50 protein-coding genes and 2 tRNA genes (1 of these 52 running past the window's edge) are annotated in these 57671 nt (G+C 43.7%); 18 read left to right on the forward strand and 34 right to left on the reverse strand.

Going from position 1 to position 57671, the window contains the following annotated elements; genetic code table 11:
* The 3 genes from E5672_RS07660 to E5672_RS07670 all read right to left on the reverse strand — a co-directional run bounded on the left by E5672_RS07660 (position 1) and on the right by E5672_RS07670 (position 1697).
* Positions 1–88 (reverse strand) — tRNA-Ser (locus tag E5672_RS07660).
* Between the two features lie 169 nt (positions 89–257).
* Positions 258–1154: a DODA-type extradiol aromatic ring-opening family dioxygenase gene (locus tag E5672_RS07665; protein ID WP_136781662.1), complete on the reverse strand. Its 897-nt coding sequence runs from the start codon at positions 1152–1154 to the stop codon at positions 258–260.
* 93 nt (positions 1155–1247) lie between these two features.
* Entirely contained in the window at positions 1248–1697 is a 450-nt protein-coding gene (locus E5672_RS07670; RefSeq protein ID WP_136781663.1) for a DoxX family protein, read from the reverse strand.
* 194 nt (positions 1698–1891) lie between these two features.
* Between E5672_RS07670 and E5672_RS07675 the strand changes: the two genes are divergently transcribed.
* Positions 1892–2797 carry a LysR family transcriptional regulator gene (locus tag E5672_RS07675; RefSeq protein ID WP_136781664.1) on the forward strand — a complete coding sequence of 302 codons (906 nt, stop codon included), beginning with the start codon at positions 1892–1894 and terminating at the stop codon, positions 2795–2797.
* Between the two features lie 198 nt (positions 2798–2995).
* On the opposite strand, the gene E5672_RS07680 is transcribed toward E5672_RS07675, so the two are convergent.
* Both E5672_RS07680 and E5672_RS07685 read right to left on the reverse strand, forming a co-directional pair.
* On the reverse strand, positions 2996–4462 hold the full coding sequence (locus tag E5672_RS07680) for a DUF3360 family protein (RefSeq protein WP_136781665.1): 1467 nt from the start codon (positions 4460–4462) through the stop codon (positions 2996–2998).
* A 142-nt stretch (positions 4463–4604) separates the two neighbouring features.
* Positions 4605–4695 (reverse strand) — tRNA-Ser (locus tag E5672_RS07685).
* Positions 4696–4934: 239 nt separating this feature from the next.
* Between E5672_RS07685 and E5672_RS07690 the strand changes: the two genes are divergently transcribed.
* From E5672_RS07690 to E5672_RS07710, 5 genes are read left to right on the forward strand one after another with little or no spacing between them, the layout of a single operon-like run.
* Positions 4935–5600, forward strand: a complete 666-nt coding sequence (locus E5672_RS07690; protein ID WP_014949619.1) for a Bax inhibitor-1/YccA family protein — start codon at positions 4935–4937, stop codon at positions 5598–5600.
* Between the two features lie 56 nt (positions 5601–5656).
* Positions 5657–6046, forward strand: coding sequence for a sulfurtransferase complex subunit TusD (gene tusD / locus E5672_RS07695; protein WP_136781666.1), 390 nt, complete (start codon positions 5657–5659; stop codon positions 6044–6046).
* Entirely contained in the window at positions 6046–6414 is a 369-nt protein-coding gene (locus E5672_RS07700) for a DsrE family protein (protein WP_136781667.1), read from the forward strand. Before tusD ends, E5672_RS07700 begins: the two co-directional genes overlap by 1 nt.
* Positions 6414–6782 (forward strand): hypothetical protein, encoded by a 369-nt coding sequence (locus tag E5672_RS07705; protein WP_136781668.1) that lies wholly within the window; start codon positions 6414–6416, stop codon positions 6780–6782. The genes E5672_RS07700 and E5672_RS07705 overlap by 1 nt, the downstream gene beginning before the upstream one ends.
* Positions 6779–7126: a TusE/DsrC/DsvC family sulfur relay protein gene (locus E5672_RS07710; protein WP_136781669.1), complete on the forward strand. Its 348-nt coding sequence runs from the start codon at positions 6779–6781 to the stop codon at positions 7124–7126. The genes E5672_RS07705 and E5672_RS07710 overlap by 4 nt, the downstream gene beginning before the upstream one ends.
* Before the next feature lie 44 nt (positions 7127–7170).
* Here the strand turns inward: E5672_RS07710 and E5672_RS07715 are convergent, their stop codons facing one another.
* Positions 7171–7947, reverse strand: coding sequence for a hypothetical protein (locus E5672_RS07715; protein WP_240692183.1), 777 nt, complete (start codon positions 7945–7947; stop codon positions 7171–7173).
* A gap of 377 nt (positions 7948–8324) precedes the next feature.
* Here E5672_RS07715 and E5672_RS07725 point away from each other — a divergent pair, with 377 nt between their 5' ends.
* On the forward strand, positions 8325–8762 hold the full coding sequence (locus E5672_RS07725) for a host attachment protein (RefSeq protein WP_136781671.1): 438 nt from the start codon (positions 8325–8327) through the stop codon (positions 8760–8762).
* Between the two features lie 86 nt (positions 8763–8848).
* Here E5672_RS07725 and E5672_RS07730 read toward each other — a convergent pair whose 3' ends face one another.
* From E5672_RS07730 to lrp, 9 genes are all read right to left on the reverse strand, one after another.
* Positions 8849–9553 (reverse strand): SOS response-associated peptidase family protein, encoded by a 705-nt coding sequence (locus E5672_RS07730; RefSeq protein WP_136781672.1) that lies wholly within the window; start codon positions 9551–9553, stop codon positions 8849–8851.
* 146 nt (positions 9554–9699) lie between these two features.
* A complete protein-coding gene (locus E5672_RS07735) occupies positions 9700–11664 on the reverse strand; it encodes an alpha/beta hydrolase family protein (protein ID WP_136781673.1) in 1965 nt (654 codons plus the stop codon).
* 65 nt (positions 11665–11729) lie between these two features.
* Entirely contained in the window at positions 11730–14663 is a 2934-nt protein-coding gene (locus E5672_RS07740; RefSeq protein WP_136781674.1) for a TonB-dependent receptor domain-containing protein, read from the reverse strand.
* Between the two features lie 500 nt (positions 14664–15163).
* Positions 15164–16465 (reverse strand): serine--tRNA ligase, encoded by a 1302-nt coding sequence (gene serS / locus E5672_RS07745; protein ID WP_136781675.1) that lies wholly within the window; start codon positions 16463–16465, stop codon positions 15164–15166.
* A 10-nt stretch (positions 16466–16475) separates the two neighbouring features.
* Positions 16476–16859, reverse strand: a complete 384-nt coding sequence (gene crcB / locus E5672_RS07750) for a fluoride efflux transporter CrcB (protein ID WP_136781676.1) — start codon at positions 16857–16859, stop codon at positions 16476–16478.
* A gap of 74 nt (positions 16860–16933) precedes the next feature.
* Complete coding sequence (locus tag E5672_RS07755; RefSeq protein ID WP_136781677.1) at positions 16934–18241, reverse strand: replication-associated recombination protein A; 1308 nt, start codon at positions 18239–18241, stop codon at positions 16934–16936.
* Positions 18228–19010, reverse strand: coding sequence for an outer membrane lipoprotein periplasmic chaperone LolA (lolA, locus tag E5672_RS07760; RefSeq protein WP_136781678.1), 783 nt, complete (start codon positions 19008–19010; stop codon positions 18228–18230). Before lolA ends, E5672_RS07755 begins: the two co-directional genes overlap by 14 nt.
* A gap of 16 nt (positions 19011–19026) precedes the next feature.
* On the reverse strand, positions 19027–21816 hold the full coding sequence (locus E5672_RS07765; RefSeq protein ID WP_136781679.1) for a DNA translocase FtsK: 2790 nt from the start codon (positions 21814–21816) through the stop codon (positions 19027–19029).
* 289 nt (positions 21817–22105) lie between these two features.
* Positions 22106–22591 carry a leucine-responsive transcriptional regulator Lrp gene (gene lrp / locus E5672_RS07770; protein WP_014949635.1) on the reverse strand — a complete coding sequence of 162 codons (486 nt, stop codon included), beginning with the start codon at positions 22589–22591 and terminating at the stop codon, positions 22106–22108.
* 184 nt (positions 22592–22775) lie between these two features.
* Here lrp and ald point away from each other — a divergent pair, with 184 nt between their 5' ends.
* Positions 22776–23909, forward strand: coding sequence for an alanine dehydrogenase (gene ald / locus E5672_RS07775; protein WP_136781680.1), 1134 nt, complete (start codon positions 22776–22778; stop codon positions 23907–23909).
* A 248-nt stretch (positions 23910–24157) separates the two neighbouring features.
* Here ald and pyrF read toward each other — a convergent pair whose 3' ends face one another.
* From pyrF to gyrA, 10 genes are all read right to left on the reverse strand, one after another.
* Positions 24158–24856, reverse strand: coding sequence for an orotidine-5'-phosphate decarboxylase (gene pyrF, locus E5672_RS07780; RefSeq protein WP_136781681.1), 699 nt, complete (start codon positions 24854–24856; stop codon positions 24158–24160).
* Between the two features lie 6 nt (positions 24857–24862).
* On the reverse strand, positions 24863–26032 hold the full coding sequence (gene lapB, locus E5672_RS07785) for a lipopolysaccharide assembly protein LapB (protein WP_136781682.1): 1170 nt from the start codon (positions 26030–26032) through the stop codon (positions 24863–24865).
* Positions 26032–26289, reverse strand: coding sequence for a LapA family protein (locus E5672_RS07790; RefSeq protein ID WP_136781683.1), 258 nt, complete (start codon positions 26287–26289; stop codon positions 26032–26034). The genes lapB and E5672_RS07790 overlap by 1 nt, the downstream gene beginning before the upstream one ends.
* Before the next feature lie 129 nt (positions 26290–26418).
* On the reverse strand, positions 26419–28761 hold the full coding sequence (locus E5672_RS07795) for a PilZ domain-containing protein (protein WP_136781684.1): 2343 nt from the start codon (positions 28759–28761) through the stop codon (positions 26419–26421).
* Between the two features lie 203 nt (positions 28762–28964).
* Complete coding sequence (gene ihfB, locus E5672_RS07800; RefSeq protein ID WP_014949641.1) at positions 28965–29252, reverse strand: integration host factor subunit beta; 288 nt, start codon at positions 29250–29252, stop codon at positions 28965–28967.
* Positions 29253–29328: 76 nt separating this feature from the next.
* The gene (rpsA, locus tag E5672_RS07805; protein WP_039220847.1) at positions 29329–30999 is read right to left on the reverse strand and encodes a 30S ribosomal protein S1; all 1671 of its coding nucleotides are present in this window, start codon (positions 30997–30999) and stop codon (positions 29329–29331) included.
* 118 nt (positions 31000–31117) lie between these two features.
* Positions 31118–31789, reverse strand: a complete 672-nt coding sequence (gene cmk, locus E5672_RS07810) for a (d)CMP kinase (protein ID WP_014976668.1) — start codon at positions 31787–31789, stop codon at positions 31118–31120.
* A 180-nt stretch (positions 31790–31969) separates the two neighbouring features.
* Complete coding sequence (gene aroA / locus E5672_RS07815) at positions 31970–33253, reverse strand: 3-phosphoshikimate 1-carboxyvinyltransferase (protein ID WP_136781685.1); 1284 nt, start codon at positions 33251–33253, stop codon at positions 31970–31972.
* Position 33254: 1 nt separating this feature from the next.
* Positions 33255–34340: a 3-phosphoserine/phosphohydroxythreonine transaminase gene (gene serC, locus E5672_RS07820; RefSeq protein WP_071814891.1), complete on the reverse strand. Its 1086-nt coding sequence runs from the start codon at positions 34338–34340 to the stop codon at positions 33255–33257.
* A gap of 145 nt (positions 34341–34485) precedes the next feature.
* The gene (gene gyrA, locus E5672_RS07825; RefSeq protein ID WP_014949646.1) at positions 34486–37200 is read right to left on the reverse strand and encodes a DNA topoisomerase (ATP-hydrolyzing) subunit A; all 2715 of its coding nucleotides are present in this window, start codon (positions 37198–37200) and stop codon (positions 34486–34488) included.
* A 302-nt stretch (positions 37201–37502) separates the two neighbouring features.
* Between gyrA and ubiG the strand changes: the two genes are divergently transcribed.
* The 4 genes from ubiG to yfaE all read left to right on the forward strand — a co-directional run bounded on the left by ubiG (position 37503) and on the right by yfaE (position 42611).
* Entirely contained in the window at positions 37503–38207 is a 705-nt protein-coding gene (gene ubiG, locus E5672_RS07830) for a bifunctional 2-polyprenyl-6-hydroxyphenol methylase/3-demethylubiquinol 3-O-methyltransferase UbiG (protein ID WP_136781686.1), read from the forward strand.
* Between the two features lie 544 nt (positions 38208–38751).
* Positions 38752–41073, forward strand: a complete 2322-nt coding sequence (nrdA, locus tag E5672_RS07835; RefSeq protein ID WP_136781687.1) for a class 1a ribonucleoside-diphosphate reductase subunit alpha — start codon at positions 38752–38754, stop codon at positions 41071–41073.
* A 122-nt stretch (positions 41074–41195) separates the two neighbouring features.
* Complete coding sequence (gene nrdB, locus E5672_RS07840) at positions 41196–42326, forward strand: class Ia ribonucleoside-diphosphate reductase subunit beta (protein ID WP_136781688.1); 1131 nt, start codon at positions 41196–41198, stop codon at positions 42324–42326.
* Positions 42327–42338: 12 nt separating this feature from the next.
* Positions 42339–42611 (forward strand): class I ribonucleotide reductase maintenance protein YfaE, encoded by a 273-nt coding sequence (yfaE, locus tag E5672_RS07845; protein ID WP_136781689.1) that lies wholly within the window; start codon positions 42339–42341, stop codon positions 42609–42611.
* A 109-nt stretch (positions 42612–42720) separates the two neighbouring features.
* Here the strand turns inward: yfaE and E5672_RS07850 are convergent, their stop codons facing one another.
* Positions 42721–42963: a DUF2164 domain-containing protein gene (locus tag E5672_RS07850; RefSeq protein ID WP_136781690.1), complete on the reverse strand. Its 243-nt coding sequence runs from the start codon at positions 42961–42963 to the stop codon at positions 42721–42723.
* A 334-nt stretch (positions 42964–43297) separates the two neighbouring features.
* Here E5672_RS07850 and E5672_RS07855 point away from each other — a divergent pair, with 334 nt between their 5' ends.
* Together E5672_RS07855 and E5672_RS07860 are read left to right on the forward strand one after the other, a co-directional pair.
* Positions 43298–43612 carry a hypothetical protein gene (locus E5672_RS07855; protein WP_136781691.1) on the forward strand — a complete coding sequence of 105 codons (315 nt, stop codon included), beginning with the start codon at positions 43298–43300 and terminating at the stop codon, positions 43610–43612.
* A 297-nt stretch (positions 43613–43909) separates the two neighbouring features.
* The gene (locus tag E5672_RS07860) at positions 43910–45007 is read left to right on the forward strand and encodes an NADH:flavin oxidoreductase (RefSeq protein ID WP_136781692.1); all 1098 of its coding nucleotides are present in this window, start codon (positions 43910–43912) and stop codon (positions 45005–45007) included.
* A 48-nt stretch (positions 45008–45055) separates the two neighbouring features.
* Here the strand turns inward: E5672_RS07860 and E5672_RS07865 are convergent, their stop codons facing one another.
* The 6 genes from E5672_RS07865 to dapA all read right to left on the reverse strand — a co-directional run bounded on the left by E5672_RS07865 (position 45056) and on the right by dapA (position 52623).
* A complete protein-coding gene (locus E5672_RS07865) occupies positions 45056–47389 on the reverse strand; it encodes a bifunctional diguanylate cyclase/phosphodiesterase (RefSeq protein ID WP_240692185.1) in 2334 nt (777 codons plus the stop codon).
* Positions 47390–47455: 66 nt separating this feature from the next.
* Positions 47456–48640, reverse strand: a complete 1185-nt coding sequence (locus tag E5672_RS07870; protein ID WP_136781694.1) for a diguanylate cyclase — start codon at positions 48638–48640, stop codon at positions 47456–47458.
* A 177-nt stretch (positions 48641–48817) separates the two neighbouring features.
* Positions 48818–49693, reverse strand: coding sequence for a DMT family transporter (locus E5672_RS07875; RefSeq protein WP_136781695.1), 876 nt, complete (start codon positions 49691–49693; stop codon positions 48818–48820).
* A 203-nt stretch (positions 49694–49896) separates the two neighbouring features.
* Positions 49897–50610, reverse strand: coding sequence for a phosphoribosylaminoimidazolesuccinocarboxamide synthase (gene purC, locus E5672_RS07880; protein ID WP_136781696.1), 714 nt, complete (start codon positions 50608–50610; stop codon positions 49897–49899).
* Positions 50611–50622: 12 nt separating this feature from the next.
* Complete coding sequence (gene bamC / locus E5672_RS07885; protein ID WP_136781697.1) at positions 50623–51726, reverse strand: outer membrane protein assembly factor BamC; 1104 nt, start codon at positions 51724–51726, stop codon at positions 50623–50625.
* Positions 51727–51738: 12 nt separating this feature from the next.
* Entirely contained in the window at positions 51739–52623 is an 885-nt protein-coding gene (gene dapA / locus E5672_RS07890) for a 4-hydroxy-tetrahydrodipicolinate synthase (protein ID WP_136781698.1), read from the reverse strand.
* 178 nt (positions 52624–52801) lie between these two features.
* Here dapA and E5672_RS07895 point away from each other — a divergent pair, with 178 nt between their 5' ends.
* Together E5672_RS07895 and bcp are read left to right on the forward strand one after the other, a co-directional pair.
* Complete coding sequence (locus tag E5672_RS07895; RefSeq protein WP_136781699.1) at positions 52802–53365, forward strand: glycine cleavage system transcriptional repressor; 564 nt, start codon at positions 52802–52804, stop codon at positions 53363–53365.
* Positions 53343–53807, forward strand: a complete 465-nt coding sequence (gene bcp / locus E5672_RS07900) for a thioredoxin-dependent thiol peroxidase (RefSeq protein WP_136781700.1) — start codon at positions 53343–53345, stop codon at positions 53805–53807. The genes E5672_RS07895 and bcp overlap by 23 nt, the downstream gene beginning before the upstream one ends.
* A 69-nt stretch (positions 53808–53876) precedes the next feature.
* On the opposite strand, the gene E5672_RS07905 is transcribed toward bcp, so the two are convergent.
* Positions 53877–54950, reverse strand: coding sequence for an AI-2E family transporter (locus E5672_RS07905; protein ID WP_136781701.1), 1074 nt, complete (start codon positions 54948–54950; stop codon positions 53877–53879).
* Positions 54951–55313: 363 nt separating this feature from the next.
* Here E5672_RS07905 and bepA point away from each other — a divergent pair, with 363 nt between their 5' ends.
* Complete coding sequence (gene bepA, locus E5672_RS07910; RefSeq protein ID WP_136781702.1) at positions 55314–56777, forward strand: beta-barrel assembly-enhancing protease; 1464 nt, start codon at positions 55314–55316, stop codon at positions 56775–56777.
* Between the two features lie 56 nt (positions 56778–56833).
* Here the strand turns inward: bepA and E5672_RS07915 are convergent, their stop codons facing one another.
* Positions 56834–57343, reverse strand: a complete 510-nt coding sequence (locus tag E5672_RS07915; protein WP_136781703.1) for a TlpA family protein disulfide reductase — start codon at positions 57341–57343, stop codon at positions 56834–56836.
* 219 nt (positions 57344–57562) lie between these two features.
* On the opposite strand from E5672_RS07915, the gene arsC reads away from it, so the two are divergent.
* Positions 57563–57671: the 5' portion of an arsenate reductase (glutaredoxin) gene (gene arsC, locus E5672_RS07920; RefSeq protein WP_136781704.1), read on the forward strand. Its footprint extends 245 nt past the window's final position; 109 of the gene's 354 nt are visible here — the first part of the coding sequence; the start codon lies at positions 57563–57565; its stop codon lies off the right edge, out of view.

Raw genomic sequence — 57671 nt, forward strand, 5'->3', positions numbered from 1 at the left:
GGAGAGTGAGGGATTCGAACCCCCGGTGGGTTTGACCCCACGTCTGATTTCAAGTCAGGTGCATTAAACCGGGCTCTGCCAACTCTCCTGAAGTGCTGCGTATCTTAATGATTTATGTGGGTCTGTAAAGCACTAATTTTAACATTTTTAATCAAACGACTAATTGATAAACAAAGTGCTCAAAATTTAATTGCTCTGGTTTAAATTACACATTATTTGATCATACGTTACATTGACGCAGCACTGTTAAGCACTGGTCAATCACTCCACACAAACATGCTTGCAGGTTTGGTTAAAAGCGTTAAAGACATCGCTTTATCAGCCGCTCGGTTATTAACTCCATAGCAAACATGGAGTGGAAGAAGGTGCTCTTCTCTAGGATGTGCATATCGCGCATCCGGCGCGCTGTACCATTCAACAAGACGAGCTTTGCGTTCATTCTCGCTGTAGGCACTAGTCTGCATAGTAGTCTGAAGCCAGTTATTAAAGCGCGTTGCTTTTCGTATTGCGTCATCGGAGCTATCAAAAAAGCCCTGCATATTGTGAAAAGAAGACCCCGAGCCCAATACTAAAATATTCACTTCGTTCTTTGCATTACTATTTACAGGCTCTATCCCGCGTTCTACAGCTTTCCTAATTGCTTCTCCCAATACCACATGCTTTTCCGTATTTAAATCAGACGTAATGGATACTTGAATACAGGGTACATCAGCGTTGGGATACATGATACTTAGGGGAATGAACATTCCATGATCGAAACCACGTGCCCTATCCTCCCGCACAGCAATGCCTTGTTCGGTTAAACGCTTTAATAGCATTGTTGCGAGTGAAACTTCTCCTTTGGCCGGGTATTTAAGAGAGTACGCCTCTTGAGAAAAGCCATAATAGTCATAAACCAAGGGAGGCTCTGGGTGAGTAGTCACACTAACTTCTGTTTCTTCCCAATGAGCGCTAATTACTATGATTACATCAGGCCTGGGGAAATCTGCTGATAACGTTTTGAGCGCTTCAATCATTTCCTTGTGATACTGGGGAGAATTCGCGTCACCTTTTGTCTGCATTTCAAGCAGTGGTAGCGGACCTCCGCCATGAGATATATACGCTGTACTCATTTGTACTGGCAATGGCGTTTTAATTTCGATTGGCTGTTTCATAGCACTACTCTAAATCGTATCCGTGCGGGGCGTGGCTTACCATAGAAACCGACTGTTTAAAGCCGGCTTCAGAAAAAATGGGCGTAGCTCGCCTTACTTATAAAACTTGTCACTGATCAGAGAGTCGATAGAAAATTTACCCCCTCCCTGAATAACGAGAGCCGTTGTTGCTGCAAGCAATGCTAACGCAAACTCATAACCATTGTTGGTCATAAACAAACCGTTGGCTGCGTGCACGCTAAAAATTGCAATCACCATAGTGAATGCACTTACCAAAGCGGCCGGGCGTGTTAGAAAACCTACAATAAGTGCTATTCCACCAAAAAACTCAGCACTACCGGCCAGCAATGCCATTAAAAAGCCTGGCGCTAGTCCAATGCTTTCCATCCACTGCCCAGTGCCTTCTAATCCGTAACCACCAAACCAAGCGAAGAGTTTTTGTGCGCCGTGTGCAGTAAGAATAATGCCCACCGGCACACGTAAAACCAAACTAGAAAAACTGTTGTTAGAAGTAAAAATATTTTTCAAAAATTGCTTACTCATTTGTCGAATCCTTAAAGTCTTTGTGATTGAAAGTGTCATATCTAAAAAGTGATGAACGCAGTGCATGTCTTCATAGCGTTGGCACTGCGCTAACCTGATGCATACAGAATAGTTACCAACACCTATTGAATAAAGCACTCTAATATTGAATGATTACCAACATCATGTTGTTTATTAGAATGAAAGGCTGAACGATGGATAAATTATTGCTATTGAAAACTTTCAGCGTTGTTGCAAATGAAGGCAGCTTTACAAAAGCTGCAGAAAAGCTAGTCACGTCAAATCAGCTGGTAAGCAAATATGTCGCAGAACTAGAGAAGCAACTTGATACGCGCTTATTCAATCGCACTACAAGAAAAATCCACTTAACCGAGGCAGGACAACAATGCTTGCAGCATGCTAACCATATTCTTGAAAGCGTAACCGATATGGAAAGTCAGCTTGGATTGCTTAATACAGAAGCAAAAGGCGTTTTGCATGTTAGTGCGCCAGTTTCTTTTTCCACTCTGCATTTAGCTGGAGCGCTCAGTTCATTTCAACAAGCACACCCGAGTGTTTCGATAAACTTGCAGCTAAACGACAGAAAAATTGATGTCATAGATGAAGGGTTTGATGTAGCAATACGTGCAGGCCACCTTGCTAACTCAACGCTGGTGGCCAAAAAAATTACAACGATAAAATTAGCGCTTTGTGCCGCACCAGCCTATTTAAAAAAATATGGCACACCGAAACATCCAGCTGAATTAAAGCCTGAACACTACCTTGAGTATTCTTACGTTAACTACGATAGCGACAAGTCAGCGCTTATTGCTGCACTAAAAGCCAACGCTCAGAAAGTAACCCCAAGGCTAACAGCTAATAATGGAGAAGTGCTAACTAATGTAGCAAAGCAAGGAAAAGGATATGTGCTCCAACCTACTTTTATTGCAGGAGATGCACTCAAAAATGGTGAGCTAGTGTCCATACTTGATGACTTCGTCCCACAACCTATATCGTTGTATGCGGTGTACCCACATAGAAAACTGATTTCAAATAAGCTGCGTGTTTTTATCGACTTTTTATCTAATTATTTCACAGACACGCCCTATTGGGACAACTAAAACAGTTACGCATAACCCGTGAAAAGTGCATTCTTACGGGGCTTACCCTAAATCTGCTATAAATTGAAAGCGGCGTAAAGGTTACTCTACGCCGCCGGTGTTAACCACTTCTGAGTCTATTAGTCTTGAATTTGATTGAGCAAAACTGATGGGGTTATGTATACACCACTACCTTTACCCCTAACCAATTCAGCGCCATTAAACTCTAAACGTTTCCATAATTGCAGGTACACCAGGGAACATGCCAATTAGTGCCATAACCGTACAGAGAATTAAGAATGTAATACCTGGAATAACCCAGCGCCCCGCTTTACCTAAATCTCCTGCTCGGTCTTTACACCCTACCAGCCCTAAATTATCTAACAGCATGGTAAATGACCAGCCAAATACAGGGTTTACTAATACAGATGAGATCACAACTAAAGCAGCTGACTGAGTAGTTTTACCTTCACGCGTCATTTGCATACCCGCTTCCATCAAAGGAAGAAATACTCCCACTATAAGCGCTACGCAAAGTACAGGAGGCCAAATAGCTAAATCCATAGGATACCCCCACAGAGCTGCTACTATGCATAAAAAGCCCGTTACCAAAGCACCACCGGGAATGGGTCTACGCGCAATTGACGCAGGAATGATATACGTTCCCCACGAAGATGAAATATTACCGCCACCTAACAGACTGCCCACAGCTTGACGGCTCGACGCAGCAATCATGGTATCATCAATGTTCATGTGAGCCCGTTCGCTCTTTTTGGGATAGCTCAACTTTTGGAAGACTTGATGACCTAAGAAATCAGGAGACCACATAGACACAGCCAGCACGGCAAAAGGAAGGACAGCAATGAAATGAGACCATTCTGGAAGACCTAGTTTCCATCCTGTGTCTTCACCCCACCAATAAGCAGGATTCAAATTGGGCATACCTGGCGATGTGGTAAATTCAAATGGCGCGTCAAAAGCAAAAGCAATTGCTGCCGCCATTATTGCTCCAAGAGGAATGGCCAGCCAACGCTTTTGAATATGTTCCAGCCATGCATACATTAAAATAGTGGCAATGATCACCACAAAGGCCAAGTAAGCCATATCAAAGCTTTCTGCCCAAGCAAATAGCTTCTTGACCTGACCTGTAATGCCTATAAAGCCCAAATATAACAACAGCCCACCGCAAACACCGTTACTGGTGAGCTTAGCGAGTATGCTGCCGCCTTTTGTTATTCCTAAAATAAAACCAAATAAACCGATGAGCAGGCCAAGTGCCATGGGGTGACCACCAGATGCAACGATAAGAGGTACTAGCGGTAACAGCGGCCCGTGTGTACCCGCTAAATTGGCAGACGGATTGAAAAAGGCTGAAATTAAAACAACGAACAAGACTGCGGCAATAAGTAATTCAAAGCGCACGTTTTCGATAACAAATTCAGGAGACAGCCCTAGTGGCGCTGCAAATGCGCCAACAACGGCGGCAACCATAACAATTTTACCTATGGTTGCAGCCATACCGGGTACAAAGTCTTCCCACTCAACGCGATAATCTTTACCAGGCAGGTTTAACCGCCAACGTTTAGGAGAAAGTATTTGTAATTCGTGGTTTAAATAGTCGTCTCTTGATTTAAAACTACTGCTTGGTTTGTGAAGATTTTGATAAAAAGAACTTTCCTGTGACACATAACACCTTTAGATTGCGCGAAGAAAACGCAAGCCTAAACATGTGAATGGAATGTAACAATGCGACTGTGGTCTTATACGAAAGTTTAACGTGATAGACAGGCATAAAAAAACCCGCAACAAAGTGCGGGTTTTCATAATATGGCGGAGAGTGAGGGATTCGAACCCCGGTGGGTTTGACCCCACGTCTGATTTCAAGTCAGGTGCATTAAACCGGGCTCTGCCAACTCTCCTGAAGTGCTGCGTATCTTAATGATATTTTTATGACTGTAAAGCGAAAAATTAAAAAAGTTGTCTAAGTGCCGAGATTTCAATCAAATAAGCGGTTTAGCACGTATAAGAGACGTTTTTATATTCATCTGACACCATTTTCATCTGAAACTACTTGAAAATGGGAACTAAAACCCATACAACATACACTAAATAATTGTGTACCATTTTGGTCATATCATAAGTCCTGTTGGAGGAAACAATGGATCAACGTTCGATGTATTCAAGTGCATCTCAACCATCGGTATTGCAGACGAACAAGGTTCTACGCAACACCTATATGCTGCTTGCGATGACACTAGCGTTTAGCGCGGTTTGTGCTGGTATAGCGATGGCAGTAGGCATTTCTCCTATGATGTCTCTTGTTATGACTATCGGCGCTTTTATTACTCTTTTTGTAGTTCAGAAAAAAGCTGACTCGGCATCTGGTATCTACTGGGTGTTTGCATTCACAGGTTTAATGGGCGCATCACTTGGTTACACGCTTAATTTCTATTTAGGTGTAGCCGGTCCTGGTCTAATCATGGAAGCATTGGGTGCGACAGCACTTGTGTTCTTCGCGCTTTCTGGCTACGCACTTACCACTAAGAAAGACTTCTCGTTTATGGGCGGATTCTTGGTAGTAGGTCTAGTTGTAGTGCTTGTTGCTGCTATTGCGAACATCTTCTTCGCGGTACCTGCAGTAAGCCTAGCAATTAGTGCAGCGATTGTATTCATTATGTCAGGTTTCATCTTGTTTGATACAAGCCGTATCATCCACGGTGGTGAAACAAACTACATTCGCGCGACAGTTTCGCTATACTTGAACATATACAACTTGTTCACGTCTATCCTTCACCTTCTGGGTGCATTTGGCGGCGACGATTAATTTAGCGTTAAAGGTTAAAAAGATAAACACCCCTTAACCGGGGTGTTTTTATTTGTATGGCAGAATATTCAATACTTATCACATCGTCACCGTTTCAAGGCGATACCGCTTTACGCGCCCTCGCATTTGCGCAAGGTGTTATTGATAATGGTGATGTAATAAACAATGTTTTCTTTTATAGCGAAGGTGTACACCACACTAATAACTTAATGCTAAACACGGGTGACGAGCTGTTCATACTTGATAGCTGGAAGACTCTAGCGTCTGAACACAACGTGAAATTACTTGTATGCATTACCGCCGCCGTTAAACGAGGTATTGTGAGTGAGTTAGAGGCGAAAGAAAATGGGCTGTCTCAGGCCAATTTAACCGCGCCTTTCGAGCAAGCAGGCTTGGGCGAATTCTTCACTGCGCTCCACGAGTGCAACAGGCTGGTGCAGTTCTAATGGCAAGGTTACTTATAAGGTTTACACAAAGCCCATTTTCCAATGCTAAAAGCCAAGACGGTTTAGATTTTGCGCTTGCTGCAACAAACTATGGGCACGATGTTAAAGTGCTTTTTGAAAACCAAGGTGTGCTGCAGCTTGTTAAAGCAGCATCTACCAAAGGACTAAAAAATCACACTAAGCGTTTGGCTAGCATGCCGTTTTTCGATATCGAAGAATGTTTTGTGTGTAAAGCAAGTGCAGATACCTACGACATTGAACAGGTTCTTGCTAATAACAGTTTAGTTGATGAGTTAGACTGTGAGTGGACAACCCCAGAAGAAAAAGTCGCGCTTATCCAAAGCGTAGATCATGTGGTGACGTTCTAATGCTTATTACTATTTCAACGCCAAATTTGAGCACTGAATACAAACAGCTTATTGAAGCCACTTTTAAGCAGGCGAACTTAACATATATTGTATTTGTTGGTGATGGCGTTTATGCCCCTGTATTAAACACCGCGTTTTTTGAGCAACTGGCCAATTTCGTAGGAAATACGGAGAGAAATACGGTAAAAAGTACGGTAGAAGATAAGGTAGAAAGCGCGGCAAAAGACAAACCAACGCTTAGCCTGTCGTTCTTGAGTACAGATGCGGCTGCTAGGGGCGCAAATCTGCCCGAACATATTAATCCAATTTCCCACAAAGAACTTGCTGAAATATCAGCAAACAATCAGCACTGGATCCCCCTTTCATGACACAAGAAACCTATAGCTTCAATTATAAAGGGCATGCGATCCCTACAGACAAAGCCGGGTATTTACTCGACTATACCCTTTGGGAAGAAGGTATGGTTGAGTTGCTGGCGCAAGAAGAAAACATTGAGCTAACCGAGGCCCACTGGGAAGTAGTGCGTTTCGTGCGCGCATTTTATGAAGAGTACGAAACCAGCCCAGCGATTCGTGCTTTGGTGAAAGCTATGGCCAATAAGTTTGGCCCAGAAAAAGGTAATAGCCGCTACTTGCAGCGACTCTTTAAAAAAGGCCCGGCGAAGCAAGCCACTAAATTAGCAGGATTACCTAAACCCGCGAAATGCTTGTAAAGGCGATATTGGAAAGGCCAGGCATCGCTTAGTTCTATTTTCCGTCAATCGCACCGCTCCGGAAAAGAGTACACTGTCTCTGCACAAAAAGTCTGGCCATTACTCTCATAGCAAGTACGCATACTCACTGTTCTTTTGCATATTCCTGGAGAATGGGGCTCTAAAATATTTGAAGAATCTAGACCTGGACCAATATAAGCCCCCCAATATTGGTTTTTTGCCTGTTTTTTAGCAAGTTCTCTTCGGCACTGCTCGTCGTCAGCAATGGTATTAGTTGTTTCATCTATTTCGCCGTCTATAAATGCTAGCGCATGGGTCATCCCATCAATTTTCGACATGCCTCTCTCTAGGCTTAGTGCTGCCGAATTTAACTTATATTTATGATTTGTAGAGAGTTCCAGCAAAAGGCCAAGTCTAAAAACCAAGCGATTCTCAGCGTCACCAACAAAAGCAATGATAGACTTATCATTTAAGTCACGATAAACATTAAGGTCTACTGAATGCCCATCGATTTCAATTTCTAGACCAGTCAACTCCTCACCTTTACCTAAATCATTGAGATTTAGGTTCTTTCCCTCCACATATTTTATAATACTGCTTTCTATTTGGTTCCTGACTTCGTTTTGCCTCCTTGCTCCTTTGTAGTATTCAGAAACAACATAGCATGTGGCTGAAGTTTCAGATTGTGCCTCTGCAAGTGAAGTATTTGAGGTTTTTTTCGCGCTATTAAAGGAGTTTGGCTGCCCAGTTTCATCCATAATTGAAGCAGTCACTATTGCGGGTAAGAATAGAAACGCCGCTAATATTCCTATTTTATTCATTGAAAAGTCCTTATCTCTTTTATCTTATGTCCTATTTCTTATAATGGTTAATGTAGACTGCAACCTTCCACTAATCAATATTACTGTTCAAAAACGTACATTACGATTCAATAATTTATATTAAGCTTATAGATTAAGCATAACTTCCTTCTTCCTAGTTATTATTCCAACCAAGCTCTTTGCACGGATTGAGGCCCGATTTAAGGTAACTATCAAAAGAGCCGCCCTTTTGTAAATTGCTCTAGCCTTGGTGTTGATATTGCAACTCACCTCTAACATTAGCGTTTTATCTCGGGTTTCAGGCATATTTTTCATACTTGCCTTTTACCGAACACCATAAACGTGAATGTTTTACATAAATGGACATAGGAGGCTGTATGACAGTTCAAAAACACTACGTAATTGTGGCCAACCACGACGACGCCACAGCTTACACCTATACCAACCACGGAAGTGCACTTGTTGAGGTAAAGAAGTGGCACAATGAGTTTAGTGGCGCGAGTGACCAAGACATTTATACAGATGAACCCGGCAGACAATCGGCTCCCGCTTCGCAAGTACCGGGCGTTGATAGCATGAATCGAAAAGATGCCGCTGAACTCGAAGATGAACGATTTGCTAGTGACATTGCTGACTGGCTAGATGGTGAGCGTAAACGGGGGGCGTTGGGCTCGATAGATATTATTAGCGGACCTGGGTTTCTTGGTAAATTGCGAAACGGAATGTCATCTCAATGTTCGGACGTTGTCGATAAAGAAGTGAAAAAGAATGTTTTAGGTGTGGACGAGGAAACCTTACTTTCCTACCTTAAATAACACGTTTTCCTGTAAATCTAAGGTTAGAGGCGGCTGTGATTTGACCGCCTTCATTTTATTCGTATGCGCGGTATTATTTAAAAGTTTTAGTCAGCCTTTAACATATTAACTTCACCCACTGCCTCAGCGCTCTTAAACGTTTTTACTTGCGTGACTTCTAGGTCGGTATAGATACGAGGGTTATTCAAAATATACTCTACCTCATTATTCAATGCGCCTTTAGTGTCAGCCGTTAGCCACGCGTTAATAGCATGCTTATCATGAGGAAGAAAGCAGGGAATGGATTTTTCATGATACTGACTAAAGCCATCTATGGGCGGACGCGTCACCACTGCACAAGAATATAGACCGTTACTAAACCTCCGATATACCGCACCAATAAGCAATGCCCCACTGGTGGGTTTCATTAAGTAATGTGCTTTGCCTTTCCCAATTGGGTTAGACTCCCCTACTGCCGTTGCTACGACTATAGCCCGCCGTTCTCGAATAAACTTTCCCCAATAAGGGCTTTCTAGATTACGGGCATTGAATGTGGTTCTGTTGCCAACCTCTAACGTGTTTTCAACGGGCTTAGCATCAAACCACCATGTAGCATCTATGGTGCTATCATCAGACACAATTGCGTTGGTTATTTGCCGTTCGGCTGCTTTTCCAAATGCGGGATAAAAGTTAATGACATTGCTTGTGGAAGATTCGTTGACAAAGAGCGGTATGGTTTCTGTAAGCCCGACTTCTTCAAGTAGCGCTATAACTTCAGGTGAGTCAGTAATACGTTGTATGAATCCGCACATGTATTCTTTCTCTTTTTTACTAAGAAACCTGTCTAATAGTAACGCTTAGCGTTAGAAATCAAAGCTAAAAATAAAAAAAGGAAACGGTAGCTAACCGTTTCCTCTTGATTTTATTTGCAATTTCTAGTTTCAGTAATGCATGCCATTTACTGTGTATGCTTATCCAAAAACTTGATCATTGCATCCCAACGCTCTACGTTATTCTCAGGCTTATAGAAACCATGGCCTTCGCCTGATTTCATCATCCACTCGTAGGGCATGTTGCGCTTCTCTAACTCAGCACGCAAAGCAAATGCATGCTCTTTAGGTACACGTACGTCCTCTTCACCCTGAATAATGAAAACAGGGACTTTTATTTTGTCTACATTTTTAACTGGAGACTGTAAATCCCTTTCACCACCCGTTGGCAGCACTTGATTAAGGTAGTTTATGCCCGCTTGGTTTTCAGGGATGTCACCTTTCTCAAGCATCATGTCTAAGTCGTATACACCCACGAAACCAATTGTACATTGGTAAAGATCAGGCTCACGAATTACACTTTGTAATGCAGCATAACCACCGTATGAACCACCGTAAACGCACATGCGGTCTTTATCAACTATGCCTTGTTTAACAAGATGCATAGTACCGTCGGTCATGTCATCTATCATCGTGGTACCCCATTTACGAAATCCCGATTTTTCAAACGGAAGACCATAACCACCCGAGCCACGGAAGTTTGGCTGTAGTACTGCGTACCCATGTGATGCTAGTACTTTCGCATCGCTGTCCATTCCACTTAATGAATCATAAGGGCCGTGTGGCCCACCATGGGGAAGCAAAACAAAAGGAAGGTTTTTAGATTTTCCATCAGGAAGCGTAAGAACTGCCGAAATTTCCTGACCGTCTCTTGCTTTATAGGTGATTAGTTGCGACTTAGGGATCGTTAAATCTTTCAGCCAAGGCCTAGTTTCAGCGAGTTTGACGAGCTTACGTGCTGACTTGTCAAACAAGTAAAAGACAGTGGGGTTATTCGCGTTACCTACACGAAAGATCACTTGATTTGTATCATTAGTAGAAGACGTTGCTTCAACCACTTGACCTTTAAAGGTATTTGTTAAGCTTGCTAATATTTTTTGATCTTCGCCATATTGGACACCGTCCAAAAATACAGCATCAATACCCAGATATTCAAAAGAAGCCCCTTGAACTTCTCTAACTTGGCCATTTTGAACGTGAACAATGGGTGAAACATCAACTTTGTCATGTGCGTAAAGAACAGTGTGCTTTTTTGTATCTACATTAAATGTAGCAAGTGCTTGTGTATCTGTTTCTATGGTACTTAAACCAACAAGAGTTTTGTTATCAGCTAAAAAAACTAAAGGTTGGAAAAATGGGTCGTATGCACCGGCTTCATATGCAGTATACCAATCACTTTCGGGAGACGATCTAACAATTAACGTTTGCTTATTATCTTCGTTAGGGTCAGAGTTAAACATCGCTAATACGTTACCGTTGGTTCCAGTAATAACCTCTGCTCCACTGCCTGCATAGCGACGTAGCGGCATTCTTCCCATACCACTTTTCCGCCCATTGCTTACTTTCATCTTATAAAGATCTAGGTAAGGCTCTCTTGCGGTCAAATCAACGCTGTAAACCACAACGGCATCGGGATCTGATGGTAAATAGTCAACAATTCGAGAGAACCGCTTATCGCCGCTTTCTGAACGCCAGCCAGTTAATATCGTGCTGTCACTTCCGTCAGCGTTCATAGCTATAAGTTCGCCTGTGGGCAGCGGTTCTTCAAAGGAGCCCACTTCACGAGCCATTGTTAACAAGAGACGAGCGTCATTTAGCCAGTTAAATGTACTGACCGACTCTTTCCCGCGTCCACGCGTAATTGATACAACCTCTTGTTTTTTGATATCTAAAACTGTCAGCGAAATTAAACCTTCTTCGCTGCGGGATGTTGAGGCTAAGTAGGTACCCTCTGGGGAAATTTTAATATCCAAATATTGAGCATGCTTTGCATAACTTTCAATAATAGGTTGCTGAACGTCCGCATAAGATATGCAAGAAAAAGCTAGGCTTCCCAGCATAATCGTTTTCAATAAAGACAAACGAGCTTTCATTTATTTATCATCTCCATGTAAAAAAGCCTCCGATTATCGGAGGCTTACTACTTTAAGTCATACTTTTAGAAGTTGTATTTTACGTTAGCAAATACTCTTCGACCGATAAAGTCGTACTGAGAGAATAAAGCAGAGTTACCTAACTCGAAACCACTTCTAGATAATTGAGGTGGTTCTTTGTCAAACATGTTTGCTACACCCACAGTAAAATCGAAGTCTTCGTAAACAAATGAACCCGACAATGCGTGATATGTCGTCCATTTCGTTTCATCGATAAACGTCACTGTTTCGCCATTTAGCGTAGTGGTATTTGTTTCGCTACTGTAGTACTCGTAATCGTTAGTAGAGTCGAAGTAGCTAGCAGTCCACGTAACGCTCCAGTCGTCTTTGCCATAGGTTAGTCGAGCTACACCCACATGCTTAGGAACACCGTTTTCACCAACTTCGTTGTTATACGGAGAATCTTCAAACAATAGGCCGAACTTTTCAATCTGCATAGTGTGTTCTACGCGGAAACGAACGTTACCCCAATCGAATTCCTCATCATAAGTGAAGTTGTAGTCAACACCGCGTACACGTTGGTATGAAATGTTTACGTAACCACCGTTAACTTGGTCGATACCAAAATCGTTTGCGTCTGAACCGTCTCTACGTGTAAACAAATCACATAATGGCTCGTTAGCGAAATCGATAGAGTTATAACAACGGCTAACAATGTCTCCACCGCCCAAGTTGTCAATTTCATTTGAAATTTCAATATTGAAATAGTCAATTGAGAAAGCGTACGTATCTTCAGGGCTAGTAAGCACAAGGCCGATACCTTCTGCAACTGAAGTTTCAGCTTCAAGACGACCTACACCGCCGCTTGTAACAAGCAACGCTGAACTTCCACCTTGCTCGTAATCCGCAGGAATACCTTCAGCTTGACAGTTTGCAAATACGGTATCGGAAATTGCACCCGCGTTAAACTGATTAACGTAGTCAAGACAAGGGTCGATAGCTAGCTGACCAGCGAAGCCAGTCTGCTCTGCAAGGTATAGCTCGTATAGAGCCGGAGCACGGAAAGACGTACCACGACTCGCACGAACGCTCACACCATCGACGATAGACCAGTTCAAGCCTAATTTAAACGTTGTGTCTGAACCATAAGTATCAACATCGTTCCAACGACCAGAGGCAGTTAGATCAAGTCTTTCGAAGCCTGTCACGTCTTCTAAAAGTGGAACTTTAACTTCCGCGTAGATCGCTTTAGTCAACTGATCACCTGCAGTGATACCTGCTCCAGAAAGACCCCAAGAGTTGCCGTTAAGAGTATTTTCTCCAGGCGTATCTTCGATTTCATCTTTTTGGATTTGGAAACCAAATGCAGCACCTACTTCACCGGCTGGTAAAGTGAACAAGTCGCCAGTTACGTAACCTTCAAGGGTTTGCTGGTCGTAAGTTGTTTGCCCGTAATCACGACCAAATAAAAACGACTCTTGTGCTGGAGTTCTGTTACCGTAAAGGAATTCTGGGTCAGTCCAAGGGATGTCTACACAAGTATTGCCGCTATACTCTGTCACTTCACCAGAACAGCTACCGCCAGTAGCAGCATTGATCTGCGCCATCAACATAGCATCGTAGTAGATGATATCTTGCTCGTACTTACCATCGTTGTGGCTGTACTGATAAGATAAATCCCAAGTCCAGAAGCCGATATCGCCGGTTGCACCAACAACACCACGGGTATAGTCAACTTGAATTTCTGAGCTGAAGTGGTCTGTCAAAGCAACGGGGAATATGAAACCATCTCCATCAAACCCATCTAGTACATCGGTAGATAGCGTGCCTACATCAGCAGTCCAGAACTGACGGTAGTCATCAGTTTTTGTTGTACGGCGGCTATGAATGAACTCACCGTAAATCACTACATCGTCAGTAAGGTTATATTCACCGGTTGCATAAAGCGACGCGTTTTGTGTTTCTGGTACAACAGTTTGCGCAGCTAGGAATGGGTGGTTTAGATCCCACCAACCTTCACTGGCATAGTCGTCGTTAAACGATACTGGATACCAGCCTTCTGGCGTTGTGAAACCAACGTTTGCATCGTTAATGCTTTCATAACCGTTGTTAGCAAAAAAGTTGTCGTAGTCATACGCTGCTTGTAAGCTACCGCCGTAAGCTGAAGAAACCCCGCCATACAACCATAAGCCGTAACCTGTTTCGCTACAGTGGTAGTCACCAGTACGTGGGTCGATAGGATCGGCACGTGAACCATCCGCAGCAAACTGTAGACGTTCAGTACAGTTGAAATAGTCGCGGTCACCACGACGTAGCATAGATACCTTACGGTAGTCAGCAGTTACACGGAATGAACCTTCTGCGTACTCTTCACCAAAAGAGATATTAATACGGCGGTCTTCACCGCCCGACTCCATCGGCTGGCTGATATCAACGTTTACTGTCTTCTCGTCGCCTTTTTTGGTGATAATGTTAATTACACCGGCTACCGCGTCTGAACCATAAAGCGCAGATGCACCGTCTTTAAGTATTTCAACGCGCTCGATAGCTGAAAGTGGAAGACTGTTCAAATCGAATGAAGAAACTGCTCCACGTGTACCCGCAGGTCCAGCACGACGGCCGTTCAATAGAATAAGTGTACGGTTAGCACCTAAGCCACGTAGGCCTACAGTCTCTGCACCAGTACCACCATCAGTAACATAACCTACGGTAAGCGCCGCAGTAATCTGGCTTGAACCAGCTGCCGCAGTACTTGTACGAAGTAGTTCCCCCAAAGTCTTAAGACCCTCACCTTCAGCATCTTCAACAGAAATGATGTCGATAGGAGTATCATTAGCAAAAGAGTCTGTGCGGATACGAGAGCCTACTACTGAAATCTGTTCTACAGGTTCAGCACTATTGTCTGCTTCTTCTTGAGCAGCTACGAATGAAGCTCCCCCAAGACCAAGCGCGATGATTATCCCTTGAGATAATCGATTTAGTGTGTTTCGGTTTTCCATTTTGATTCCCTGGAATTCGGCTTTCTGAACAAACAGAATTACCTGAGAGGTAAGTCCGTTTATCCGTTAAGCTTTCTTATTTTAAGTAAATGTGAATTCGACCTTTTTTTCATTTTTGTGATAAAGGCGGACCCATATTTCATTTTTGTTACGCTGCAAGCAACGTTAGCAAAAAGTATAGGATTAAGGAGAAAGTGTCAATTATGACGTTAGTGCATGAAATATAAATAATTTAAGAGTAAAACACTTAATCCATTTACATTTAGAAACAACTTTTATTGAATTTTTTTGAATTATAAGGTGTTGTTTATATAGAGAAATTTTACATACTAAGCGCTTGGCTAAATAATATGCGAACTAACTTGAAAATAGGAGGGATATTCGGCACAAAAGGAAAGATAATAAAATCCGATACCTACTTACGATACCGGATTTTATTAGTATCAAGTAACAACAAAGTGGCGTCTGATTGCCTTGGGTTGTCTACTGATCGTTTTTATTTACGCACTCGTTGCTTTAATCACTTCTTGCCCTGCCATGTAAGGCACTAGCGCTTTCGGAATGGTTACGCTTCCGTCTGCTTGCTGGTTATTTTCCAGAATTGCCACAAGTGTACGCCCTACCGCTAAACCAGAACCGTTCAATGTATGAAGTAGTTCAGTTTTGTTTGTTTCAGGGTTACGGAACCTAGCCTGCATACGTCTCGCTTGGAAATCCAGCATGTTTGAACATGACGAAATTTCACGGTAGGTATTTTGCGCCGGTAGCCATACTTCAAGATCGTAGGTTTTACATGCGCCAAAGCCCATGTCACCCGTACATAGCAACACTTTGCGGTACGGCAATTCTAACTTTTGCAAAATAACTTCGGCATGCCCTGTCAGTGCTTCTAGCGCGTCAAAGCTCTCTTCAGGCTTAACCAATTGTACAAGCTCGACTTTATCGAACTGATGCTGACGAATAAGGCCACGCGTATCACGACCATACGAACCGGCTTCTGAGCGGAAGCAAGGCGTATGCGCTGTCATTTTCACAGGCAGTGTTTTCGCATCTAATATTTCATCGCGTGCGATGTTTGTCAGCGGAACTTCCGCCGTAGGAATTAGGCTAAGTCCCTGTCCTTCTTCGGTTGCTGGTTTAGTGTGAAATAGATCCTCACCAAACTTAGGCAACTGGCCTGTACCGTATAAACTATCTGCGTTAACTAAGTAAGGCACATACATTTCTTGGTAGCCATGTTCTTGTGTATGGGTATCAAGCATGAACTGCGCAATTGCACGATTTAGGCGAGCAATATCGCCGCGCATCACTACAAAACGGCTTCCGGTAAGCTTACTTGCCGTTGCGAAATCAAGGCCATTGTTTAAGCCTTCTGCAACATCTACGTGATCTTTTACTTCAAAATCAAACGTACGAGGTTCGCCCCAACGGGAAATTTCCACGTTGTCGTTTTCGTTCTCGCCTTCAGGTACAGACTCATGCGGCAAGTTAGGAATGCCTTGCGTAAAGGTATTTATTTCTTCTAACAGTTCGCTAAGCTCCGCTTTAGCGGCATCAAGCTCGTCACCCAGTTTACCCACTTCAGCTAAAAGCGGTGCTATATCTTCGCCCTGCGCTTTTGCTTTACCAATGGACTTACTTCGTACGTTACGCTCGTTTTGCAGATCCTGTGTTCTGGACTGAAGTGTTTTTCTTTTTTCTTCAAGCGAACTAAAAGCTGCTACATCGAGGTTAAAACCACGGGCAGCTAATCGCTTAGCTGTTTGTTCTATATCGCTTCGCAAACACTTTGGATCTAACATGTGTTTCTAATTATCCTTTCATTAATTGAATGGCTAGCCAACCTGCTACTAGGCAAGCGCCAACGTTAAGAAATACATTCGCTGCGGCTTTAAGCCACAACCCGTTTTCTAATAAAGTTAAGGTTTCAACAGAAAATGTTGAGAATGTAGTAAAGGCACCTAATAGGCCCACACCGATGAGCGCACGGTAAGGAGAGTCGCTTAAATCGTGACGTTCGATAATGCCGTACAATAACGCAAGTGCAAACGACCCAACCACATTCACCGTTAGTGTACCAAACGGCATGTGTTTTCCAAATAAGGAATCAACACTTGTGGTAACAAAATAGCGTAAACAGGCGCCGGTCGCCCCGCCAGCGGCAATAAAACAGTACAAAGCTAACCCTTGAGGCACGAAAAACTCCCTAGCGCGTTATTTTTATAGATAAATTGATGTTACTCAAATGCGTGAGGTACACCTTAACAACTTTACCTTTTATTGTTGCTTCTCGCATTAAGTGAATCGAGAAATTCACGCTTGGCTTTTAACGCTTTTTCTAAACCGCGTTCGTTAGGGTTGTACAGTCGCGTTCCCGCAAGGCTTTCTGGTAAATATGTTTCGCCAGCTGCAAAGGCATTCGGTTCGTTGTGTGCATAGCGATAGCCGTCGCCATGACCCAATTCTTTCATAAGCGACGTTGGTGCATTGCGTAAATGCATGGGAACCGGAGCGTCGGATGTTTTACGCGCCAATGCTTTTGCTTCATTAAATGCCATGTAAACCGCATTACTTTTTGCTGCTAAGGCACAGTAAACGGCTGCTTGCGCAATGGCCCGCTCGCCTTCTGCCGGCCCAACACGATGAAAAGTGTCCCATGCATTAATGCAAAGCTGCATGGCTCTGGGGTCGGCGTTACCAATATCTTCTGACGCGATAGCCAGTAATCGCCTTCCCACGTACAGTGCATCACCGCCGCCATCCAAAATTCTTGCATACCAGTAAAGAGCTGCGTCAGGATCTGAACCTCTCACAGATTTGTGAAATGCTGAAATTAAGTCGTAGAAGGTATCGCCTTTGTTGTCGTAGCTAGCAACTTTCTCGCCTACCGCATGTTCTACATCGTTTACGGTGATATTGTTAGCGCTTGTGAAGTCGGCAGCCAGCTCTAAGTAGGTAAGAAGGCGCCGGGCGTCGCCACCGCTTAAATCTATAAGGGCGTTTCTTGCTATGTCTTCAATACCAAGGGCTCTATCGCCCAAGCCTTTTTCACTATCACTCAGTGCTCTATCAACTAATTCAGATAGCGCGTGTTGTTCAAGTGTTTTTAGCACGTAAACGCGAACTCTAGATAACAGTGCTTTGTTTAATTCAAACGACGGATTTTCTGTGGTTGCACCTATAAAGGTAACCACACCAGATTCAACAAATGGCAAAAACGCATCTTGCTGGCTTTTATTAAACCTGTGAACTTCATCTACAAAAAGCAGCGTTCGCTGATTGTAGCGGGCGTTTTCCTCTGCCGTGTCCATAGCGGCTCTGATGTCTTTTACCCCAGAGGTAACCGCAGAAATACGTAGCACAGACGCATTCGTGTATTGTGCGATAAGCTCTGCAAGAGTGGTTTTGCCTGTGCCGGGCGGCCCCCACAAAATCATAGAGTGGCAGTGACCCGCCTCTAACATTTTACGAAGTGGCTTGCCTTCACCAAGTAAATGCTCTTGACCGCTGTACTGTTCAATGGAAACCGGGCGCATTCGCGCCGCTAACGGCGCGAATTCTTGATTAACGCTGGTCATCAATTATGAAGCTATCTGGAATATCAACTGAAAACGTATCGGCTGGCACGGGAAAGCGGGTTTCAATATTTTTAAACACTAACGTGCTAATTTGCTGTTGCGCATCGAGCATATTAAGTAAAGCCAGTTCATTGTCTTGATTAAACGTTAAAGTAAGCGTGACAATTTGACCACCTTCTTCCTTAGGTGTGATTTGATAACTTTCCAAAGCAACATCGTTATTTATGCCATTTGCCGAATTGTCAGTAACGATCCCACTGTTCATTTGGCTAATAGTAAACTTTGACCACGTAGTTTCATCTGTAGACGTTAGCAAAACAATTGGGTTATCTTTAATAGCGTTCGCTTGGGATAGCACCGTTACTTGTTCTACGAAGGTATCCACATTCCACACCGCTTCACCATCGGCTACCAGTAAGGTTTCATCAGGAAACGTAGTCTCCCAACGTAACTTATTCGGACGAGTCATGGTTAACGTACCCTGAGCTTCGTGCACCACGTTTTGCTGCGCATCTACTACTGTTTGGTTGAAGCCTGCACGAAACTGTTTCATACCGCTTAATAAAGCTTGCAGCGACGAACTAACATCATCATTCATGCTGCCTGAAGCGTCAGCACTAACGGCGTCTTCGCTACCGCTATCCGCTATTGCAATGTTAGCTCCGTTAAGCTCTACAGCCGCATTGGCAGAGTTAATTGCTACACCCGATGCCGACAGTGCACCTACAAAAAATGCACTAATAAAATAAACCGAAACTGCTTTATTCATTTATTCAATCCATTCATTATTCTTTGTGGGGCGGTGGTGCAAGCACCTCACGGTTTCCGTTATGCCCCTGTGCACTTACGACACCGCTCATTTCCATTTGTTCAACTAAGCGTGCTGCACGGTTGTAACCAATTCTAAATTTACGCTGCACGCTAGATACACTCGCGCGACGGGTTTCGGTAACGAAGGCGACAGCCTCGTCGTAGAATGCGTCGAATTCTTGGCCCTCGCCCTCAGGCTGCTCTCCTGGCAGCAGCACCTCAGCGGTTGCTTCCCCATTAAGAATTTCATCAATGTATTCCGGCTCACCGCGTTTTTGCCAGTCAGCCACTACCGCGTGTACTTCATGATCGTCAACAAACGCACCGTGAACACGAGTTGGTACAGGGCTTCCCGGTGGAAGATAAAGCATATCCCCCATACCTAACAAGGTTTCTGCACCTTGTTGGTCGAGAATAGTTCTTGAGTCTATTTTACTGGAAACTTGGAACGCACAGCGAGTTGGAATGTTCGCTTTGATCAAACCGGTAATAACATCTACCGATGGACGCTGGGTAGCTAGAATAAGGTGAATACCGGCAGCACGCGCTTTCTGCGCAATACGCGCAATTAGCTCTTCCACTTTTTTGCCCACAATCATCATCATGTCGGCAAATTCATCAACCACAACCACAATAGCTGGAAGCTTTGCTAAGTCTGGTGCCTCAGCATCCATACTTTCTTCGTTCTTCCAAAGCGGATCTTTAATCGGCGTACCGTTAGCAATGGCTTCTTCTACCTTGGCGTTGTAGCCTTTTAGGTTACGTACGCCAAGAGCGCTCATTAGGCGATAACGACGTTCCATTTCTCCCACACACCACCGAAGGGCATTGGCGGCTTCTTTCATGTCAGTAACCACTTCAGCAAGCAAATGCGGTATACCTTCGTACACCGAAAGCTCAAGCATTTTCGGGTCAATCATGATCATGCGAACGTCTTCAGGCGTGCTTTTATAAAGCAAACTCAAAATCATTACGTTCACACCCACAGATTTACCTGAACCTGTAGTACCAGCAACTAGAAGGTGAGGCATTTTAGCTAAATCAACCACTACTGGCTGGCCTGAGATGTCGGCACCTAATACCATGGTTAATGGCGACTTGTTAGACTGGAACGTATCGCAGCTAATTACTTCGCTTAAACGCACCATTTCGCGTTTTTTGTTGGGGAGTTCTAATCCAATAACCGACTTACCCGGGATAACTTCCACAACCCGAACTGAAATAGCTGACATTGCACGGGCTAAGTCTTTCGATAAGCCTGTAATTTTGCTCACTTTAACGCCAGGCGCTAAATCTAGCTCAAAGCGCGTAATTACTGGCCCTGGGTACACACCCACGACTGTTGCTTCGATATTGAAATCAGCAAGCTTTTCTTCAACTAGGCGAGAAATGCCTTCAATCTCTTCCGGCGTAAGCGGGTTTTCATGTTTGTCTGCGCGTTCAAGCAAATCAAACGACGGCATAGGTGGCAAGTCAGGGTCTATTTGCCCTGCTCTGGCTTTAACTGGCTTGGCTCCAAGTGCAGCAGGGGTAAATGCCTGATTTGCCCCTTGAGCATCACCTTGCGTGTGCGCTGGTTGCGTATTAATAACCGACGCTGAAGGCTGACTATCCTGTGCTGAGGAAGCTGTATTGTTTGCCGACGCTACTGGCTTGCTTCCTGTTTCGTAAGGCAGGTCTTCCTCAAACTCCTCTAACTCGTCAAAATTGATATGCGGGCTTTGTTGAGCCTGCTGAGCCTGTTCATCTTGAGCGCTTTCACCGGGTGAATGCGTTGATTCTTCTTGACCTGATTTGCCCAAACCCACTTTATCTTTAAAGCTACCCGTAACCGCTTCACGCATGCCCGATAGAGAAAAAGCCGGTTTCTTGGTCTCAGCGTCACTTTCAACCGGCGCGGTAATATTTTCATCTACCTTTGGCATAGGGTTAGGTTGAGTTTGAACGGACTCATCTTTGTTATAGGTATAAAACGGAGGTTCATCTTCTAGGTCGTCGATACCGAAGTTAGGTTCGCTACGAGTGGGTGTAGCCTTTTGCGCTTGCTGTGGCTGAACCTGCGGCGAAGACGCCAAGGGCTCTGCCCGCATACTGGTAATATCTAACTCCGCGCCGTCGGCATTTTCTTGGCTGGAAGACTTATTAGCTAACGCCAAACGTGGCATTTCAAGTGCTAATAAACTTTGAGGTGCTGACAAGCTCTTGCGACCCAACCACAGTGTCCCTTCGCCCAATCTATCAATAATGGTAAGCCAGCTAATACCTGTTAATAGCGTAAATCCGGTACAGAAAAAGCAAAGTAACAACAGGATCGTTCCAGCTGTATTAAAGTACGGTATAAGTGCCGAACTAATGACGTCACCAACAAAACCGCCCGCTGAAAAGTTGTAGATATCGTCGAAATTAATACTTGCGATACCCGTAGCGCCCAGCGCCATTAACAACCCTCCAATTATCCGTAAACCAATGGTGAGATAATCGAATTCGTCTAGTTCTTTGATATGTTGAAACAAGAACCAGCCTAAGAAGGCAGAACCGAATGGCAGAAGATAAGCAAGAAAGCCAAATGAAAACAACAGCAAATCTGCAACCCATGCTCCTGTTGCGCCTACCCAGTTGTGTATGTCTAGTTGTAAACCAGCCTGACTCCAACCTGGGTCACCTGGATGAAAAGATACTAGTGCCAGCAATAAGAAGAAGGCGAAAACACAGGCGATAATCATGCCTGCTTCCCACACTCGCTGAACCCCTGTTAATCGCGCCATAACCCTAAAAAACCTTAAAATTCTTTCGCATGTAGTTTTGTATAAACAATTGGTGTTAGCCTATACATTCTATCTTTGCGCTAAACGCAGCAAAGAGCTTAGCGAACTCTTTGCAATCCCTACATTATTATTAATTATTTAATTTTTGTAAGTAGTTGAGCATACTAATGAAACTATTGGCCTACTCCCCTACCCTATGTCTGTATAATGCAGCTATCCTTTAGCCGCCCACAAACACTGTATTTTTGCACAGCCTACCACAAAAATACGCTATTGAGCCACGCTTTCATTACTTCAAATTAATCCGCAGAGAAGAAGTACTTTTCACTTCTTCCATTACAACGTATGTCCGCGACTCACTTACACCAGGCAGACGCAATAAAGTATCACCTAGTAATTTTCGGTAGCTGCCCATATCAGCGACACGTGCTTTTAACAAAAAATCGAAATCTCCAGACACTAAGTGACATTCTTGTATATCGTCGTGCAGTTTTACGGCAGCAGAAAATTCTGCGAAGATATCGACCGATGTTTTCGTCAACGTAATCTCTACGAAGACTAGCATTGCTGCACCTAGTTTCTCAGGATCTACAACCGCGTGGTATCCCTTTATATAGCCCTGAGCCTCTAATCTCTTTACCCTTTCTAAGCAAGGACTTGGGCTAAGGCCTACTTCTTTGGCCAGTTCAACGTTTGATATACGTCCGTTTTTTTGCAGTTGAACCAGTATATTCCTGTCTATTCGGTCAAGGTGTTTCGGCGTCTTTACCAGCATATTAAATTTCTTAAAATCAAACTTACAAAGAATTATATGCTAGGAATCACATTTCTTCAGCAGATAGTTCGCTTTTTTATCACGTATACTCAGCAAACATGTTCGCACGCTTCACAGCCGAACACTGTCAATCAAAGTTCAACCAGAGCCACTTAGAAGCTCACTGTAAAATTGAGGACTATACATGTTAGTTGGTGTACCAAAAGAAATTAAGAACCATGAGTATCGTGTTGGCTTGACGCCAGCAGCAGTAAAAGAGTTTGTTAGCCACGGTCACAGTGTACTGGTTGAAACTAATGCCGGCGATGCTATCGGTTTTACTGACGAGATGTATGTAGAAGCAGGCGCCGCCATCGCGTCAACTGCTGACCAGGTGTTTGCTGAAGCTGAAATGATTGTGAAAGTAAAAGAGCCTCAACCAAACGAGTGTAAAATGTTACGTAAAGGTCAGACCCTTTACACATACCTTCATTTAGCACCCGATCCAACGCAAACAAAGCTACTTGTTGAGTCAGGTGCAACGTGTATCGCATACGAAACGGTTACTGACGACCGAGGCGGTCTTCCACTACTTGCACCAATGAGTGAAGTAGCTGGTCGTATGTCGGTTCAAGCTGGCGCGCACTACCTTGAAAAAGCACACGGCGGTAGCGGTACACTTCTTGGTGGCGTTCCGGGTGTAGCACCAGGTAAAGTATTGGTTATCGGTGGTGGTGTTGTTGGCACTAACGCTGCAAAAATGGCACTAGGCCTTGGCGCAGATGTCACTATTTTAGACCGTTCACTTCCACGTCTTCGCCAATTAGACGACATCTTTAACGGTCAAGTTAAAACCGTTTATTCTACCGTTGATGCCATTGAGCATTACTCATCTAAAGCGGACCTAGTTGTTGGTGCAGTACTTATCCCTGGTGCAGCCGCGCCTAAACTTCTTACTCGCGAACAAATCAAGGCCATGAAGCCGGGTTCAGTGCTTGTAGACGTTGCTATTGACCAAGGTGGCTGTTTTGAGACTTCTAAAGCAACTACGCACCAAGACCCGGTTTATATTGTTGATGACGTGGTTCACTACTGTGTTGCAAACATGCCTGGCGGCGTTGCGCGTACGTCTACCATGGCACTTAATAATGCCACATTGCCATTTGGCCTAGCCCTTGCTAACAAAGGCCCAGCAAAAGCGATGCTAGAAGACAAGCACTTGCTTAACGGTCTAAATGTTCACGAGGGTAAAGTAACTTACAAAGCCGTTGTTGACGCTCTAGGTGAAGAGTTAGGTCTAACATATACGCCTGCTGAAGTAGCGCTTAAAGGCGAATAAGTTTTCTGTTTCCTGGGCGTTAGAGCGCTTGGGTGATTGAAAAGCCTTAAATAATAACGTCAAGAAAAAAGCTCGGTATGTAAACACTACATCCGAGCTTTTTTGTATTTGAACAAATAGTAACGAGACAAACTTAATTTCTATTGCTTTAGCACTTTAATTTTAAAATATCCCGGTAAATTTTGAACACGTGACTCGGCCTTAAACGAGCCACTTAGCTAGCTACACAAAAGGTCTATTGTGAAGAGCTAACCGTTTATTGATGCGTTTACGGCTTTTAGCACTGCAATCGGGTCATCTGCTTTAGTGATAGGCCGCCCCATTACCAAATAGCTCACACCCGCCTTCATTGCATCGGGTGGCGTCATAACCCTTTTTTGATCCCCCGCATCAGCCCCCACAGGGCGAATACCTGGGGTAACTAGAAGAAATTCGTCATTGTGTCTTTCACGTAGTGCGCTGGCTTCTTGGGCTGAACAAACAATACCATCAAGTCCTGCTTTTTCTGTTAACGCTGCTAAGCGCAACACTTGTTGCTCTGGCGTTACGCCGCTTACTACATCAGCCAGCTGCGCTTCGTCCATGCTGGTAAGCACGGTAACCGCAATAAGCTTAGTTTGAGGGTTTGTGCTTGCAGCAATCGCTTCTTTAGCCGCTTGCATCATGGGTAAGCCGCCTGATGCATGTACATTTACCATCCACACGCCTAGCTCTGCCGCTGCTTTACACGCTTTCGCTACAGTATTTGGAATGTCATGGAATTTTAGATCCAAGAAAACGTCGAAGCCTTTAGCAATCAGCGCTTTTACGAATTCCGGTCCAAATAAGGTGAACATCTCCTTGCCCACTTTTAGCTTGCATAAGCTTGAATCTAATTTATCAACAAACGCCAATGCAGTGTCTTTATTGTCATAGTCTAATGCAACAATAACGCGTGGGTCATGCATGTTCTTTTATTCTCCGTCTAGCCCTTTGATAGGTTTTACTACGCCCCACTTTTTACAGCTAGGGCATAACCAATATAGTTTACGGCCAGAAAAGCCGCAGCTGCCACAGCGATATTTAGGGCGCTGCAACATTTGCTTTTCTACCAATTCTTTAAGTAGACGCAAGCTATCAGCTGTCGTTTTATCTGAAAGCTGGTCAATATAAAGCCCCATGAGGGTTTTAAAGCCGCGCATGGTCGGACGCTTGCGAAGCTGTTCAAGTAGATACTCAGCTGCTTGTGCTGTTTCTCCGCGCTTCATGAGCACGTCGACCATGGCTAAATAGGACGTGGCGCATTCTTGCCAATGTGCTTCTAAGTTTTTCTGAAAACTTTCCCAGTCATCTGTCTCTTCGGCAATTTTTTCTAGACTAGGCACGGCTTCGCTAAACCAATTAATATCCCTTTCGGCTACTTGAGTAAAATACGCGTTAGCATCGGTAAAGCGTTTTTGATCAAGTGCTATATCACCCAACATAAGCCACGGCCTAACTGCATGTTCGTCGGCATTCACCGCTTTTTGCAATAAGGTTAACGCTGCCCCTTGGCTGTCATTCTTTAACTCTACCGCTGCCTGTTCACAATAAAAATGGGCTAGGCGTTCGCACAGATCATCATTGTCACCATGACACTGCACCATACGCTCAGCCAATTCAATGGCTCTTTCCCATTCTTTCGTCGTCTGGTAAATACTGAAAAGTTGCTGTTGAGCTACAAGGTAATGCTTTTCGCTATTAAGCAGTTGAAGAAACGCATTTTCCGCACGCTCTAGGAAGCCTGCTTGCGTGTAATCGTGGCCAAGCTCCCTCAGTGCATTTTCTCGCTGGGCGGGTTGGAGCTCTTCACGACTCACTAAATTTTGATGGACCTTAATGGCGCGATCTATTTCTCCGCGATGACGGAAAAAACTGCCCATTGCAATATGAGTTTCCACCGTATCACTGTTTACGTTAATCATTTTAATTAGCGTATCAACAGCTTTATCGGGTTGGTCTGAAAGTAAAAAGTTTAGCCCTTTATAGTAATGCTTAGATAGGATACTTGACTGTTTTCGCTGCGCTTGACGGACACTATTTCGGCCCATTATCCAACCGTACCCTGCCGCAACAGGTAAAAGGAGAAACAGCAGTTCGAGCATTAGTGGTCTTGTTCCAAACTCTGTATTTTCGATTGCGCAGACATCAACTGAACACGTAACTTCAGCCAACTCATTAACATGATTAAAATGCCGATACCCACGCCTATTGAAAGTGTAATCGCAATCAATGTTGATAAGCGAAGATTCGCCTGAGCAATTAGATAATTAACTGTTACTTGTGCTTCGTTTTGAGAGCCAATCACAAATGCGATGGCAAGTAGCACTAAGATGATGAGAAACGTTAGGATCCCTTTCAACACTCAACCCTTTTTTATTGATTTATTTACAAGAATAGCAAAATGCGAAAAGAGATAACACTAAAAGCGTAAGGGAAATGATGTTATACCAATCCGCAAAGATAATTGCCTACTCAGAAGACTCTAGCATTAAGCCGCGCCTTCGCTTTCAAGATCCTGACGCTGTGGTTTTGCAATGAGGTTGTCTACCACAAGGTCGTGGTGAAGCGCAGACATATTAGTAATGAAAATGCAGTGTGTGTAGCCTGCCTGCATAGTTTCGAGCTTGTCATACATGGCTTTGTCTAGCTTTGATAGCTGGGCAAGACGCTTTTTAGTTAAAGGCGTGATCGCACCATGGCAGCGAATTGCGGTGACATCTGTAGCACTGAGATGAATTTTCTCTTCATCTAACTGAGTTTTTATCTGTGTACGCAATTTAGAAAACAGAAAGTCGCGTTCTTTTATATACACTAAACGGTTATCGCTCTTTCTAACACAGTGAACCACTAACGCTTGTTCAGATGTTTCTTTGAACATAGCCTCTAAAATTTGAGACTTGGGCTTAGCCTGCCCTTTGTCTGCAAAAAAGCCGTGCAGTGGAATAATATTTTGTGTACGAGAAAAAGGATAAAGATCGTCAGATGTGTCACTTTGATAAACAGTTTTGAGCCTGTCTAAGGTAAAGCGGTTCATCACACATAGTACCGATAAAGACGGCATATGCCTCACCGCCAATTCCCAGATATAACGGTGAGTTGAGCGCTGAATACGCGCAATATCCCTTACTTTGAAATAAGCGGTATTCTCTTCAACCATATGATCGACGCTAGAACTCACTTTAGCTTTACGTGTGTCTTCAACAAGACACAATCTCACCACGCCTGTTTCCGCATGATAATGCACAACCTTATATTTTTCGCCTTTAATTTTCAGTTCAGGCACAGAAACTCGAATTTCTTTTTGTAGATCGCTATGGGGCGCAACCGTCAACTTCATACCGCTTGCACTTAAATCGGCAACTCGGGCATCAAGGGAAGTAAGCAAGCCCACTTTGATAGAAGCGGGCTTATCTATGACGTAGCGGGTTTCACTACGCCTATCTAAGTCTTCTTCCATGACATAATCTATTCGCCAATTATTGCCGCTGGCCCTTAGTGTTTTAGATAAGGGTTTGAAATCGCATTTAGCAGAAAGCGTTAAATTTGTGAGATAAGCAGACACGTCCTTACAATATAATACATGCGAGATCTGAGCTAACTGTTCAAATTCCTTACTAGCAATATCATGAATTGCAAAGGCTTTTTGCTTATCTTCACGGGTGACACTATCAAGTCGACAGTGGGTACAAATAAAGTCACCACCTTTGGCAAGAAGATACACCAGCGCGTTGAGTTGTTTTAGTGCAAGAAGCTGCCTGTGTGTAGCGGTTATCTGCACGTTACCATTTTTGGTTTTGATGTTTCCGTGAAATACATAAGCTTCATTATACTTTCGCAACTCATCAACTAACGTGGCGAAAATTGCCTTATCTTGCAAACTTGCCAGCAGTTTGTCCGCATCATTGTGCTCAACATTCGCTTTAGTAAAAAGTGCAATCATAGGTTTAAGTGATTGCTTTTCCGGAGCAAGAAAAACGGGAAGCCATGGGCTATTTTCTAGAATACGATCCCGTTCGAGTTCTTGCATAGCGCGCTCTATTTCTAAATCTCTCTGCAGCGGTTGCTTATAGGCAGTTACCGCAACATAACGTTTAAGCGTTGCTAAAAACCCCTTATCGACGTCACCAGGAAAATTAAATGACGTTTCGTATTTCCCTAAATGTTTATTGTATTTTACAGACTCTAGTTCAAGGGTAATTTCAGTAGGTTCTTTGGTTAGACCTTTAACTTCGGGAATGGTGAAAGTGATTACATCACCGGTGGATGCATTAGGGGGCCTTTTTGTCTCTAAAGTAATTCCTTTATGTGACATAGAGCTTATTGAGCAATGACGGCCTTTCTCGAATTCGGGGGAAGAAATAGTAAAGTTGGGCCGAATAGCAATGTCATCACCAAAGTCGATATCGGTAAACGACTGGCTTTCGACGTTAAATGCATCGACAATTTTTTTGAACTGTTCTTTTTTTATTTGATTTTGGTAAAAGTCTGAGTTCATTACTGACTCAAACACACCTACGGTGTACCTGTCTTGATAGAGCGATGTTTCGTTTTTGAGGATCTGCGCGCCAACTTTATCGAGGCGCATCTGAACACCGAAGTGCTTGAACTTCATGACAGGGAATTGGGCGAAGGCAGAATTATCGGCGGGAGCGTCGGTTAACGATGTTAATCGAACGACCTCTTCTTTCACGACTTTTCGGACACTACTAGGTAAACGCTTCGAAAACTTGTTAATTCCCTCTAACAACCTGTTTTGTTGTTCATATGGAATTAACGCGCGAATGAGCGGCTGGTACTGTTTTATTATTGCTTGTTCATCGCCGGCTGACATTACTTCTACGTATACCGTTTATTATTATTCGAATAATATATAACCCTACTTTAGTCGGGGTCAATAGGTATTAAAAATTAAACAAAAGTATCTCAGGGTATTCGTTAATTTAAGCTAGGCAGAGAGTTAAATGAAAGGGTTATCGTGATGATACTTTCCATCAGGCACAAAAAAGCCGCTTTTCAGCGGCTTTTAAAAATGCATCATGCGATTGAGGCGTCTACCCTTTCGCGAAGCTCTTTACCTGGCTTGAAGTGCGGTACATATTTACCGTCAAGTTTCACCGTTTCACCCGTTTTCGGATTTCTACCTACGCGTGGTGCGCGATAGTGAAGCGAGAAACTTCCGAATCCTCTAATTTCAATACGCTCGCCCTTTTGCAGAGTTTGCGCCATTTGCTCTAGAAGTTCTTTAATAGCCAGTTCGAGTTCTTTCGCCGGAATATGACGCGCTTGATCCGCGAGCCGTTCAATTAATTCAGACTTGGTCATGCTTAACCTCATTGTCAATATTATTGTTTAAACAGCTATCGCGAATTGGGTGTGCAGGTGCACACCCACAAAAGCATTATTCGCCTTTAGCAGCTTTAAATGCTTCTGCCATCGCGTTAGCGAAACCAACATCTTCTTGCTGGTTAACTTTATCGATAGCTTCTTTTTCGTCAGCCTGATCTTTCGCTTTAACAGATAGGTTAACAGTGCGGTTCTTACGGTCAACGCCCATGAACTTCGCTTCGATGCTATCACCAACGCTTGCCGCTTCTGTTGCGTCTTCAACACGCTCTACAGCAAGATCTGCAACGCGGATGTAGCCGTCAACTTCTTCAGCTAGGTTTACAGTAACGCCTTTCGCATCTACTGCTGTTACTGTACCAGTAACGATAGCACCTTTCTTGTTATCTGTCAGATACTTGTTGAAAGGATCTTCTTCGATTTGCTTAACGCCAAGAGAGATACGCTCACGCTCTGGGTCGACTTGTAGTACAACTGCAGAGATTTCGTCGCCTTTCTTGTAGTCGCGAACCGCGTCTTCACCAGACTTGTTCCAGCTGATGTCAGAAAGGTGAACTAGACCGTCGATGCCGCCGTCAAGACCGATGAAGATACCGAAGTCAGTGATTGACTTGATCTTACCAGACACTTTGTCACCTTTTTCGTGTGACTCAGCAAATGTTTCCCAAGGGTTAGCAATGCACTGCTTAAGACCTAGAGAAATACGACGACGCTCTTCGTCAATTTCAAGAACCATTACATCTACAGTGTCACCTAGGTTAACAACTTTAGATGGGTGGATGTTCTTGTTAGTCCAGTCCATTTCAGAAACGTGTACAAGACCTTCAACGCCGTCTTCGATTTCAACGAAGCAGCCGTAGTCAGTAAGGTTAGTAACCTGACCGTTGATCTTAGTACCTTCTGGGTAACGAGAAGCAATTTCTTGCCATGGATCGTTGCCCATTTGCTTCATACCAAGAGAAACGCGCTGCTTCTCTTTGTCGAACTTAAGTACTTTAACGTTGATTTCGTCACCAACATTCACGATTTCACTTGGGTGCTTAACGCGCTTCCAAGCCATATCAGTGATGTGTAGAAGACCGTCTACGCCACCAAGGTCAACGAACGCACCGTAATCGGTAAGGTTCTTAACGATACCCTTGATTTCATGACCTTCTTCAAGGTTAGCAAGAAGCGTTTCGCGCTCTGCGCTGCTTTCTGCTTCGATAACTGCACGACGAGAAACAACAACGTTGTTACGCTTAGCGTCTAGCTTGATAACTTTAAACTCAAGCTCTTTGCCTTCAAGGTGCGTAGTGTCACGTACTGGACGTACGTCAACAAGAGAACCAGGAAGGAACGCGCGTACACTGTTAACTTCAACAGTGAAACCGCCTTTAACTTTACCGTTGATAACGCCTTTAATTGTAGCTTTATCTTCGTAAGCTTTTTCCAGCTCAACCCACGCTTCGTGACGCTTCGCTTTTTCGCGAGAAAGGATAGTTTCACCGAAACCATCTTCAACTGCATCTAGTGCAACGTCTACTTGGTCACCGATAGCGATTTCTAGTTCGCCTTCAGCGTTCTTAAATTGGTCAGCTGGGATAGCACTTTCTGATTTCAAGCCTGCATCAACAAGAACGATGTCTTTGTCGATAGAAACAACAGTACCTTTTACAATTGAACCAGGACGTGTTTCTAGTTCTTGTAAGCTTTCTTCAAAAAGTTGTGCAAAATTTTCAGTCATAAGTCTCAAATAACTTTTAAGTTGATATCCACGCTTCTTATCCGGATAACGCGGGGTTATTAAAATTAGTCGCCACTTCCTGTAGCAACACTGCTTTGGATGCGATCAGCTCTCGTCATTAAAGGCGTGAGGAAATAATATCCATCGCTTTTTCAAAGACTTGGTCAATATCCAAGTCCGTTGAATCTATAATTACTGCATCTTGTGCCGGTACCAAAGGAGCCACCGCACGTTGTGTATCGCGCTCGTCTCTTGCCTTGATATCGGTTAAAAGGCGCGCAATATTAACATCCATGCCCTTCGCTTTCAACTGGCTATAGCGTCGCTCAGCACGGGCTTCTGCGCTTGCTGTAAGGAAAATCTTTACAGGCGCATCGGGAAATACCACCGTACCCATGTCGCGACCATCAGCAACAAGACCAGGATCTTGTTGGAAAGCACGCTGTCTGCGAAGTAGTGCTTCGCGAACCCGGGGTAATGCCGCAACTTTTGACGCCACGGCGCCAACTTCTTCGGTGCGAATATCGTCAGTAACGTCTTCGCCTTCCAAAATAATGCGAGTGGTATCGCCATTCGTCTCGAAACTAACATCAAGACCGGTTGCTAGAGGAACAACACATTCTTCATCATCACACGGAAGGTCGTGGTGAAGTGCAGCAACTGCTAATACGCGGTAAATTGCGCCGCTATCTAGAAAGTGCCACCCTAATTTTTTTGCCAGCAAGCTACTTAATGTACCTTTGCCTGCACCACTAGGACCGTCAACCGTGACTACGGGTGTGGAATGCATACCTGCTCCATCGTTTAAATTACTAAAAATCGCGCGCAATTATACGCTTTAGTGAGAGATAAGCAATGCCGCCTCTTAGTGGCGGCATTGGACATTAGAATAAATCGCTTAGAATAATTGGGCTACAGAGGCTATAGCTCTTTCGCCTACCGCGATTTTTTAAGAGACATTTACCAAACTTTACGCACTATACAGCGTTTTAAAGCGAGTAAAGTAGTCAGGGAAGGTTTTGCGCGTACAACCCGGGTCGTTTATTGTTACCGGCGTATCGCTTAGTGCAACAAGCGAGAAACACATGGCAATACGATGGTCGTTATACGTGTCTATTTCAGCGTGCTTCAACGAATCAGTTGGCCACACTTTTATGTAGTCGTGCCCTTCTTCCACCTTCGCACCCACCTTTTGAAGCTCAGTGGCCATAGCCGCAAGACGGTCTGTTTCCTTTACGCGCCAATTATAAATATTGGTCATGGTAGTTGGACCTTCAGCAAATAACGCTGTTGTGGCAATGGTCATAGCCGCATCTGGAATATGGTTCATATCCATATTCACACCTTTAAGCGGCGCACCCGTTATTTCAACGTACTCATCGTTCCAAACCACCTTTGCGCCCATTGCCTCAAGTACATCAGCAAAACGAATGTCACCTTGAATGCTGTTTTGGCCGATTCCGGTTACGCGTACCGTTCCACCTTTAATGGCACCGGCTGCAAGGAAGTAAGATGCCGATGATGCATCGCCTTCAACCATAAATTTACCCGGCGCAATGTACTTGGCGTCACCAGAAACCGTAAATGTTTGGTAGTTGTCGTTTTCAACAGTAACGCCAAACTTTTCCATGGTATCTAACGTGATATCGATATAGGGTTTAGAGACCAACTCACCTTTTATACGAATAGTCACATCACCTGAAAATAATGGCGCAGCCATTAAAAGCGCAGTCAAGAATTGGCTAGATACACTTCCGTCTACCGACATTTCGCCACCGCTTAATGTCTTTCCCTTAATTTGAAGCGGCGGGTAGCCTTCGTTTTTAAGGTAGGTGACGTCAGCATCAGCTTCTAAAAGCGCATCGACTAAGTCGCCAATTGGGCGCTCTTCCATACGCGGCTCACCAGTAAGTACGGTATCAACGTTACTTGCAGCAAGTGCTGCGCATAAAGGACGCATTGCGGTGCCAGCGTTACCTAGGAACAGCTCTAGTGGTTCAGCTACGTTAAAGGCCCCACCGTTACCTTGTACAACACATTGGGTTTTGTCTTCGCTTAAGCGATAGCTAATGCCTAACTTTGTTAGTGCATTAAGCATATGCTCAATGTCTTCGCTATCTAACAAGTTCGTTAGTTCAGTTTCGCCTTCAGCTAACGCAGCAAGCAGTAGCGCTCGGTTAGACAGACTTTTTGAGCCAGGTACATTGACCTCTCCCGATACTTTTGCAATCGGGTCTAATGTTAACTGCTCCATTTTATCCATTCACTCTTTCAAATTCGCGCATAAATTCAACTAGCGCAACAATACCCTCAACTGGCATTGCATTGTAAATACTGGCACGCATGCCCCCTACTGAACGATGCCCTTTAAGTGCAAGTAACCCTGCTTCTTGTGACTGCTTAAGGAACAGCCCATCAAGTTCGGTATTGGCTAAATGAAACGGCACGTTCATTTTTGAACGGTTGTCAGGGTGAACTTTACTTGAATAGAAGTCAGAGCTGTCGATGGCTGAATATAATAACGCTGCCTTTTCAGCATTGCGTTTAGCCATAGCGTCTACGCCGCCCATATCTTTAAGCCATTCAAATACAAGCCCCGCTAGGTACCATGAGAACGTTGGCGGTGTGTTGTACATAGAGTCAGACTTTGCCGCTAATGCATAATCAAAAATTGACGGCGTTTCTTTACGTGCTTTGCCAACCAGGTCTTCGCGAACAATAACAACTGATAAGCCGCTTGGGCCGATATTCTTTTGTGCGCCAGCGTATATTACGCCATGCTTTGCTACATCTAACGGCTGAGACAATATTGTCGAAGACATATCAGAAACCAGTGGCACCTTGCCCGACTCTGGTAGCCAATCGAAAGCAATTCCGTCAACGGTTTCATTTGGACAGAAATGGTAATACGCGGCTGACTGATCTATGTCGCTCAGCTGAGGTGGCGCAATATAATGAAGGCCATCTTTTTCAGATACTTCACCTACAACAACGGCACGATTATATTTATTCGCTTCGTCTACAGCACCCTTTGACCAAGAGCCACTGACTAAATGCAGACTAGTGTCATTGACAGTAGATAAGTTAAGAGGAACAGCTGCAAATTGCCCTCGCCCACCACCGTGCGTGAACAGCACATGATAGTTTGACGGAATAGATAGTAGGTCGCGTAAGTCCTGTTCTGCTTTTGCGGCTATCTCAATGAAGTCTTTGCCACGGTGGCTGACTTCCATAACCGAGCAGCCTAGGTCGCGCCAATTTGTAAATTCTGATTGTGCTTTTTCCATAACTTCTTTTGGAAGCATGGCGGGGCCAGCACTAAAGTTAAAAACCTCTTTCATCGCGTTTTTCAACACCTGTAGATAATTACCGTTTAACTCGCTTTGTTTTCAACGTTTTGCGGGTCTATTAGGTAAACAAGCGGCTAAAGCCGCTTGTTTGAAAGAACACTGATAATGCGCAAGTATGAATACCTGCGCCCTATCCCTACTCTTCTGTCGTTGAGCCGTCACCGTCTTCTGCGGTGTTCTCTTGCTCTTGAACAGCAGTTTCTGCTTGTTCTGGCGCATCGTCTGAAATGATTAGGTTACCGTCTTCGTCGAATTCTTGTAACTCTTCCACTTCTTCAATACGCTGTAACCCTACAACGTGCTCACCTTCTACTGTACGTATCAAGCGAACGCCTTGTGTGTTACGGCCTACTACTGACACTTCGCCTACACGGGTACGAACCAGTGTACCTTGGTCACTAATAAGCATAATTTCGTTGGTTTCGTCTACTTGAACCGCGCCAACCACTTTACCGTTACGCTCAGACACCTTGATTGACACAACACCTTGTGTCGCACGGCTCTTCGCAGGGTAATCTTCAAGCGGAGTACGCTTACCGAAACCATTCTCTGTCGCTGTCAGGATTGGACCATCGCCTTTTGGAACAATAAGTGATACCACTTTTTGACCATCTTGAAGACGAATACCGCGAACACCCGTTGCCGTTCTTCCCATTGGACGAAGTGCCAGAAGCTCTTCACCCGTCTCTGGGTCACGCTTAACTTCACCGGTTTCGCTGTCGCGAAGCTTCTCGTTAAAGCGAACTACTTTACCCGCGTCAGAGAACAACATGATGTCGTCATCACCGTGGGTAATATCAACACCAATTAGCTCATCACCTTCATTTAGGTTAACGGCGATAATACCGCTTGAACGAGGGCGAGAGTATAGGCTTAGGTCAGTCTTTTTAACTGTACCATTTGCCGTTGCCATCAGTACAAACTTGCCTTCTTCAAATTCTTTAATAGGAAGAATAGCAGTAATACGTTCGTTTTCTTCAAGCGGTAGAATGTTGACAATTGGGCGTCCGCGCGCGTTACGGCTAGCAAACGGCAATTGATACACTTTCAACCAGTACAAGCGACCACGAGTTGAGAAGCAAAGTATGTGATCGTGGGTATTCGCTACCAGTAACCTTTCGATGAAATCTTCGTCTTTCATCTTGGTTGCTGATTTACCACGGCCACCACGACGCTGTGCTTCGTAGTCTGTAAGCTTTTGATATTTCACATACCCTTCGCGAGAAAGCGTTACAACAACGTCTTCTTGCTCAATAAGATCTTCAATATCAATATCGTGACTTGCTGCCGTAATTTCAGTACGACGCTCATCACCAAATTCATCACGTACTTTTTCAAGCTCTTCTTGAATCACTTCCATCAAACGCTCTGGGCTGTTTAGGATGTGAAGAAGCTCTGCGATGATCTCTAGAAGTTGCTTATATTCTTCTAGAATTTTCTCGTGCTCAAGGCCTGTTAGCTTGTGTAAGCGAAGGTCAAGAATAGCTTGCGCTTGCTGCTCAGTAAGGTAGTACTTGCCGTCGCGAATACCAAATTCTGGCATTAACCAGTCAGGGCGTGCAGCGTCATCGCCTGCGCGCTCAAGCATTTGTGCTACGTCGCCTAAGTCCCAACCTTGTGCCACAAGCGATTTCTTGGCATCTGCTGGGCTTTGCGATGCTTTAATCAACTCGATAATTGGGTCGATATTTGCAAGCGCGATTGCCAAACCTTCAAGGATATGAGCACGGTCACGGGCTTTACGTAATTCAAAAACAGTACGACGTGTTACTACTTCACGACGATGAAGAATAAAGCATTCTAGCGTTTCTTTAAGGTTGAATACCTTAGGCTGACCGTTATCAAGCGCAACCATATTAATACCGAACACCGTTTGAAGCTGGGTATTAGCATATAGATGGTTAAGCAAAACTTCGGCAGATTCGTTGCGCTTCACTTCAATAACAATGCGCATACCGTCTTTATCTGACTCGTCACGCAGTGCAGAAACGCCTTCGATACGCTTTTCTTTTACCAGTTCAGCAATCTTTTCAATAAGACGCGCTTTGTTAACCTGGTAAGGGATCTCGTTAACAACAATAGTTTCTTTACCGTTGCTGTCAGTTTCAATTTCTGCTTTAGCACGGAGATAAATTTTACCGCGACCTGTGCGATACGCATCTTCAATTCCCTTGCGCCCGCTGATCATGGCAGCCGTTGGGAAATCTGGACCTGGGATGTGAGTCATCAAGTCATCGATGGTAATAGACGGGTCTTGAATTAACGCTACGCAGCCGTTGATTACTTCGGTGAGGTTATGTGGCGGAATATTTGTCGCCATACCAACCGCGATACCCGACGAGCCATTAACAAGAAGGTTAGGCACCTTCGTTGGCAATACTTCAGGGATATGTTCTGTACCATCGTAGTTAGGTACGAAATCAACGGTTTCTTTATCTAAATCGGCGAGTAATTCGTGCGCAATTTTTGCCATGCGAACTTCGGTATAACGCATCGCAGCAGCTGAGTCGCCGTCTACCGACCCGAAGTTACCTTGACCGTCTACCAGCATATAGCGAAGTGAGAACGGTTGCGCCATACGAACAATAGTGTCGTAAACTGCAGAGTCACCGTGAGGGTGATATTTACCAATTACGTCACCTACCACACGGGCAGATTTTTTGTATGGCTTGTTAAAGTCGTTTTTCAGTTCGTTCATTGCGAACAGCACACGACGGTGCACTGGCTTCAAGCCATCTCTTACGTCAGGCAAGGCTCGCCCGACAATAACGCTCATCGCGTAATCAAGGTAAGAGTTCTTTAACTCTTCCTCAATATTAACGGGGAGGATTTCTTTAGCGTTATCAGACATAAACTGCTTAATCCCTTTATCTTGGTTTGTTCTGCGTTATCCAGCGCTTAGCTTCACATCATTGTGAAAACAAGGCATGGGAGCGCACTGTTATTATTATGTGGGTCATAATCGTGCTTCGAGTGTACCACTTGATGACAGAATTATGTAGCGCTTAATTACGCTTATTAATCAACTAAAAGGCAAGCGATTATTTTTCGTTCACCCCTTTTTATAATTTGGCTATTTCTACTTAAAAACAGTGAAACACAACCTAAATTTACGATATCTTAAAAAGAGATAAGTTAAGGATTGTTTTACTCATGACGAACGTCGATCAACAAGAAATCAATAAGTTCTCTGAACTCGCTTCTCGCTGGTGGGATCCAGAGGGCGAATTTAAGCCATTGCATCTTATTAACCCACTCCGTTTAGACTTCATCAATCAACACAGCGAAGGGTTGTTTGACAAAAAGGTGGTTGATATTGGCTGTGGCGGCGGCATCTTGGCAGAGTCTATGGCACGTGCGGGTGCAACAGTAACTGGTTTAGATATGGCTGAAGCGTCGTTAGAAGTAGCAAAGCTTCACGGATTAGAATCAGGTGTAAAAGTTGACTACGTATGCTCAACGGCTGAAGCGTTTGCAGAAGCAAATGCGGGTCAGTTTGACGTAGTGACTTGTATGGAGATGTTAGAGCATGTTCCCGACCCTTCGTCTGTAGTAATGGCTTGTGCTAAATTAGTTAAGCCTGGCGGTCATGTCTTTTTCTCTACGCTTAATAGGAATTTAAAGTCCTATTTAATGGGGATCGTCGGCGCGGAATACATTCTAAAATTAGTACCTAAAGGTACGCACGATCACAGTAAATTTATAAAGCCGTCTGAACTTATGTCGATGACAGACCAAGCAGGTCTTTTACCCCGTGATATGACGGGTTTACACATGGACCCAATTTCGCAGGGCTTTTATCTTTCGTCTAATAACGTAGACGTAAACTACTTACTATATACAGTAGCGCAAAGTTAATTTAACACTATATATTGGGCTGCGGCGATATTTTAAACACCATATATCGTGTTTATATAAAAACTGAATTCTAAGAATAAATTAATTTTTACGATTAAGATTTTATTTAAAACGCTTGCATTCCGGATATTTTACGCTTGTAGAACGCTAAAAAGTTAGTTGTTACTAACATAAATTTCATGCCAGATTGAGTGCTCGAAATACCACCAGATATTGGGTTGCAATCAAGTCAAAACCTCACTATCTTGTGTTTAATTCAGCATGCGATCCCAATACTGATTTTCGGGATCAAATAGATCTGCAGACCATCATTGGTGATGTCATTTATGGCTTGCAACGTTAACCTCGCTGAAAATACAAACGCAGTACAGAATTAAAAAAGCAGTCTCTACTTTATACTCTCAGTATCAGTCTAGGCCGCTTTAGTGTGTGTTGTTATCTGGCGTGAGCCAACTTCGATAACAACGCCACAATTAAAATTAAAAACGAAAATGGGCTCAAGATAGCCCACGCATCAAGCGCTAACAGAAAAACGGCCAGTAACATGAACAACAACTTATTCGTCACCAAACGCAATGGTGAAAAAGAGTCCATCGACTTAGAAAAAATCCACAAAGTCGTTACATGGGCAGCAAAAGGACTTAAAAACGTTTCTGTTTCACAAGTTGAAATCAAGGCACAAATTCAGTTCTATGACGGCATTAATACCAGTGAGATCCACGAAACCCTGATCAAATCAGCGGCAGATTTAATCTCTACCGATGCGCCAGATTATCAATATCTCGCTGCGCGCTTGGCTATTTTCCACCTTCGCAAAAAAGCCTACGGCCAATTTGAGCCGCCAGCGCTACTTGAGCACGTAGGAAAGATGGTTGACATGGGCAAGTATGACAAGCACCTGCTTGAAGACTATACGCCTGAAGAATTTGCTGAAATGGACACGTACATTGACCATTGGCGCGACATGAACTTCAGCTATGCTGCAGTTAAGCAGCTTGAAGGCAAGTACCTGGTTCAAAACCGTGTTACTGGTGAAATTTACGAAAGTGCACAGTTCCTGTATATCTTAGTGGCTGCATGTCTTTTCGCAAATTATGACAAAGCGACGCGTATGGACTATATTCGCCGCTTCTACGATGCCGCTTCAACGTTCAAGCTGTCACTACCAACACCAATCATGGCAGGTGTACGTACGCCTACTCGCCAGTTTAGCTCGTGTGTACTTATCGAAACCGGCGACAGTTTAGATTCAATCAATGCAACGGCAAGTGCCATTGTTAAATACGTAAGCCAGCGTGCTGGTATCGGTGTAAACGCAGGCCGTATTCGCGCACTAGGTAGCCCTATTCGCGGCGGTGAAGCATTCCACACGGGCTGTATCCCATTTTATAAGTACTTCCAGACTGCAGTTAAAAGCTGTTCACAAGGTGGTGTTCGTGGTGGCGCTGCTACGCTGTTCTACCCTATTTGGCATATGGAAGTTGAATCACTGTTAGTGCTTAAGAACAACCGTGGTGTTGAAGAAAACCGTGTACGTCACCTAGATTACGGTGTTCAGTTTAACAAACTGATGTACCAGCGCATGATGAAAGACGGCTATATCTCATTGTTTAGCCCATCTGACGTACCGGGTCTTTACGATGCATTCTTCGCCGACCAAGAGAAGTTTGAAGAGCTATACGTTAAATACGAAAACGACGACAGCATCCGTAAAAAGCAAATTAAAGCGATGGAGCTATTCAGCTTGTTCATGCAAGAGCGTGCAAGCACAGGTCGTATTTATCTTCAAAACGTTGACCACTGTAATACGCACAGTCCGTTTAACCCAGAAGTTGCGCCTGTACGTCAAAGCAACCTTTGCCTTGAAATTGCGTTGCCTACTAAGCCACTACAGCACGTAAACGACGAAAATGGTGAAATTGCACTATGTACGCTGTCAGCGTTTAACTTAGGTGCGATTAAGTCACTGGACGAGTTTGAAGAGCTATCTGACCTTGCAGTACGTGCGCTAGATAACCTGCTTGATTACCAAGACTATCCTGTTCCTGCTGCGTATAACGCAACAATGGGGCGTCGTACATTGGGCGTTGGCGTTATTAACTTCGCTTACTACCTTGCTAAAAATGGCGTTAAATATTCTGATCACAGCGCGAACGGTCTAGTTCACCGCACGTTCGAAGCAATGCAGTATTACCTACTTAAAGCGTCGAACAATCTTGCGAAAGAAAAAGGTGCGTGTCCTAAGTTCAACGAGACCACTTATTCTCAAGGCATCATGCCAATTGACAGCTACAAGAAAGATCTTGATAGCGTATGTAACGAACCACTTCATTACGACTGGGATGCACTTCGCGAAGAAATAAAAACTCACGGTTTGCGTAACTCTACTCTGTCAGCGTTAATGCCATCAGAGACGTCTTCTCAGATTTCTAATGCAACAAACGGCATCGAGCCACCACGTGGCTTCATCAGCATTAAGTCGAGTAAAGATGGTGTTCTTAAGCAAGTTGTACCTGAGTACGAAACGCTAAGAGACCAATACGAGCTACTTTGGGATATTCCTTCAAACGATGGTTACCTACAACTTGTTGGTATCATGCAGAAGTTTATCGACCAAACTATCTCAGCGAATACCAACTACGATCCAAGCCGTTACGAAGGTAACAAGGTACCAATGAAGCTTCTTCTTAAGGACCTTCTTACTACGTATAAACTGGGTGTTAAAACACTTTACTATCATAACACTCGCGACGGCGCGTCAGACACATCTGCTCTCGATGCTAAAGCGAGCGAGCCTATGCCACGTCAAGAAGAAGTGGTTGTAGAGGAAGATGATGATTGTGCAGGTGGTGCGTGTAAGATATAGAACACGCCCCCTGTTTAAATGGCAGATGCGTAAAAGGAATTTTTTGCATTTGCCATTAATGTTTCGCAGCAAGAACACAAACAATAATACGCGTTAATCATTAAGTTTTTAGTTAGGCCATCATGAAATACACTACGTTTAATCAGCAAAGTACTAATCCATTGATCGAGCCGATGTTTTTCGGTAACCCCGTAAACGTTGCACGCTACGACCAGCAAAAGCATGCCATTTTCGAAAAGCTTATTGAGAAGCAAATTAGCTTTTTTTGGCGCCCTGAAGAAGTTGACGTTTCTCGTGACCGTGTTGATTTTCAAAAATTAACCGATCCGGAAAAGCACATCTTTATTTCAAACCTTAAGTACCAAACTCTGTTAGATTCGGTACAAGGCCGTAGCCCGAACATTGCGTTCTTGCCTATTATCTCTCTACCGGAATTAGAGACGTGGGTTGAAACATGGTCTTTCTTCGAGACTATTCACTCACGTTCATACACGCACATTTTGCGCAATCTGTTTTCTGATCCAAGCGAGATATTCGAAGATATCGTTGTAAACGATGAAATTAAGCGCCGTGCGGCTGACATTTCTAAATACTATGACGACCTTATTTTCGCGACTCAGCTTTGGCAGACTCAGGGTGAAGGTATTCATACCGTCAATGGCACTGCATACACAGTTAACATGTACGAGCTTAAGAAGAAGCTTTATCTGTGTATGAACTCGGTAAATGCACTAGAAGCGATTCGTTTTTATGTATCTTTTGCCTGTACGTTTGCCTTTGCAGAACGTAAGTTGATGGAAGGTAACTCTAAGATTATTCGTTTGATTGCTCGAGATGAAAATCTGCATTTGTCATCAACACAGCACATTCTAAACTTGTGGGCTAAGGGTAAAGATGACCCAGAAATGGCGCAGATTGCAGAAGAATGCAAAGACGAAGCCCGCGCGATCTTCATGAACGCCGTTGAGCAAGAAAAGCAATGGGCTGATTACCTGTTCCAAAACGGCTCTATGATTGGTTTAAACAAAGAAATTCTTTGCCAATACGTTGAGTACATTGCGAATCAACGTATGTCAGCGATTGGTCTAGATACGCCATTCGAGATAAGCAGTAACCCACTTCCATGGATGAACAACTACTTAAATTCAGACAATGTGCAAGTGGCGCCACAAGAATCTGAAATAAGTTCTTATCTTGTTGGGCAGATAGATTCTGCTGTGAGCGAAGACGATTTTGCTGATTTTGAGCTGTAAACCCACAGCTTAATGAGCAGTAACGATAAATCACTCCGCATCGACGTTGTCGATGTGGGGACGATTATTGCCCCCTCCGATACTACTATTCTAAACGCCCTTGAGTCGAAAGGCGTCCACATTCACTACCATTGCCGTGAAGGGTTCTGCGGTGCTTGCCGCACAAAGCTGATTGAAGGTGAAGTCGAATACACCACCGATCCCCTAGCCTTCATTGACGACGACGAAATTCTTCCGTGTTGTTGTGTGGCTAAATGCCCGCTAAAAATAAAAGTGCCGCTTTAGATTGTTAGCATGTTGATTTAAAAGTCTGCGTAAATCTGGTCGCATATTCTCATGGCTTTTTGTTTTTATCATTACGAGCGGAAAAGACACAAAGCGTCACTATTTCGTATTAAAGCACTTTCTCGATGGCGTACAGCTCTTCATCAATAATCTGTAGTCGCGATGCAACAACAGCCCTTGCGTCATTTACACCTTTGTTATAAAACGACGCGCCCATTTCCTTACTAATAAAATCAAGAAGAAACTCTCCGTCAAATTGGCCAAGTTCCACGTTTAACTCATTATCAAAATATCGTTGCAGTTTAGCGACTAACGCTTCTTTTTCTTCACGGGTAAATGCGATATCACTCATATTCTTCCTTTTTTATCACGTCTTAAATATTGTATTTTTCACTTTTGCCAGCCGGCTAAATTCCAGCCTCTCAGCAATTAATGGCACATTAACGTTGGTATGCTTTTCACCATAGTTTTAAATATTTTCAGTGCATCAAGTTTCCACCTGGTATGGTTTTCGCAAACTTCACTTTGAACGCAATGCTTACTTACTAGTTTTCAGTAACAAGCATTCCAAATGCAAAGTCTAACGGCACTCGCGCTAAAAGCGCTTCCACACGAGTTTGCACATACTGTTTTGAATAACTACTTCAAAGTGATGTAGCGATTTCACGCAATTTGTGAGGTTAACAATGAAAATTTTACCTATTATCGGTATCACAGCGGCGATTGCGCTTAATAGCTTACCTGCTAGCGCCGACTCTAGTAACCCCCATAAAGGTAAATCACTCCCACCGGGCATAGAGAAAAAGTATGAAAAGACAGGCGAGCTGCCTCCAGGATGGCAAAAAAAGCTATCCGTTGGAAAACAATTAGATCATGATATTTATGACCATGCTCGAGTCATTGTGCCCTTGGGAAAAGACGGTTTGGTTACAGTACGTATTGAAAACAAAGTTATACGGCTTATCCAAGCTACAAGGGAAATTGTAGAGATTTTGGATTAATCCTGCCTGTATCTGAATGAGTGCTCCATATACGGAGCGCTTAGCTCACTTTTACTTATAGCTTACTATCAACATTTGAAAATTGACTTACCCTGCTTCGCTATTAGTATCGTATTCCAATTACCGTCTTTTAAGCTTGGCAGTGATTATGCCAATCCTGCAAGTTACCACGCAGGGTGTACGAGGGTTTGTTGATGTTTACTACACGCTTTTGCTGCGGTCTGTGTAGCATCTAGGCGGAGCGAATGTTTAACGTACTAACAGCCCTAATTACAATAAAGAAATCAGGAACAACAAATGGCAGCTAACGCACTATTTCAACCTTATACACAAGGTAACCTCTCATTAAACAACCGTATTGTTATGGCGCCCATGACTCGCCAGTTCTCCCCAAACGGAATTCCTACCTCTAATGTAGCCGCTTACTACAAACGTCGCGCTCAAGGTGGAACAGGTTTAATTATCACGGAGGGAACCACAGTCAATGACAACGTCGCCACAATGGATGCTAATATTCCTCAATTTCACGGAGACGAGGCCTTGGCCGCTTGGGCAAACGTGGTAAATGAGGTGCACAGTGTCGGCGGGAAAATAATGCCTCAGTTGTGGCATGTGGGTATGGCACGCGTTGCGGAAAAAGCGCCCTACCCTGAACTTCCAAGCGCGGGCCCCTCAGGGCTGTTCAAACCTGGTAAAAAGGGTGCTGAACCAATGACAGTTGAACATATCGAATCTGTGATCTCTGCCTTTGCTCAAGCGGCAGCGGATGCCAAGACCATCGGCATGGATGGAATAGAGATCCACGGAGCACATGGTTATTTAATTGACCAGTTTTTCTGGGAAGGCACTAATCAGCGTAGCGATAGTTGGGGTGGAAGTATGGAAAACCGCGGTCGTTTCGCGGTAGAAATAATTAAAGCCATTCGCGCTGCAACTGGTCCCGACTTCCCTATCGTTCTGCGCTACTCACAATGGAAACAACAAGACTACACCGCTCGATTAGCACACACACCTCAGGAGTTAGAGCAGTTCTTACTTCCTTTAAGTGAAGCCGGAGTCGATGTTTTTCATTGTTCTCAACGCCGTTACTGGGAGAGTGAATTTGAAGGCAGTGAACTAAACCTTGCAGGCTGGACTAAGAAGATAACAGGAAAACCTACGATTACCGTGGGTTCCGTTGGTCTTAATGACGACTTCTTTGGCGCATTTAAGGGCCAGGACTCTGCCACCCGTTCTGTCGACGATTTACTTGAAAGATTAGATGCAGGTGAATTCGATCTGGTTGCAGTAGGAAGAGCACTATTACAAGATCCGAACTGGGCCAATAAAATAAAAGAAAACCGAACTGAAGAACTGGAACAGTATTCTGGAAAAGCGCTAGCTACTCTTTCTTAAGCGCAATTAGAATAAACGTAACTACTCACTTAAAACTAGCGCTACGCGCTAGTTTTCTTTCAAATATGTTTCAAAGTCACAGATGTGCATTGGCTTAGCAATCAGATATCCCTGCGCGTAGTCACATCCCATAGCGTTTAAAATATCAAACTGCTCTTGTGTTTCTACACCCTCGGCTACCACGCCGATACCCAGTTTTTTAGCCATAACAATTATCGCTTCGCATAATACTTTGTCGTTGCTTACATCAGTCATAGAGTTTACGAAGCTCTTGTCTATTTTTATGTAATCGGTAGGAAATTTTTTAAGGTAAGAAATCGAAGAAAAACCAGTACCAAAATCATCTAAGGCAATATCTACGCCCGCCTGCCTGAATTGGAAAAGCTTCCTAGAAACGTCTGCGTCAGCTTCCATGAGTAAGTTTTCAGTCACTTCAAGTAATATAGAGCGCGCACTGAGCCCCTTATCAAGTAGCAGCGATAACCATTCAGTGATGTTAGATTCCTGATTAAAATAATGGCTTGGGGACGTGTTGATACTTATCTGAACATCCTTGCTAAGTGAGATTCGCCATTGCTTAATCCGTTTAGTGACTTCCTCGAAAACCCAGTTACTTATTTCGATAATTAGGCCTGATTCTTCAGCAAGAGGGATGAAATCATCTGGCGGTATTCGCCCTTTTTGAGGGTGCTGCCAGCGAAGCAAAGCTTCAGCTTTTAACTCTTTGGTACCGTTGAAGCACACAATGGGCTGGTACTCGAGGAACAGCTCGTTATTTTTTACGGCATAACGTAGGTCATTTAGTAAGGAAATTCTCTTAATTGCTGCTTTTTGCATGTCATGCGTAAAGTAATGGTAGCTATTTTTCCCCTGGGCTTTTGCACCATACATAGCCTGATCAGCATTTTTTAACAGCTCTTTCACGTTGGTTGCATCATCGGGATAAAGAGTGATCCCCATGCTCGCACTCGTGTGTACGCGCTCAAATTCTAACGTGAAAGGCTTTACAATTTCGGATAAGAGTTTGTGAACCACATTTTCTATTGAACTAAGTCCGCAAATACCATTTAGAATAATAACGAATTCATCGCCACCTAATCTTGATACGGTATCATCGGCCCGTAAACATTGGGTTATTCGCTTTGCAGACTCTACTAAAAGTTGGTCGCCTACATCGTGCCCTAGTGTGTCGTTAACATCTTTGAAATTGTCTAAGTCTAGAAATACAACAGCAACCTTTTCGTTCTCCCTATCAGCGGTTTTCATCGCCAATTGCAAGTGATCGAGCATTAAATTTCGGTTGGGTAAGCCTGTTAAAGCATCGAAGTTGGCCTGTCTCCATATCAGTCTGTTAGCCAATTCTCTTTCTATAGCAATGCTCGCGATATGCGCAAATTGCCTTATTAACACTTTTTCTTCTGCTGTAGGTATCGCCCTTTCGCGGTGATAAATAGCAAAAGTACCAATAGCTTCGCCATTCGCTCCTTGTATAGGTTGCGACCAGCACGCAGCTACACCCGCCGATGCCGCCACGCCTTTCCAAGAAGACCAGAATGGATGAGTACTGATATCCTCAACGATAGTAGGTTCGTTCGTTGCCGCTGTGTTACCACACGAGCCAACACCTTCACCAATTTCTACTCCGTCAATGGCGTCATTATAAAAGTCAGGCAAAGATGGCGCGGCACCTTTTTTAAGCTTTCCGTTCTCAAGCAGCAAAATACTGCAAATTTGTTCTTTGTATTCAGCTTCAATTGCATAAACAATGTCATGCAGAACAGTGTGTAAAGATTCTGCATTTACCACTTTTTCCAAAATAGCACTTCGCACGCGAGTTATTTTTTGTGTTTGCGCTAACTTAAATTGATATTCCTCTAACTGATCGGAAAGGTCGTTATAGTCCTTTTTGTTAAGTTCGTTCTCGACTAACTCACCAAACCCTTTCAATTGTTGAATTTGAGACGCACTAAACTGCATGGGCTTATCGTCAAGGACACACAGCGTTCCTACCGCATGGCCTTCAAACACAAGCTGTACTCCAGCATAAAAACGAAAATGTGATCCCCCATTCACGTGAGGATTATCTCTGAAGCGCTCGTCTTCCAACATATCGGGTATGACTAAAGGGTCTTGCTGTGCAATGGTGTGAACGCACAAGGCTTCGTGCTTGGGTGTTTCGGTAATATCGATGTTCCACGATGACTTAAACCATTGACGACGCTCTTCAACAAACGAAATAAATGCAAATTTACAATTGAAAGCTCGGCACGCTAACTGAGTAATTCGGTCAAAACGTGCTTCAACCGGGGTATCTGCTATGCCCAGCCTTTCTAATGCACTTAGCCGCTCACGTTCATTAGTTATTCCCTGAAACTTACTCACCATCGCCTCCTGACTACACAAAAACTAGAACGCAAATTAAGTTTCTCCATTTACAAAAAAGGGTCGTTACGCCAATTGCACATTATTTCTGCCACCTTGTTTAGCTTTATAAAGTGCGTCGTCAGCCTGTGACAAAGCAGTCTCAATGGAATTGTGCTCATCCATTACAAAAGAAACGCCGCCACTCACTGTGATGTCTATAAATTTACCGTCGACGTCCAAAGGGTTATTACTAATTCTGTCTCTTAATTTATCGGCTAACTTGAATGCCCCAGCGCGGTCAGTATCTGGTAGTAATAGTACAAACTCTTCTCCACCTATTCTTGCTACACAATCAGCATTCCGAGAAGACATTTTCAATATTTTAGCAACGTGTTTAATCGCCTTATCACCTACTTCATGCCCATAGCTATCGTTAATGCGTTTGAAAAAGTCAATGTCTAGCATAACTACTGAAAGCGGGCGTTTGTACCTTTGACTGTAGGCTAAGGCTTGCTGCGCAACAATTTGAAATGCGCGTCTGTTTAATAAGCCAGATAAGAAGTCAAAGTTTGCATCTCTTTGAAGTTTTTCTGCAAAACGGCTGACTTTTGCGACCATAGGCCTAAATATGAAGAATGCTTCTATTAATATAGTAAGAATAATAATGCCCAAAACAATATTTTGCGCATGGCGAAGTTCGTCGACTTTTTCACGACTTTCTTTCTCGTATTGTCCTACTATATTGTGTAATGGAATTAAGAGGTCGCTTTCTGCGAGTTGAAGAAACTTTAAGCTCTTCGTTGAGTTTAAAGTCATTGCCGCACCCGCTTCTTGTGTTAACACAGCTTTTATTTGCTCTTCAAACACCTTTATCTTGTTATCTACGTCAGAGGGAAAATAAAAGTAAAGGTTAAGAAGTGTTTCAGACAACGGGCTTGGTTCGCCCTTTTCTAATGCTTCAAAGTGCTCGGATAAGAGAAACTGGTGATTCTGTTTCATTTTCTCTATTGCAGCTATAGAAAGCCTTTGTGACTTTTCAGAACCGCTCAGAAGATAATCCACCGCAAACAAACTGGCTCGTTGGGACAACATGCGCTGCTGACCACTTACGTTAACTATCTTCCCCGTATCGTTTTGTTCAGCGATAACGCTGTCCAGCATAAAGTGAACAACTAATGACAAAATAGCGATTATGGAAAGAGAAACAACATACGTTAAGGTTAGTAGCCGACCTGGGTCATTAACCGTTATTGGATGGTCACTTTGCATGCCAATACTCGAAAGATTAAGAGAAATATCACGTTAGCATTGTTTCACGCGACAAGCATTAACCTTTAGTCTAAAAATTCAACTGAAAACTCTATTTTTTTCCTAAAAAACCAATGCTTAGCAAAGTACACGGGGTATGACTTTATGCGCCAACGAGTAGTGCGCGCTAGGTCATATCTATTTCTTAATGACTAAGTAGATGCCGCCAAGAGTGGCTAACGACGCGATTAAGATTTGAACGTTAAGTTGTTCTCCTAATACTGCCCATCCCATCATGGTTGCGAGAACTGGAACGCTCAACTGTACGGTAGCGGCAGTTGTTGACTTAATAAGTGGCAGCACGCTGTACCAAATAGCGTACCCGCAACCAGAGGCCAAAACTCCAGATGCTAAGGCGTAGTAAACACCGGTTGTATTTAAATCTAAATACTCAGCATTGCCCACTAACACAACAAAAAGCATCGGAACGCAAAGCAATGAAGCATAAACGAAGTTACCCGATGTAGACAGCAGCGCAGAGGCACTTTTCTTACCTAATAGCGAATATATTCCCCAAGAAATACCTGCAATTACCATGACTGCGCCCGAAAGCAATGACGGCGCTGATGCACTCGGTAACAAAAGAATTATTAAACCGGTAAACGCAGAGGCGAAACCACACCACTGACGCTTTTTAAAGCGCTCACCATTTAATAGCCCAACAGATATCATCGTCAGTTGTACCGCGCCGAAGAGCAACAGCGCGCCCGTGCCAGTAGACATAGATATGTATGCATAGGAAAAGCTAATAGCATAAGCAAATAATGAAAGGCCGCCAAATACACTCGCATTACTTTTAAGGTCCTTCAATAAACCCTCAGTATGGTGGTGTTGTGGCTTTCTTCGTTTTGAATATAAAGATAAAAACAAAAGAGCAAGTGCACCACTTACTATACGCAAGATAGTAAAGCTTACTGGGTCTATCGATGAATTTGCCAGTGCCATACGGCACAGAAGCGAGTTAGCCGCAAAAGCAAACATGGCAATGGCGACCAGTGAAAGAGTTTTAAGCAAGTGTTTCCCCGAGCATTTCGTTAGATTCAAAAACAAACACTGTGTGATTTGCAATCAATAGCTTAAGTAGAAGATGTCTCAGCTAAACAAATCGAAAATGTCTAAAACGCAAGATAACACAAGGGACAAAAGTTTTAGTACCGCCCAAACAAAAAGAGGGCCGTGAGGTCCTCTTTTTACTGGTATCTATGATGCCGAAATGGTTAAAGCGATAAGCCCAAGCGCTCGGCAACCTCTATATAGGTCTCTACAACTGAGCCAAGTCCTTGTCTGAAGCGATCTTTATCCATCTTCTTGCGGGTTTCTTTATCCCACAAGCGGCACCCGTCAGGCGTAAATTCATCACCTAGCACGATGTTGCCATCTTTATCGACACCAAACTCAAGTTTGTAGTCAACAAGTAACATGCCGGCCTCATCGAATAACGCTTTCAGTACACTGTTTACTTTGAAGGTTAGCGCCTTCATTTGTGCAATCTGTGACTCTGTAGCCCAACCGAATGACAAGATATGATAATCGTTCACCATTGGGTCGTGAAGCGCATCGTTTTTAAGGAAAAACTCGAAAATCGGTGGGCTTAGTTCTTTGCCCTCTTCCACACCTAGTCTGCGGACCAAAGAGCCTGCAGATAAGTTTCTCACCACGCACTCGACAGGGATCATGTCCAGCTTTTTAACCAAAGACTCGGTATCAGAAACCAGCGCTTCAACTTGTGTTGCAATGCCCGCTTCTTCAAGCTTTGTCATTATAAAGTGGTTAAACTTGTTGTTTACTTCACCTTTGCGGTCAAGCTGCTCAATTTTTTCACCGTCGAACGCAGAAGTGTCGTTTCTAAAGTGAAGGATCAGTTTATCGCTATCATCAGTGTAATAAACAGTTTTTGCTTTACCGCGGTAAAGCTCGTCGCGTTTTTCCATTCTCAGTCTCAGTTATATATCAAGGTTATCTTCTGACATGACCTCAGCAAATGCACTGTAAAGGTCGGAAACCTGATTTGCTTCAAACGGTACACTTTCATTATTCATAAAAGTTACTGACGTGCGATTTGCACCCGCTTTTGCAACTTTCAAACGATAATCACCTTTTTTAAGTAATTCTGTATCGCTTGAGAACAAACCGTCCCACCAACTACCTTGATCACCATTATAGGTTACAAATAGAAGGCCGTTCGATTTATCTAAATCTTTAACGTCGAATCCAAGTTTACGAAGAACCAAAAGCATTCTTGGCCACGCTACATCGTACTGTGCTTCAACTAAGTAAGCTGCGTCGCCGTCAGCATTAAAGCCCATTTCAGTATTGATACCCTGACGGATCTTTGCAATTCTTCTCGTTTCCGCCAACTGAATTTGGTATTCGTAATGACCGATAACCTGGTTCAATACATCAACTTCTTCACGGCGTTCTTCCATTGAAGACACATCGGCAATAACATCGTTGCCTAATGTCTGCATGTAGTCTTTTAATTCAACCGTCAGTGCAGCGCTTCGACCGTGAGGTTTAACTTCTAAACTGAATTCAAAACGACGACCAACTTCACTCTCTTCATCAGTGAAACTGTACCAAGGACCATCAATTTCTTTAGTAATGACCATCCAATCTGTGATCAGCACTTTGTCTTCTGGGCTGAAGCTATCAACACCGATGCCTTGCTCATCCAAGAAACTCAATAACGAATTCCAAATAGCTTGGCTTAAAGGTTGGCTATCATCTACTTGGTCAAACCAAATAGTTGCTGAGCCTTTTCCTTCTTCAACATGTGAACCGGTAACTAGCGGGAGAACAAGCGCTGGCGAGCGCACCACTAAGTTCTTACCCACTAAAGATGGATCAGCTTCTTGGCCTAATTCAGGTAAGGCAAAATCTCGTGAAAAAGTAGGTTTACTTAATTCAGGTGGTACTTCTAATGTCTTTTGTTCTTTAGTTTTTAAGTACTCGTAGCTACCTGACGCGGTTTTTCTATCTAGTTGGCTTGAACAACCTGCAAGTGCAACCATTGCTACTGAACTTGCTATAGCCAGCGTTCTTTTCATCTGTGTTCCTTATTAACCAGAAATCAATGCGTATTTTTTTAGTAGTTCTTCGATACGTTTTTGGCTTGATAGTTCCGGTAAAACCATAGGTAATCGCATAACAGCGCTTTCCATCATGCCCATTTTATATAACGCCCACTTAGGCATTACAGGGTTTGGCTCAATGAAAAGGTCGCTGTGTAGCAACTTTATTGTCTCGTCGATGGCTCGACACTTATCGAAATCTTTACTCAGGGCTGCTTCGCACATTTGAGCTATAGCTTTTGGTGCGATGTTGGCGGTAACAGAAATGACACCATGTCCGCCTTCACACATAAATTCAGCGCTTGTGCCGTCGTCGCCACTCAAAAGAACAAAGTCATCGGGAACCAATGGCTGTGTAGCTTTAAGGCGCGCAATATTACCAGTTGCGTCTTTAAGACCAACAATATTTTTATGTGCTGATAATTCTGCAACTGTCTCAGGCAACATATCGGCTACGGTACGGCCCGGTACGTTATAAAGAATAACGGGAAGGTCACTGGCATCAGCAATGGCATTAAAATGCGCTACCATTCCTCTTTGCTGTGGCTTGTTATAATAAGGCACAACGCTTAAGAAACCGTCGATACCGGTAGAACCTAACTGTTCGGTAAGAAAGATGGCCTCGTCAGTAGAGTTAGCACCACTACCCGCGATAACTGGAATAGCGCCCGAAGCCATTGCTACTGTTTCTTTGACTACATCGATATGTTCATCAAACGGTAGCGTTGCTGACTCACCCGTAGTTCCAACCGACACAATACCATGTGTGCCCTGCTCAACATGAAACTTAACAAGTTTCTCTAAAGACTTGTAATCAATATCGCCGTTTTCGAGCATCGGCGTGACGAGTGCTACGTAACTACCAGTAAACATAATCTCTCCGCAAAATGTGAGCGCACATGGTAAATATGTCGGTGCTTAAACACAAGTAATAGCGCGTGTAAAATGACAAGAATTTGACAATATCTTATTCAAACGCAAGAAAAAGGCGCTGACTTCTAAAAAAACTCTGTGCTAACATCCCGACATTATTAACATTGAAGTGAAGTAGATGTCGAAACACCAACTTATCGTCACCATTCTGGGTACAGACAAAAGTGGCATTTTAAGCGAAATTGCAACGACAGTATCAGAAGCTCAGTGCAATATTCTCGATAGTAGACAAGCTATATATGGCAGAGAGTTCTCGTTGACAATGATCATCGAAGGAGCGCAAAGCGCCATAACAAAAGCAGAATGTATTCTACCTCCTCTATTCCAGCGACTGGATTTGTTGTCAATGATGAAGCGTACAAGTCATCATGAAAAGCAGAATCTTGCGCACTTGTTTAATGTTGAGTTTAGTGGTGAAGATACAGCGGGCCTTATTAAAGCAGTGACTGGCTTTTTCGCTGACCGACACGCAATGATAAGCGCGTTTCGTCAACGTACGTTTAAAGACAAAGTCACTGGAAAAGACAATATGCGATGTAAATTTGTTGTTTCGATTCCTTCTGATGAAAATGTTGATGCTTTAGAATCTGATCTAATGTCCCTGTTCGATGCGTTAAATGTGACAGGCAAAGTAGTAGACAAACATAAAAAGGATCCCAATGAAAACGTTACAAGCTGGTGATAAAGCCCCACAGTTCTCACTGCAAAACCAAGACGACGAGACCGTTTCTTTAACCGATTTTTCTGGTAAAAAGGTACTGGTTTACTTTTATCCTAAAGCGATGACGCCAGGCTGCACGGTTCAGGCACAGGGCCTGCGCGATGTGAACGAAGAGCTCAAGGCGAAAAACGTGGTTGTGCTAGGTGTAAGTCCAGATGCCGTAAAGCGTTTGCCCAAGTTTATTGAAAAAGAGAATCTTAATTTTACCCTTCTTTCCGACGAGGACCACGCGGTAGCGGATGCTTTTGGCGTGTGGGGGCCAAAGAAGTTTATGGGCAAAGAATACGACGGTATTCATCGCCAAACATTCTTAATCGATGAAAACGGAGTTATTGAGCACGTATTCAATAAGTTCAAAACAAAAGAGCACCACACTGTAGTACTTGATTACTTGAACAGTTAACTCAGCCTCAAATACAAAAAAGCCCCGGCAACGAAATATTGCCGGGGCTTTTTTATGAGAATCAATGCACTATTTTACTTCGTCGGGTATAGCCACTGGGTTACTAGACCACGCCGTAATAACGGCTTTTACTAGAGTGGCAAGAGGAATTGCGAAAAATACGCCCCAAAAGCCCCATAGCCCGCCAAATACCAAGACCGCAACAATGATGTAAAGAGGGTGCAGGCTTACCGCTTCAGAAAACAACAAGGGGACCAGTAAATTACCATCTAACGCTTGAATGATGCCATACGCTATCATTAAGTACCAAAACTCTGGCGATATACCCCACTGAAACATAGCAACGACCGCTACTGGAATGGTTACCACTGCCGCACCAATATATGGAATGAGCACAGAGAAACCGACTAAAACACCAAGCAAAATGGCATATCGCAAATCCATAAGTACAAAAGTTACGCAACTCACTACACCAACAATGATTATTTCAATCACTTTGCCGCGAATATAATTGGCAATTTGAGAGTTCATCTCGTGTCCAACTTGTGTGATCAAGCGACGCTCTTTTGGCAATAACCGAGAGATACTCTCAACAAAAAACAATTTGTCTTTCAACATGAAAAACACCATCAACGGCACCAGAACTACGTAAACAAGCAACGCGGCCAAATTAGCAATGTTGCTAAACGAAGCAGAAATTAACGTTTCCCCCACTTCCACGAGTTTGTCATTTAGCCCCTCCATCATCTGGTGTATTTGATACACCTGCACATAGTCTGGGTATTTGTCAGGTAGCGTTAAAATCCATTCCTGCGCCTTCTGCCAAATCAACGGCGTTTCTTGAATAAGATTCACACTTTGTTTAGAGATAATGGGAACCAAACCAATTAAGGTTAAAATAGTCACCGTGATAAAGCCAAACAACACCACAGCACATGCTAAGGTGCGACCAACCCCTATGCTAACTAAACGGCTCACAGGCCAATCAAGCAGGTACGCTATTACAGCAGCGACTAATACAGGCATGATTAGTTCGCCCCACAGCAGCAATACTGCCGTGGTCAGAAGAATCAAAATTAGCAGCATCGCTGCATCAGGGTCAGAAAATTTGCGTCGGTACCAACGACCAAAAACGCTAATCATAGAAACGCCTAGAAATAACCAAGAATAGGACACGCATCATAGTTGATAGCGCTAGCAATTAGCAATAAGTAGTAGTTAAGAATCTTTCAAAATCAAACTGGTATGATGTTTTTACAGTATTATGATTAGTGTGTAGAGTAGTTGTAGAACAAAATGCGATAAAGTGTTTCAAAATACGTAATGCATAGCATTGAAACGGTGAAGTATACCTCCGTAAATCCCGGTCTCGTGCATGTAAAAGCGATACCTTAATTATTGCAATTGCATTTAACCGGACATAATAAGAAATAAAATTGAAACTGTTTAACAACTTAGTGCTCTAAGCGTTAAGCAGTATTAAACACGTACAATGATTGTAGGTTCATGAGAAAAAAGTTTTCAGCATCTTTGGTTGCCCTTTCCTTCGTGCTCACATCGAGCTTAACGGCTGTTGCACAGGATGCTAAGTACAGCAATAAAAATGCCTTGCCCGAGATAGGTGTTGTAGCCTCGGATGCTATATCTTTAGATAAGGAAATGATTGTAGGCGATGCGGTAATGCGGCAGATGCGTGGTCAGAGCCCTATTATCTCGGACCCCGTATTAGACGAATACCTTCAAGACATTGGTAATCGATTAGTTGTGCACGCTGACAACGCAAAGTTTCCTTTTGAGTTTTTTTGGGTTAACAACGACGCTATTAACGCGTTTGCGTTCTTCGGCGGCCATATTGGTGTTCATACCGGCTTAATGCGCCGTGCAGAAAATGAAAGCGAATTAGCGTCGGTACTTGCTCACGAAATATCTCACGTTACGCAGCGCCATATTGCTCGACGCATGCAGGCACAACAACGCTCTTCACCTTTAGCTTTGGCTTCTCTTATTGGTGGTGTGCTAATCGCTATGGCGAACCCAGAAGCGGGAATTGCGGCTATGCAAGCCGGTACAGCGGCCTCAGCGCAACTGCAAATTGACTACACCAGATCAAATGAACAGGAAGCTGACAGAATTGGTATTGCCATGCTGGCAAGAGCAGGCTTTGACCCAAACGCCGCGGCCTCATTTTTCTCAACCATGGCGGAAGAATACCGTATGGTGTCTCGTCCACCTGCACGTCTCCTTACTCACCCCCTAACAGAAACCCGTATTGCTGATGCAAGAAATCGCGCTGGTGATTACCCAAGACGCTATTTGCCAATCAATAAACAATTTGAGTTAGCAAAAGCGCGTATAAAAGCCCGCTACTCTTTTGGAGCTGACTACGCGATTGAGTATTTTGAAGCGGCCGTTGCACAAGATGTACAGCGTAGCAAAGAGGCGTCTCTTTACGGTTTGGCTTTGGCATATATGCGCTCCGAGAAAATCGAGCAGGCCAAAAAATTAATGGATGAGCTTATTGTTAATGACAAAGGCAATCTTTTCTATCTCGACGCGATGACTGATATTTATATCTCTATGGGCCAGCCATTAAAAGCCGTAGAGATGCTGAAGCCTCACGTTACGCATAACCCTAGAAACCAAGTATTGGCACTTAATCAGGCGAACGCGTTAATAAGCGCACAAAAATATGATGATGCCATTTCATTACTAAAGGACTTCTTACTAGTTAGAAAGGATTATCAGATTGCCCATCAGTTAATGAGCGAAGCTTACCAGAAGTCAAAAAGGTTTTCGCAAATGCATCAAAGCAAAGCTGAAGTTTATGCCCTTTACGGTGCTTACAATCGCGCGGTGGACGAACTTCAATATGCGTATAACTTTGCAGGCGATGACCATCTTGAAAAACAGCGTATAAGGGCGCGAATAAAACAATTTCGCGATCAAGAAGAGCGCTTAGAGCAATTATAAACAATAACATTGCTGCTATGCCGTTGTTTCAATCGCTTTTCCCTTTATCACTAAATTTACCCAGCGCCTTTTAATTCGTTAAGGCGCTGGCGCAAGCTTGATGCTGTCACCTCACCCATCAGTGTCTCTTTTACCTCTCCGTCGGGGCCAATTATATAAGTAGCTGGCAGGTATGGCGGCTTCGACATGGGTAATTTAATGTCAGGGGCACTTACGATAACAGGCACCGTGATATTAAACTCTTTTGTCATGGTAATGAGTTCAGACTTTGTTTTTGGGTCGTAATTAATGGCAAATAACTGGGTGTTGTCGGGACGCGACTGATGAAAAGACGCTAATTCAGGCATTTCTCGAAGACACGGTGCACACCACGGCGCAAAGTAATTAATGACCACCCATTGACCTTGAAGATCATGCCAGCGGTATGATTCTCCATCTAAGGTTTCAAAATCCTCTTGAAGACTCTGATAAGTGAATGCGCCCGCCAAAACGGCAGCAGTGAAAAGGAGAACAAGAAGGACTGGATTAGTTTTACCCACATTTCTTAAAAACGGTGAGAACAACATGCAACTCCCTAATTTCTTGTATTTTATCCATAGTGCCAGATTCTCATGTGCTTCTCTAATAGAATTTTAAGCGTAAAATTTATGGAACTCGTTCTTTTCTACCCAGTGAAATAGGGATAATGCTCAATTTATTAAGAGTTACCGGTAAACTGCTTGATATTCGAAGGCAAAAACGCAATAGTTCGCGCCAAAAGAAACAATCGGTAAAAAGGGGCATTTATGTCAGACATCACTATTATTCACAACCCACGTTGCTCTAAAAGCAGACAAACACTTGCGTTACTTGAAGAAAAAGGTGCTACTCCGTCTGTTGTCGAATATCTGAAGC

Source organism: Alteromonas portus (genome assembly GCF_005117025.1).
In the GTDB taxonomy this organism is placed as follows: domain Bacteria; phylum Pseudomonadota; class Gammaproteobacteria; order Enterobacterales; family Alteromonadaceae; genus Alteromonas; species Alteromonas portus.

Coding starts and splice junctions, on each gene's coding strand:
- E5672_RS07725 (WP_136781671.1), top strand. CDS start 8,325: ATGACAGTTCAAAAACACTACGTAATTGTGGCCAACCACGACGACGCC.
- E5672_RS07740 (WP_136781674.1), bottom strand. CDS start 14,663: ATGGAAAACCGAAACACACTAAATCGATTATCTCAAGGGATAATCATC.
- E5672_RS07735 (WP_136781673.1), bottom strand. CDS start 11,664: ATGAAAGCTCGTTTGTCTTTATTGAAAACGATTATGCTGGGAAGCCTA.
- lrp (WP_014949635.1), bottom strand. CDS start 22,591: ATGCTGGTAAAGACGCCGAAACACCTTGACCGAATAGACAGGAATATA.
- tusD (WP_136781666.1), top strand. CDS start 5,657: ATGGCAGAATATTCAATACTTATCACATCGTCACCGTTTCAAGGCGAT.
- ihfB (WP_014949641.1), bottom strand. CDS start 29,252: ATGACCAAGTCTGAATTAATTGAACGGCTCGCGGATCAAGCGCGTCAT.
- aroA (WP_136781685.1), bottom strand. CDS start 33,253: ATGGAGCAGTTAACATTAGACCCGATTGCAAAAGTATCGGGAGAGGTC.
- serS (WP_136781675.1), bottom strand. CDS start 16,465: ATGTTAGATCCAAAGTGTTTGCGAAGCGATATAGAACAAACAGCTAAG.
- E5672_RS07915 (WP_136781703.1), bottom strand. CDS start 57,343: ATGTTGTTCTCACCGTTTTTAAGAAATGTGGGTAAAACTAATCCAGTC.
- cmk (WP_014976668.1), bottom strand. CDS start 31,789: ATGCATTCCACACCCGTAGTCACGGTTGACGGTCCTAGTGGTGCAGGC.
- serC (WP_071814891.1), bottom strand. CDS start 34,340: ATGAAAGAGGTTTTTAACTTTAGTGCTGGCCCCGCCATGCTTCCAAAA.
- E5672_RS07895 (WP_136781699.1), top strand. CDS start 52,802: ATGTCGAAACACCAACTTATCGTCACCATTCTGGGTACAGACAAAAGT.
- E5672_RS07795 (WP_136781684.1), bottom strand. CDS start 28,761: ATGTCAGCCGGCGATGAACAAGCAATAATAAAACAGTACCAGCCGCTC.
- E5672_RS07850 (WP_136781690.1), bottom strand. CDS start 42,963: ATGAGTGATATCGCATTTACCCGTGAAGAAAAAGAAGCGTTAGTCGCT.
- E5672_RS07730 (WP_136781672.1), bottom strand. CDS start 9,553: ATGTGCGGATTCATACAACGTATTACTGACTCACCTGAAGTTATAGCG.
- bamC (WP_136781697.1), bottom strand. CDS start 51,726: ATGAAAAGAACGCTGGCTATAGCAAGTTCAGTAGCAATGGTTGCACTT.
- E5672_RS07755 (WP_136781677.1), bottom strand. CDS start 18,241: ATGACCAGCGTTAATCAAGAATTCGCGCCGTTAGCGGCGCGAATGCGC.
- ubiG (WP_136781686.1), top strand. CDS start 37,503: ATGACGAACGTCGATCAACAAGAAATCAATAAGTTCTCTGAACTCGCT.
- gyrA (WP_014949646.1), bottom strand. CDS start 37,200: ATGTCTGATAACGCTAAAGAAATCCTCCCCGTTAATATTGAGGAAGAG.
- bepA (WP_136781702.1), top strand. CDS start 55,314: ATGAGAAAAAAGTTTTCAGCATCTTTGGTTGCCCTTTCCTTCGTGCTC.
- purC (WP_136781696.1), bottom strand. CDS start 50,610: ATGGAAAAACGCGACGAGCTTTACCGCGGTAAAGCAAAAACTGTTTAT.
- E5672_RS07710 (WP_136781669.1), top strand. CDS start 6,779: ATGACACAAGAAACCTATAGCTTCAATTATAAAGGGCATGCGATCCCT.
- E5672_RS07690 (WP_014949619.1), top strand. CDS start 4,935: ATGGATCAACGTTCGATGTATTCAAGTGCATCTCAACCATCGGTATTG.
- bcp (WP_136781700.1), top strand. CDS start 53,343: ATGAAAACGTTACAAGCTGGTGATAAAGCCCCACAGTTCTCACTGCAA.
- E5672_RS07715 (WP_240692183.1), bottom strand. CDS start 7,947: ATGAATAAAATAGGAATATTAGCGGCGTTTCTATTCTTACCCGCAATA.
- E5672_RS07705 (WP_136781668.1), top strand. CDS start 6,414: ATGCTTATTACTATTTCAACGCCAAATTTGAGCACTGAATACAAACAG.
- E5672_RS07675 (WP_136781664.1), top strand. CDS start 1,892: ATGGATAAATTATTGCTATTGAAAACTTTCAGCGTTGTTGCAAATGAA.
- E5672_RS07670 (WP_136781663.1), bottom strand. CDS start 1,697: ATGAGTAAGCAATTTTTGAAAAATATTTTTACTTCTAACAACAGTTTT.
- nrdB (WP_136781688.1), top strand. CDS start 41,196: ATGAAATACACTACGTTTAATCAGCAAAGTACTAATCCATTGATCGAG.
- lolA (WP_136781678.1), bottom strand. CDS start 19,010: ATGAATAAAGCAGTTTCGGTTTATTTTATTAGTGCATTTTTTGTAGGT.
- E5672_RS07855 (WP_136781691.1), top strand. CDS start 43,298: ATGAAAATTTTACCTATTATCGGTATCACAGCGGCGATTGCGCTTAAT.
- lapB (WP_136781682.1), bottom strand. CDS start 26,032: ATGCTCGAACTGCTGTTTCTCCTTTTACCTGTTGCGGCAGGGTACGGT.
- E5672_RS07700 (WP_136781667.1), top strand. CDS start 6,046: ATGGCAAGGTTACTTATAAGGTTTACACAAAGCCCATTTTCCAATGCT.
- nrdA (WP_136781687.1), top strand. CDS start 38,752: ATGAACAACAACTTATTCGTCACCAAACGCAATGGTGAAAAAGAGTCC.
- E5672_RS07665 (WP_136781662.1), bottom strand. CDS start 1,154: ATGAAACAGCCAATCGAAATTAAAACGCCATTGCCAGTACAAATGAGT.
- pyrF (WP_136781681.1), bottom strand. CDS start 24,856: ATGCATGACCCACGCGTTATTGTTGCATTAGACTATGACAATAAAGAC.
- ald (WP_136781680.1), top strand. CDS start 22,776: ATGTTAGTTGGTGTACCAAAAGAAATTAAGAACCATGAGTATCGTGTT.
- E5672_RS07860 (WP_136781692.1), top strand. CDS start 43,910: ATGGCAGCTAACGCACTATTTCAACCTTATACACAAGGTAACCTCTCA.
- E5672_RS07905 (WP_136781701.1), bottom strand. CDS start 54,950: ATGATTAGCGTTTTTGGTCGTTGGTACCGACGCAAATTTTCTGACCCT.
- yfaE (WP_136781689.1), top strand. CDS start 42,339: ATGAGCAGTAACGATAAATCACTCCGCATCGACGTTGTCGATGTGGGG.
- dapA (WP_136781698.1), bottom strand. CDS start 52,623: ATGTTTACTGGTAGTTACGTAGCACTCGTCACGCCGATGCTCGAAAAC.
- rpsA (WP_039220847.1), bottom strand. CDS start 30,999: ATGACTGAAAATTTTGCACAACTTTTTGAAGAAAGCTTACAAGAACTA.
- E5672_RS07870 (WP_136781694.1), bottom strand. CDS start 48,640: ATGCAAAGTGACCATCCAATAACGGTTAATGACCCAGGTCGGCTACTA.
- E5672_RS07765 (WP_136781679.1), bottom strand. CDS start 21,816: ATGGCGCGATTAACAGGGGTTCAGCGAGTGTGGGAAGCAGGCATGATT.